A 57195-nucleotide genomic window follows, 5' to 3' on the forward strand; every position below is an offset into this window, starting at 1 on the left:
GCCCCGGCACCCCCGGCTCTTTTTAGCGCCGCCGTCGTTCGCTGCGCTCCCTACCCCGGCACCCCCGCCATCTTTCGCGCCGCCGTCGCTCACTGCGTTTGCTACCCCGGCACCCCCGCCATCTTTCGCGCCGCCGTCGCTCACTGCGTTTGCTACCCCGGCACCCCCGCCAATGGGTGCCCCGCTCTTATGCTGTGCACGGCGCAGCCACACCCTCTTACGTCATTACCGGACTTGATCCGGTAATCCATGTAGCGATGGTGGGTAAGCGAAAGCACACAAGTTGTGCATCCTCATTGATGCTGCTTGGACCCCGGATCAAGTCCGGGGTGACGGCAGTGGGTGAAGATGGGCTTCAGAGTAAATCCGAAAAGAAAAAGAGTGGACGACCTAAGCGAGGACCTCGCGCGCACCGCAGCAGGCCGTTGCATAGCGGGGGGTGCAGGGACCAACCTGTCCGGCGCGAGCACATAAAAAGGGTGCAAAGCGACCGGTGGCCTCGGGCAAAAATGACCACCTCACGCCGCCAACGGATAAGCCTCTTCCACCAGATAAGGTCCGCCACCAATGGAATCCCGCGCTGAATAAAGCACAAAACGGCTGACCCGGAAGCGTAGCGGATAGAAGGCGCCGGACATTTGCAAATGATGCGCCACATCTGCCGGAGACACATCTGAAAGCCGCGCCAGCGTGACATGGGGCGAATATTTGCGCCCGGATGGCTTTAATCCCAATTGTTGCATCACCCGCTCCTGCTTGTCATGCAACTGCATCAAGCCCGGAGACGGATCAACGCCTGCGAACAGCGCCCGCGGCTTTTTGCCGCCGAACACGCCCAAATGCGATAAGGTGACATCAAACGGTTCTTCGATCGACAATCGATCCAGCTCATGCACAATCTCATGGGCGGTGCGGTGATCCACATCACCAATATAGCGTAATGTAATGTGATAATTTGAAGGATCGATCCATCGCGCGCCGTGCAGGCCACCCCGCTTCAGGGAAAGCGCGAAACCAACATCGCCCGGGATTTCCAGGCCGGTGAAGAGACGGGGCATAAAACCTCCCTTCCAGATGCAGATTGCAGCATCGTAATAAATTGATGTTACCATGATTCGTATGACAATTCGGCGAAAATTTTGTTTGCCGCCTCAATGACTAAACTGTTATCGCGGTTTGCACGTACATCTTGAAATTGTCCCAATTCATCGCCATATTACGGGCAAGATTATATAGACTTGGCAATCCGCCAAGAGAATTGCTGAAAGGGAACTCATCTATGGCACAATATGATCGTCAAACAATGGCCTCACGAGGCGGCGCTCAGGCCGCAATTGATGAGGGCCTACGCACCTATATGCTGGGTGTTTACAACTATATGGGCATCGCCCTGGGCATCACCGGCGTGGTGGCCTATTTCATCTCTATGTTCGCCGCCACCAGCGACCCGGCAAATGCCGTTGGCACGCTGGGCAACGGCGTCATGCTGACCCAGTTGGGCGCCACACTTTATGGCTCACCCCTGCAATGGGTTGTGATGCTTGCCCCGTTGGCCTTTGTCTTTGCGCTAAGCTTCGGCATTCATAAAATGCAGTTTGCCACAGCACAATTGGTGTTCTGGGGCTTCTCCGTGGCCATGGGCCTTTCGCTGTCATCGATCTTTTTGGTCTATACAGGCGAAAGCATTGCCCGTGTGTTCTTCATCACCGCCGGCACCTTCGGCGCGATGAGCCTTTACGGTTATACCACGAAGCGCGACCTGACCGCTTGGGGCTCTTTCCTCATGATGGGCCTGATCGGCATCATCCTGGCATCTGTTGTCAACATCTTCTTGCAATCAGGTGCCTTGGCCTTCGCCATCTCTATCATTGGTGTGCTGGTGTTTGTCGGCCTGACCGCGTATGACACCCAAAAAATCAAAGAGAACTATTATGAAGGCGACGGGTCTGAAACCATGGGCAAGAAAATGCTGATGGGTGCTTTGGCCCTCTATCTGGACTTCATCAACCTGTTCTTGATGTTGCTGCGCTTGTTCGGCAATCGCGAATAGCCCGAGACAGTTCAGAGCTGAAATTAAGATCCCCGCTTCATTTGAGGCGGGGATTTTTTATAGGCCTTTTTTACTCTCACGGCTGATGGGCGGCAGCTATTTTCCCCTCGTGCCGGGAGGTGAGGCGCCTAACCTTGGGCGGGTGCGGACCAAAAGCGGCACGGGGTCGGCGATGCGCTCGTCCACTCTATTTCCTTGGAGATTTACGCCGAAGCATCTCTCCACCCACTACCATCAACCCGGACTTGATCCGGGGCCCAAGCAGCATCAGTGAGGGTGCACAACATGCATGTTGTTGCCCAGCCACCAGGGCTACATGGATTACCGGATCAAGTCCGGTAATGACGTGAGAGGGTGTTGTTGCGTCCTGCACAACATAGACGCGGGGCACCCATAGGCGGGGGTGCCGGGGTAGTGAGCGTAACGAACGACGGCGGCGCGCAAAAATGCCCGGGGGTGCCGGGGACGGACACGCAGTGTCCGGTGGCGGCGAGTAAAAATGCCAGAGGCCGGGGTAGTGAGCGTAGCGAACGGCGGCGGCGCGTAAAAAAGCCGGGGTGAATTTTTTCGCTCACGGTTGAGCGGTGCTTTCAGCACCTAACCTGCGCGGGCGCGGCCAAAAAGTTGGCCGGGGTCCTCGCTATACTCGTCCACTCTTCTCCATTACTTGCTCAAAGCAATTCGCTTGGCACCAATCGGCGGGGGTCCCGGGGTAGCGGCGCGAAAATAATCTACCGCACCAAACTGATATCGCCGTCCAGCACTTTAAGCACCTGCGCCAGCTCATGGCCGCGTTTGAGCACCTGCCCATTTTGGCCCACAACGCGATATTGCCCCTGCTTACGCCGCAGGCTGGGATCTTTCTCAACGCGAAAAACGGGCATTTCGCTGGCCCGTTTGAAGATGGAGAACACCGCACGATCTTTGAGCATATCAATGGCATAGTCGCGCCATTCGCCGCTGGCAACTTTGCGGCCATAGACATTGAGAATGGTGGAGAGTTCGCGCCGGTCAAAGCTCACATTCATCGGGGCCGGCGGCGATTTGGACGAGGATTCGTTGGAATGCACCAAACGAATGTGTTGGCTTGCGCCCTTGCTTTGAGATGATGCCAAATTTCACACCCTGTGGTTCAAATCACTTGGTAAATGATTGCGCCAATTCGCAAATGTGGCAAGCCCCAAAATTGGCCCCAATTTAATCACAATTCCGGCAAACTGTTGCCGAAATACATCGTTAGAAAGAAATCATAGCCTCCAGTACCCAGCCCCTGAGCGGTTTGCCCCCAAATGAACCTGCTCAGGGCGCTGGACCTCCAAAATCAGTTTGGATGGCCTCCAGATACCCCTTGCGCCCCCTTTTTGGGGGCGTTTATTTTTCGATAGACGCTGCGCCCAGAATGGCCCCAGGGCCGCCATTGCCCTTGGTCTGCACTAGAACGGCCATCCCATCCGCCCCATCCACCAATATGTCACTGAGCGGCAATTCAAGCTGATGGCTGGTTTCACCATGCCACATGCCCACGGGCATGCGGCCCCGCGCAATATGGCTGTAGGTTAAGGTTTTGCCACTGTTTTCGCCGCGTTTGATTTTGGTCTGTGCCTCTGAAATATAGGGGATCACCCAAATGGTCGCATCCGCTTCCATCGTGCCATCGCTTTTCAACTCAATGGTCAAATTCGACTGGTCCAGCGACAAATCAACTTGCAGGTTCAGATCAGCCTCTGCCAAAAAATTTTCGACCTCTTGCCGTCGCGACCCCACTGCTTCCATGGTACCATTCACGATGATTTGTGGGGTATAGACCCTTTGCGCCCCAAATGCGCGGGCATAGGCCCGCTGCAATTTTGAATATCTCGGCGCGGAAAATACATCTTTCCATCCAATGTAGTTCCAGTAATCCACATGATAGGCGATGGTGATGACATCCTCTCGTTCGCTCCAATCGCGCAACGCGGCATCTGCCTCCGGACAAGAGGAACAACCTTGCGAAGTGAACAGCTCCAACACCGCCTTAGGGTTGGTTTTCATCTCCATGGCGATAGCCGGAGAAAGGTTCAAAACGGCCCAGAGAGGGATCATCAAAATGAAGTGGATTTTTTTCATGGGAATTTATTACGACAAGCGGGCCTAACACACCAGTCACATTGGAGTGAGGCACTTACTTTTTGAATAGATAGCGGGCCACTAAAGCTTCAAACTCAGCCATCACAGCTTCATCGCGCTCGCAGGCACGTTGCGCAACGGCCGCATGCACCAGAAAAGCGCGCAATGCAACAATGTCCAAGACGTCGTTGTCATTGCCATGTGGCCATTTTTTTCCCAGCGCATCAAACAGCTGGTTCTCTGCCGGCTCGATCAGTTGGCGGCAAATATCTTGCCCCTCCCCAACAATCAAACGGATATAGACTTCATCCCGACGGATCAGGTCAAAAAACGGATCAAAAATGGTACGCAGTTGTGCCGCGTTGGTAATTTCAGATTCGGCCTCGATGCGAGCAAGACATATATTGAGCACGTCAGCAAACTGGGTCGCCGCCAACGCCAGTTTCTCACTAAAATGGGCCAGCACCGTGCCTTTGCCGACATTGGCGCTTGCGGCAATCTGCGCAACCGAGATGTCATCATAATCGTGACGGGCCATTAAATCGGCAAAACATTGCAGAATATGCGCTCGCGTGGCCTGCGCCCGCTTCTGTTTGCCTTCAACACGTAAATTCATAAATCTTGCTTAGCACAATTGACCGCGGTCAAAAAGTGAAATATATAAATTGACCATGGTCAATTATAGAGAGTCAGATTCATGAATATCGTCATCATCTCCGGTCACCCACGTGCCGACAGCTTCACCCAGGCGCTGGCCGAACATTACCAACAAGGCGCTGAGGCTGGCGGCGCCAGCGTCAAACTCTTCGCCCTCTCTCAACTGAAACTGGACACCGGTCCGCTCACCAGCGGCCCCAGCCAAAACAATTGGAATGATGAAATCCGCCAATTATGGGCCGCCATCGAACCGGCAGACCATATCGTGATTGCCCATCCCCTCTGGTGGGGCACCATGCCGGCTGAACTGAAACATCTGCTGGACCGGCTGTTGCTGCCCGGGCTTGCCTATAGCTATGCCGAAGGCAAGCCCTTACCTGTCGGACACCTTAAAGGCAAAAGCGCCGAAGTGATCATGACCTCGGACACGCCAGACTGGTTTTACCGCCTCGCCTATGGCAAGGCGCAGTCCAAGCTGATGAAAAACCAGATCCTGAAATTTGTCGGGCTTAAGCCTTTGCGCTTCACCCATATTTCGCCCATCCACAATATGCCCGCGCCCAAGCGTCAAAAACATCTCGACAAGGTTCGCCAAATGGCAAAGAATTTTGTGACCCAGCACAAAAAAAGCGCGGCCTGAGCCGCGCTTCTTCATTCAATAAGTCCTCGGCCAGATTTGACCGAGGCCTATTCACCTAGGCAACGAGGTTGCGCAATACGTAATGCAGGATGCCGCCATTGCGGTAATATTCCAGCTCATCTTCGGTATCGATGCGGCAAAGGGTAGTGAACTCTTTGTCTGACCCGTCAGCAGATTTCACCTTAACCGTCACATCGCAACGAGGGCTGATTTTGTCCAAACCTTCAATGGTGATTTCTTCGTCACCCTGCAGGCCAAGGCTTTCCCAGCTCGCACCATCTTTGAACTGCAACGGCAAGACACCCATGCCCACGAGGTTTGAGCGGTGAATACGCTCAAAGCTTTCAACGATCACCGCGCGAACGCCGAGCAAACGTGTGCCCTTTGCCGCCCAGTCCCGTGAAGAGCCTGTGCCATATTCTTTGCCGCCAAACACAACCAATGGCCGGTCCTGATCTGCATATTCCATGGCTGCATCATACATGGCCTTAACTTCGCCATCAGGCCCTTTGGTGAAGCCGCCTTCAACGCCTGGCACCATCTGGTTCTTGATACGGATATTGGCAAAGGTGCCGCGCATCATGATCTCGTGGTTGCCTCGGCGCGAACCGTAGGAGTTGAAGTCCTTTGGTGCGACCTGACGCTCCGTCAAATAACGGCCAGCCGGTGTGTCCTGCTTAAACGAACCCGCTGGTGAAATGTGGTCCGTGGTGATGCTGTCGCCAAACAGGCTCAAAATGCGCGCGCCCTGCACATCTTCAATCGGCTTCACCTCTTTGGTGAGCCCTTCGAAATAAGGCGGGTTCTGCACATAGGTTGAAGACGAGTTCCACGCATAGGTTTCACCACCTTCAACTTTAATGTTCTGCCAGCCTTCATCGCCTTTAAACACGTCTGAATAGCGGCCCTTGAACATTTCAGGGGTCACCGTTTCACGTACAATCTCAGCGATTTCCTGCGCGCTAGGCCACACATCTTTCAGATAAACCGGCTGACCATCTTTGCCGGTGCCCAAAGGCTCGGTGGTGATGTCGATAGTCATTTTGCCTGCCAATGCATAAGCCACAACCAATGGCGGTGACGCCAGATAGTTGGCCTTCACATCAGGGTTCACGCGGCCTTCAAAGTTCCGGTTGCCAGAAAGCACTGAACACGCCACCAGATCTTCGGCATTCACAGCGGCAGAGATCGGCTCAGGCAATGGACCGGAGTTACCAATACATGTGGTACAGCCATACCCCACCAGGTTAAAGCCAAGCTTGTCCAAATCATCCTGCAGGCCAGAGGCGGTCAGATAATCCGTCACCACCTGCGAACCTGGCGCCAAAGATGTTTTCACCCAAGGCTGCACTTCCAACCCAAGCTCAAGCGCTTTGCGGGCCACAAGGCCAGCCGCCACCAGAACCGCCGGGTTGGAGGTGTTGGTACATGAAGTGATCGCGGCGATCACCACATCACCATGGGTGATGGAGTAGTCTTCGCCTTCAACCTTGGCTTCACGCTTATCCGTTTTCGCAAACTCACCGGCGAGTGCTTTGGCAAACTTCTCTTTTGCCTCGGAAAGCCCCACGCGATCTTGCGGACGTTTCGGCCCGGAAATGGCAGGCTCCACGTCTTTCAGATCGAGATAAAGCACATCGGTGAACTCAGGGTCCGGGCTGTCTGTGGTGCGGAACATGCCTTGCGCTTTTGAATATTCTTCAACCAACGCCACGCGATCATCTTCGCGGCCGGTGGTGCGCAAATAAGCCAATGTTTCATTGTCGACAGGGAAGAAGCCGCAAGTCGCGCCATATTCTGGCGCCATATTGGCGATGGTCGCTTGGTCTTCCAAGGTCAGATTGTCGAGGCCTGGCCCGAAAAATTCAACGAACTTGCCCACAACGCCGCGCTCACGCAACATTTCCACCACGCGCAACACCAAGTCAGTTGCAGTGATGCCGTCTTGCATTTCGCCTTCCAGCTTGAAGCCAATCACTTCTGGCAACAACATAGAGATCGGCTGGCCCAACATGGCCGCTTCCGCCTCAATGCCGCCAACACCCCAGCCCAAAACGGCCAGGCCGTTGACCATGGTGGTGTGGCTGTCTGTGCCCACAAGCGTATCCGGGTAAGCCACCGTTTCACCATTTTCTTCTTTGGTCCAAACGGTTTGGGCCAAATATTCAAGGTTCACTTGGTGACAAATGCCTGTGCCGGGCGGCACAACGCGGAAATTATCAAACGCTTCCTGGCCCCAGCGCAAGAATTCATAACGCTCGCCATTGCGCTCATATTCGCGGGCCACGTTTTGGTTAAAGGCTGTACCTGTGCCGAAAAAGTCAACCATCACAGAGTGGTCAATCACCAGATCAACGGGCACTTGCGGGTTAATTTTTTGCGGGTCGGCGCCCAGATTGGCTGTGGCATCGCGCATGGCGGCCAAATCAACAACGGCCGGAACGCCGGTAAAGTCCTGCATCAACACCCGTGCTGGACGGTATGAGATTTCATGGGAAGAGGATTTGTCTTTCAACCATGCTGCGCAGGCTTCAATATCTTTTTTGGTGACCGTACGGCCATCTTCAAAACGCAAAAGGTTTTCGAGCACCACTTTCAAAGAATGCGGCAGGCGCGAAATGCCTTCAAGGCCGTTTTTCTCTGCTTCAATTAAGGAATAATATGTGTAGGATTTATCGCCGACCTTGAGGGTCTGTTTGGCGTTAAAACTATTCAATGAGGTCTGTGTCACGTGCATTGCCTGTATGTTAGGAGTTTCAACCTGAGCCTTGGGCAATTTGCCGAATTCAATCGACAAAAACCAACAAGCGTGAAACGAGTTACCATTGTCCCCATAATGGCGCTCGCGCGCTTTATAAAGAATAACACCGCCTCTTGCCAGCCTCAACTTAATGCCATTATGTGCTTCTCATGAGAAAAAACGGCAAAAACCCTGAAAATATTGCATTAAATGTCACAAATCTGGCCTGCGAACGTGGCGGATTTGAGATTTTTGCCGATGTTTCTTTCACGGCAATGCCCGGTGAAGTGATTCTTTTGCGCGGCCCGAACGGCGTAGGCAAGTCCACCTGTCTCGCGACATTATACGGGGCTCTGCCCAAATCTGCCGGGGAGATTTCCTTTGAAAATATCGATTCTGAGCGCGAACCGCGGGAATATCTGCACATTGTGGGCTACGTGCCGGGGGTGAAAACCACCCTCACCGTGAAAGAAAATCTCATGTTCTGGGCGCAGCTTTACGGCGGCACTGAAAATGTGCTGCCCGCCATCGAGGCGGCTGGGTTGGATGCTATTCAGGATTCTGAAGCCTCTATTCTCTCCGCAGGTCAAACCCGGCGGCTGGGCCTTGCCCGCCTGTTGGTGGCCAACCGCCCGATCTGGATTTTGGATGAGCCCACTTCAGCCCTCGATAAGCAAGGTGACCAATGGGTGGGGCAATTGATCGCGGACCATTGCGCCGAAGGTGGCATTGTGATCGCCGCGACCCATTTGGAGATTCCGCATCTCGCGCCGGAAGCCGTAAAAACTGTGATGATCGGGCATAGAGCTATGGACCATGCCTCATGAAGCCATTTCTCGCTGTATTGACCCGCGATATGAAACTGGCCACCCGGATTGGCGGTGACAGCCTGACCGTACTGCTGTTTTACATCATGACCGGCGCCATCATGCCGTTCGCTATCGGCCCGGATAAGGACCAATTGGCGCAGCTCGGCCCAGCCATCATTTGGATCAGCGCTTTGCTGTCGCTTTTGTTGGCACTCGACCGCCTGTTCCGCCTGGACCATGAAGATGGATCGCTGCTGGCCATGCGCCAGGCCAGCCTGCCGCTTGAGATGATTGTGGTCGCCAAAATCTGCGCCCATTGGGTCACAACTGCGTTACCCCTGATTGTCGCCACCCCTATTTTGGCGATATTGCTCAATCTTGAGATAGATCAAACCCTTCGGGTGATTTTCACCCTATTGGTGGGCACACCGGCGCTGATTTGCTTTGGGGCCATTGGCGCGGCGGTAACCGTATCCATCAAACGCGGGGGCCTGATTGCACCGATCTTAATCTTGCCGCTTTCGATCCCGACATTGATTTTCGGGGTCAGCGCGGTCTCCGGCGGCGCAATCGCCAACGCACAGGATGCGGCACTTTTGTTCCTTGCAGGGTTTACCTTGCTCAGTTTAGTGTTCACCCCGTTTGCGGCGGCACTCGCATTAAAAATGGCAGCAGAATAGTCAATGACAGAGTCAAAATCTCAAGAACCAACGCCACAAGATCTGGGCTTTTTCTCGCGGATCGCCCATCCCGGCTATTTCCTTGAATGGTCGCGCTATTTTATCTGGCCACTTCTGGGTATTACCGCCATCTTGATGGCCTATGGGCTTTATCTGGCGTTCTTCAATTCACCTGCCGATTATCAGCAAGGCGAAACCGTGCGCATCATGTATGTACATGTGCCCAGCGCCTGGCTCTCCCAATTCTGCTATGCGATCATGGCCGCAGCCGCCATCGGCTCACTCGTATGGCGCCATCCTTTGGCCGACGTGTCAGCCAAAGCTGCTGCTCCTCTTGGCGCAACCTTCACAGCTATCGCTTTGATCACTGGCGCGCTTTGGGGCGCACCAACCTGGGGCACGTTCTGGGAGTGGGACGGACGCATGACCTCCACCCTCATCATGCTGTTTATCTATCTCGGCATTATTGCCCTGTGGCGCACCTTTGAAGATCAAGTGCGCGCGGGCCGCATCATCGCGGTGATCACCTTGGTCGGTGCGATCAATGTGCCCATCATCAAATTCTCAGTGGATTGGTGGAACACGCTGCATCAGCCCGCGTCGGTGTTCCGTTTGGATGGACCAACCATGCCACCCTCCATTCTGCTGCCGCTATTTGTGATGTTCTTTGCCTTCTCATTCCTGTTTTTGCTGCTGCATTTCATTTCCATGCGCACAGAAATTTTGCGCCGCCGCGCCCGCGCGATTGAACGGCAATATGCGCAACAATTAAGGACCCAAAAGCCATGATCGAATCCGGCGAACATCTCGAATATATTTTCGGGGCCTATGGCCTGTCGGCACTGCTGATTGTGTTGCTGAGCGTGTGGGTGGTCCTGTCTTACAAAAAGCAAAAGAACCGTTTGGACACGCTGAAAGCCATGGGGCTGAAACGGCGGTCTGAACGCACGCCGATCAAGCCGGAGTAGCGCATCATGAAACGCACGCTGATTTTCGCCCTGCCCTTGGTGTTGACCGTTGCGCTATTTGCGCTTTTTGCCAGCCAGATCAATCGCGATCCGGACCTGTTGCCCTCGGCTTTGATGAACAAGCCTGCCCCTGAGTTCACCCTTCAGCCCGTTGAAGGCCATGACCAGCCCGGCTTTTCCAGCGCCGATCTGAAAGGTCAGCTCAGTCTGGTGAATGTGTGGGCCAGCTGGTGCGTGCCCTGCCGCGAAGAGCATGAATTTTTGATGCGTTTGGCCGAGCGCGATGATATCAAATTGTTCGGCATCAATTACAATGACCAGCCCGAGAATTCCCGCGACTTCTTGCGCAAGCTGGGCAACCCTTTTGACGCTGTGGGCGCCGACCGGAACCGCCGTGTCAGCCTAGAATGGGGCGTTTATGGCGTGCCGGAAAGCTATCTCGTCAATAAGGACGGGGTGATTGTGTACAAACACACCGGTCCGATGAGCGAAGACAGCTTCCAAAACAAGGTGCTGCCCGCCATCGCCAAAGCCTTAGAGGCGCAAGAGGCGTCTTAAGCCTCTTCGCCGCTTGGTGCATATTTGTTCAACACCGGCACCACCAGCGCAAAAGAGAAAATCAAGGTGAGTGGCATAATGCCCCACACTTTGAACGCGACCCAAAAGTCCGTTGAGAAATTGCGCCACACAATCTCATTAATCAGCGCCAAAACGAAAAAGAAAATCGTCCAACGCCAAGTGAGAATACGCCAGCCTTCATCGCGCAATTTATAGACATCGCCAAACACATAGCGCAGCAGCGAATGGCCAAACAAAAGCCCGCCCAGCAACACGCCGCCAAACAGCACATTCACGATGGTCGGTTTGAGCTTGATAAAGGTATCGTCCTGCAAATAAAGCGTCAGCCCACCAAAAATCAGCACCACAACGCCAGTGACCAGCGGCATCACCGCCACGCGCTTGAGGATCAACCAGCTTAGGAACAGCGACACGACCATAGCGCCCATAAACCAGGCGGTTGCGACAAAAATGCCCGCGCGGCCATTCAGAATAAAGAACAGCACCAGCGGCCCCAATTCCAGCACCAGCTTGATCAATTGGGGCTTTAGTTCGGCCCAGTTCAGCTCTTCAGCCGGGTTCTTCTCTTCGCTCATTTAATCCTCATTTCGTCCGGGCTCGGGTTACGCAGTGTGCCAGATGATCGGACCATTCTTCAACGTCCAGCGACAGGCTGCCCGCCCCAATGGCCACTTCAATCGCCTGCACTTCATCATAAATAGTGGGCAAAGTGTGGCCTGCCAACCAAACCTTATCCTGTTCAATCTGCTGTTCGAATGCACGTTCCAGCGCCACTTTGGATGCCTCAATATGCACTTGAAAACTTGGCGTTTCCGGCACCTTAGGCACCGTGCGCACCCCGTCAATTTTGTTGAACTCAACCGCCAATGCTTTGGCAAAAGCCGTAAATTCGCCAATACGCGGCAAAAACTCGTCCAACCCGATCAGCGCCGTGATCGCTTGCGGAAATTCAAATGGCACATTGCTGCCATGGCGGGTGAACCAGACATCGCTTTCGGCCAAAAATTCTTCATCCGCCAGCAAGCCACAACCGCCAATATTGGCCAGCTCTTTGTAAAAGCTGCAATAAAGACTGTCGCACAGCGCCATAATCTCTTTAAGGCTTTTTCCATAAGCCTCAGCCACGCCAAAAACCCTCGCCCCATCGAGATGGAAATGTACGCCCCGTTCACGGCACCAGTCTGAAATTTTCACCAATTCCTCGAAGGGGGTTAGCTTATAGCCCGCCCGCCGCACCGGCAGCTCCACGCTGACCACGCCGGGCACTTCGCCCATCTTGTCCAAATCATCTACGGTGAAGGGCTGATAGGCTGTGCCCAACCGTCGGAACTGGATTGGGTGCAAAATCTCCACAGCCTCCATTTCGTCAATATCGAAATGGGTCATGCGGTGAATGGCAACTATGTTATTGCCCTGCCGCTCCACAGCCGCCCGCAAGGCGGCCATTTGCGCAATCATGCCTTTGATGCAGAAGCGCGCGCCGCTGGTGCCAAACAGCTCCTTCAGCCGTTCCACCACCACATCGCTGGCCCCGCCATCGCCATATACATCGCTGGGCAATTGCGCATAGTCAGACTGCGCCAATTTGGCGAACAAATCCGCCGGTTTAAATGGCGCAAATGCATGCAACACATGGTCACATGTCAGCATCTTCTCGCGCGCGACCACTATTGTACCCCCGCAATCGCTGCCGCGAAATCATCGGCCTCAAACGGCTCCAGATCTTCGATGGTTTCGCCCACGCCGATAAAGTGCACCGGCAATTTATGCTTTTGCGCGATCGCCACCAGAATACCGCCCCGCGCCGTGCCATCCAATTTGGTCATCACCAAACCAGTCACTCCGGCCCGTTTGCCAAAGATTTCCACCTGATTAAGCGCATTCTGCCCAGTGGTCGCGTCCAGCGTCAGCATGGTGGTGTGCGGGGCGTCAGGGTCGAGCTTTTTGATCACGCGAATGATCTTTTCAAGCTCCGCCATCAATTCATCGCGATTTTGCAACCGGCCCGCCGTATCAATAATCAACAGATCGCAATTTTGTGCTTGCGCTTCTTTCACCGCGTCATAAGCCAGACCCGACGCATCAGCCCCGGTTGGCCGCGTGATCACCGGCACATTGGAGCGCTCGCCCCAAACCGAAAGCTGCTCAACCGCTGCCGCGCGAAACGTATCGCCCGCCGCCAACATCACCTTTTTGCCCTCACGGCTATATTTCGCCGCCAGCTTGCCAATGGTGGTGGTCTTGCCGGAGCCGTTCACGCCCACCATCAACAAAATATGTGGCTTATGCGCCGTGCCCAGCTCAAACGGCACCGCCACGGGCGCCAAAACCTTGCTGACTTCATCGCGCAAAACAGAGCGGATTTCCTCTACGCTGATTTCTTTATCAAAACGATCTTGCGCCAGCTTTTCAGTGATTTGGATCGCAGTTTCCACACCCAAATCCGCTTGGATCAGCGTGTCTTCCAACTCTTCCAGCGCCTCATCATCCAGTTTGCGCTTGGTGAAGATCGAGGAAATATTGTCCGTAAGCTGATCGGATGAGCGTTTCAGCCCATCGCGCAACCGAGCGAACCAGCCTTTCTTTTTTTCGCCGCCACCGGTCGGTGCGCTCCCGTCCCCGGCACCCCCGCCAGGTTTTTCGCCGCCGTCGCTCACTTCGTTCGCAGTTTCTGCGCTCTCGCCGCGTGGCTGCCCGGCACCCGGGGAGTCTTTTTGCGCGCCGCCGTCGCTCACTACGTTAGCTACCCCGGCACCCCCGCCGGAACCTTCATTATTGCCGCCACCGGTCGCTGCGCTCCCGTCCCCGGCACCCCCGCCGGTCTTATCATCGCCATCGGCCGTCGTTTCTTCATTTTCAGGCTCAGAAGGAGATTGCGCAGCTTGTTCCAGCTCGGAAATCTCTTGCAACTCCTCTTCCACCGTTTCAACCGCTTTAGCCGCAGCCTCTTCCGGCGCAGGTGTGGGCGGCTCGGCGTCCGGTGCTTCCTTCAGATCTTCTTCAATCTGATCCAGCGCCTTGTCGATGGACTCATCAATGCTGTCTTTTGGCTCTTGCCAGGGCTGCTCTTTTTCAAGCGCCGCAGCGTCTTCCGGCGTCACATTGGCAGAAGTCTGATCTTCGCTTTGGTCTTTCGGCGTCTCTTTGGGTTGCGGCTCATCCTTGCCTCCCAACAGTCGCGACCAAAAGCCTCTTTTTTTGCCGCCGTCGGCTTTATCGTCCGCCATAAAATCCTCTTAGGCCACTGCCAATTGCTTTTCGCCGATCAGCCCATGCTGATCCTGGCCAGTCACTTTTACATCCAAAATCTCGCCGGGTGCGCCTTCAACTTTGATCGGCACAAATTGCTCAGTGCGCCCCACATTGTCGCGCTCGATCAGCACAGATTTGGTGTCCCCCATCTGGCTGGCGCAGAACGCGTCGAACTGCTGCTCACCCAAAGCGCGCAACTTCGCGGCCCGGTCCTTCGCCACTTTCTTATCCACTTGCGGCATTTTTGCCGCCGGGGTGCCCGGCCGGGGCGAATAGGGAAACACGTGCAAATAGGTGAGATCACATTCTTTCACGATCGCCATGGAATTGGCGAACATCTCATCGGTTTCCGTGGGGAACCCGGCGATAATGTCGGCGCCAAACACCATATCCGGCCGCATCGCTTTTGCGTCATTCACAAATTGGATCGTGTCCTCACGCAAATGCCGCCGCTTCATGCGCTTCAAAATCATATTGTCGCCCGACTGCAGCGACAAATGCAGGTGCGGCATCAAACGATGTTCAGACTTGATCGCCTCCATCAACGCCTCGTCCGCTTCAATGGAGTCAATGGACGAAATGCGCAGGCGCGGCAATTGCGGCACATGTTTCAAAATAGACTGCGTCAGGGCACCAAGGCTGGGCTTGCCCGGCAAATCTGGGCCATATGAGGTGATGTCCACCCCGGTCAGCACCACTTCGCCAATGCCATTGTCGGCCAGCTTTTTGATCTGATCGACCACCACGCCCATGGGCACGGAGCGCGAAGGCCCCCGGCCATAGGGAATAATGCAGAAGGTGCAGCGATGGTCACAGCCATTTTGTACCTGCACAAAGGCGCGGGCGCGCCCATCCATGCCCTCGATCAAATGGCCTGCGGTTTCCTTGACGCTCATAATATCATCGACAAGGATTTTCGAATTGCCGCCTATGCCAAACTTAAGACCTTCATAGGTCTCGCGCTTCATCTTTTCGCCATTGCCGACCACAAGGTCCACTTCGCCCATTTCGGCAAAGCTTTCCGCATCAGTTTGCGCCGCGCAGCCAGTCACCACAATTTTGACGTCCGGATTTTCCCGCCGCGCCTTGCGAATGGCCTGACGGGTCTGGCGCACAGCTTCCTGCGTCACCGCACAGCTATTGACGATGAGAATATTGTCGAGCCCCGCCGATCCGGCATGATCTTTCATCACTTCAGATTCAAAAGCGTTGAGCCGACACCCGAAGGTGAGGGTTTCAATACTCATGCAGCACTTTCCTCAAAAAGTTCGGCCGGTAATGTCCCCTCCCCGTCCAATTCATACGGGCCAGTCATAATAATATGATGGTCGCTCGCGCGCCATTCCAGTTGCAAATCGCCGCCGGGCAGACTGATCGTCACTTCGCGGTCGGTCAAATCCTTGCGCACCGCCGCCACAGCCACGGCGCACGCCGCCGTGCCACAGGCTTGGGTCAACCCGGCCCCCCGCTCCCAAACGCGGATTTTGATATGATCCCGATCCAGCACCTGCGCCAATGAGATATTGGCCCGTTCTGGAAACATAGGGTGATGTTCAAGCATCGGCCCAAACCGTTCCAAATCATGGGCCTCAAGATCATCCACCCAGAAGATCGCATGGGGGTTGCCCACATTCACAACGCTCGGCGTGTGCAACACAGGCGCATCAATCGGCCCGATCTGCAATTCAATCCCGGTCGTGTCTTCAAATTCTTCCGCCAGCGGGATCTGATCCCACTCCAGATGCGGCACGCCCATATCCACGCTCACCACGTCGCCGTTCAACTCAGCGTTCAACAAGCCAGCATTGGTGTGAATGATCACGGCTTTTTTGCCCAGCTCTTCACCCACCAGATAGCCAACACAGCGCGTGGCGTTGCCACAGGCATCCACCTCGCCCCCCTCGGCATTATAAATGCGCATAAACACATCCACGCCATCCAGCGGGCTATGTTCCAAAACGATCAGCTGATCACAGCCAACACCTTGCTCGCGATCGGCAATCCAGCGCACCTGATCATGCGACAGCTTGATTGGTTTTTGACGCGCATCAAGCACCACAAAATCATTCCCCAAACCGTTCATTTTCAAATATTGGACTGCATCAGCCATTGTTCATCTCATACGATTTTCGTACATCAACGCCCTATATGGCCCAGATTGGCCTAAATTACTACCCTTAGCGGGGCGCAGAGATTGACTCTTTTGTCAGCTTGCCTTAAAGCAACACCCGATATTTACCGTGTCGAGTTGTGCTCGAGTCACTACCCAAAGCGATTTTACCGATTTTGGGGGTCAACATCCATCAGCGCGTTGCGCCCGTGGATGCTATTTTTGTTTGCAAAATTTGATTTTGCATGGCGAAAGACCCACTTTGGGAAGATCAAGCACAGGCGACATATAAAGAGGTGACCATGTTTCAAAGTCTGGGCGATCGGTTAAGCGGCATTTTTGATGGGCTGACACGGCGCGGCAATCTGTCTGAAAGTGACGTGAATGCAGCCCTGCGCGAAGTTCGCCGGGCCCTGATTGAAGCCGACGTGTCTTTGGAAGTGGTGCGCGGCTTTATCGAGCAGGTGCGCGACCGGGCCGTGGGCGCCGAAGTCACCAAATCCGTAACCCCCGGCCAGCAAGTCGTCAAAATCGTCAATGACGAATTGGTCGCCGTGCTGGGCACTGAGGCCGCACCGCTTGATTTGAATGCCACCCCGCCCGTCGCCATTATGATGGTCGGTTTGCAAGGCGCGGGTAAAACCACCGCCACAGGTAAGATCGCCAAGCGCCTCAAGGAAAAGCAAAACAAAAAGGTTTTGCTCGCCTCTCTCGATACACGCCGCCCTGCCGCGATGGAACAATTGCGGGTGCTGGGCGAGCAGATCGACGTGGATACGCTGGAGATCGTTCAGGGCCAAAACCCGGTTGAGATCGCCAAGCGGGCGCAAAAAGAAGCCAAACTGGGCGGCTATGATGTGCTGTTTCTCGATACAGCGGGCCGCACCCATATTGATGAAGAATTGATGGCCGAAACCGCTGAAATTAAAGCGGCCACCAACCCCCATGAAGTTTTGCTGGTAGCTGACGCGCTGACAGGTCAGGACGCGGTCAATCTGGCCCGCTCCTTTGATGAGCGTGTGAGCGTCACCGGCATTATGCTGACCCGTATTGATGGTGATGGCCGCGGCGGTGCCGCCCTCTCCATGCGCGCAGTGACCGGCAAGCCGATTAAATTGCTCGGCACCGGCGAAAAGCTTGAGGATCTGGAAGATTTCCACCCCTCACGCGTCGCCGACAGGATTTTGGGCATGGGCGATATTGTGTCGCTGGTGGAAAAAGCCGCCGACACCGTGTCGCAAGAAGAAGCGGCCAAAATGGCCAAGAAAATGAAGAAGGGGGTTTTCGATCTCGATGATTTGAAAAACCAACTGCTTCAGATGAAAAAAATGGGCGGCATGGGCGGCCTGATGGGCATGATGCCTGGCATGGGCAAGATGAAAAAGCAGCTGGATGGCGCCAACTTCGATGAGAAGATTTTCGACCGCCAGGTGGCCATCATCCAGTCCATGACCAAAAAAGAACGCGCCACCCCAGCCTTACTGAATGCCTCCCGCCGCAAGCGTATTGCAGCCGGTTCTGGCACCTCAGTACAAGACATCAATAAGCTGATCAAAATGCACCGCCAAATGGCCGACATGATGAAAAAAATGTCCAAAGGCAAAGGCGGTTTGGCCGGTATGCTTGGGGGCATGATGCCGGGCGGTATGGGCGGCATGCCCAATATCGACCCCTCAAAGCTGGACCCCAAAATGCTGGCCGAGATGGAAAAGCAAATGGGCGCGGGCGGCGACATGCCGGATTTGCAGCAATTGCAGGATCAGACAGGCGGCAAAAAGGAATTGCCCAAAAGCGTTGATGATCTGCTCAAAGGCGGCGCGGCCCCCCGTTTTCCCGGCCTGCCCGGTCTCGGCCCCAGAGGGGGTAAGAAATAGTGGTCACCATTCCAACGCTTGAAACAGAACGCCTTGTTCTTCGTCCCCTTAAGTCCGAAGATTTTGACAGCTATGCGCAAATCGCTGCTGACGGTGAATGGTCTCAATTCGTCGGAGGTCCAATGGACCAGGGCAAAGCTTGGCGCGCCATGGCCACATTGATTGGCCACTGGACGTTGCGTGGCCACGGCATGTTTGCGGTGGAAGAAAAATCAAGCGGCAAATTTGTCGGTATTATCGGCCACTGGAATCCGATCAATTGGCCGGAACCGGAAATTGCATACACCTTGGCGCAACACGCAGCGGGCAAAGGCTATGCCACCGAAGCCGTGCGCAAAATGATTGACTACACCTTCAATGAGCTCAAATGGAACACTGTGGTGAGCTATATTGATGACAACAATATTCCATCCCAAAAAGTTGCCCAACGGGTGGGCGCTATTGCGGAGGATTTGATCGATTTGGGGGGAAGCCCCGCGCGGGTTTATCGACACCCCAATCCAAACAACTAAATCAACGAAATTACCGCCCGAAAGCGGTTAAAAGCCAAATTAGGAGAAGTTCAATGGCCATTAAAATTCGTTTGTCACGCGGCGGTTCTAAAAAGCGCCCTTATTACCATGTTGTTGTTGCTGACGTGCGCGCACCACGCGACGGCCGCTTTATCGAGCGCATCGGTTCTTACAACCCAATGTTGCCAAAAGACTCAGAAGACCGCATCAAGCTGGACAAAGAGCGCGTTGAGCATTGGTTGAGCGTCGGCGCCCAGCCAACTGACCGTGTGCACCGCTTCTTGGACGCTGAAGGCTTGTTGAAGCGCGAAGCACGCAACAACCCGAAAAAAGCCCTTCCAGGTAAAAAAGCCCAAGAGCGTTTGGAAGAAAAGCGTCAAGCTGAAGAAGATGCGAAGGCTGCTGCTGAAGCTGAAGCCGAAGCACCAGCAGAAGAAAACGCTGCAGAGTAAGTCTTCTGAACCTTTTCAGAAATTGACTGCATAAGGAATACGCCATGGGCAGTACAAAAAACGATAATCTGGTTCTTATGGGTCAGATCGGTGCTGCCCACGGCATCAAAGGCGAAGTGCGGATCAAGAGTTTTACCGAAAATCCACTTGATCTGGCCGCCTATTCGCCACTGTTGACCAACAGGGCAAACCAAACCATCACCATCAAAAAAGCGCGTTTGCAAAAAAACATGCTCGTCGCGGTGCTTGAAGAATCCAAAAGCCGCAACGATGCTGAAGCGCTGAACGGCACCAAACTCTATGTGCCGCGCGAAAGCCTGCCGCAAACCGATGATGAAGATGAGTTTTACCACACCGATTTGATTGGGCTGAACGCCCGCACACCGGACGGCGACCCGCTGGGCACCGTTGCGGCCGTGCAAAATTATGGCGCTGGCGACGTGCTGGAAATTCGTCCGCCCAAAGGCCCAACCGATCTTTATCCCTTCACCAAGCAAAGCGTGCCCACCATCAATTTGGCCGAAGGCTATTTGATCATTGTGCCTGCTGTCGAAGTGATCGTGGACGATGATGAGGCGTTTGAGTGATGGCGTTTAAAGCCGACATCATCACCCTGTTTCCTGACCTGTTCCCCGGCCCCTTGGGCGCCTCCATCATTGGCCGCGCCGCTGAAAATGGCACATGGTCTCTCAACGCCACCCAATTGCGCGATTTTGCCACCGACAAACACAAAAAGGTGGATGACACGCCTGCTGGCGGCGGCCCCGGCCTGGTGCTCAAACCCGACATTTTGGCCAAAGCCATTGACCACATCTCGCCAGAAGACGATCCGCGCCCGCGCATTTTGATGAGCCCGCGCGGCAAACCGTTTGACCAGCAAATGGCCCGCGACTGGGCAAATGGCCCCGGCGTGGTGATGGTGTGCGGCCGCTTTGAAGGCGTCGACCAACGCGTGATCGACAAGCGCCACCTCACCGAAGTCTCCATTGGCGACTTTGTGCTGTGCGGCGGCGAAGTGGCCGCCATGGCCATGCTGGAAGCCACCGTGCGCCTGCTCCCCGGCGTTATGGGCTCCGCCGAAAGCGAAGCCGACGAAAGTTTCGAAAATGGCTTGCTGGAATATCCGCAATATACCCGCCCCGCAGAGTTCGAAGGCACCCCCATCCCCGACATCGTCACCTCCGGCGACCACAAAAAAGTCGCGCAATGGCGACAGGAACAGTCCGAAGAACTGACCAAGCAGAACCGGCCGGATTTGTGGGTGCGGTATAAGCGCGAAACCTAAGCGTTACGCCCCAAACATCTTCTCATAATGAGCGCGGACCAAAAGCGCAATCGCTGTCGCAGCACCGCCGTCAATCTCTGCATTCACCGCATTCAGCGCAAACACCAATTGCCGCTTATGGTGCTCGACCACCCGCAAGGCTTGCCATTTCATTGCCGCCGCCGCATCCCGATTGTCCGCATCTTGCGGCGTGTCCGCAGGCTTCAATTTCGAGAAATGCTTTTCCATCGTCTCCCGGCCCAGCCGCGCCTCCAGCATCACCCGCGCCATCAACAGCTCTTCGCCACACCAATAGGGCTCTGGTGATTGCAATTAAAGATCAAGCAAACTCGCCACAACCCGCTCGCAGTCCGCACGAGCCGACGCAAAATGTTCACAAAACGACCCAGCCAAATAAGCGAAATGGCTGACAAAATGCACAAATTGATGCTGCGCATCGAGCACACAAAAATCATCAACCGCTTTTGCCTGCCGTACAAACAATTCAGCAATCTGGGGTGCCGCCCGTTGCGGTTCCAGCTTACCGCTATCAATCAACCCGCCGAGCATCAGCACCCCGTATGACTGAGCGATTACCCCGTCGGGCTCATCAATCCACGACAGCAACTCTTCAAGCGCGTCCTGTGCGTCTGCCGTGCTGAACGCCGCATCGGTGCAATAGTGGTAGAATGCTGTGTAGGTCTGATCGGCTTTATCCTCCCGGAAAGTCGAAAGCATCTCGTGCAGTTTTGTTGGCATAATATCACTATAAATTTGGTCAAATTGTCCATGTCGGCTATATAAACGCCCAGTGACTGTCAAGAATTGGCACTGGCGGCAGTTCAGTTACTGGCGGACAAGACGGTTAGGGTTTGAAGGTCACCATAAAAATCCGCCAAACCCCAATATTTCCGCCCTTTTCGCCAGAAAACCCATAGACTCAGTCCGTTTTTTGCGTTATAGCCCGCCAGACTAATTTTGTCTTTAAACACCAAGACCGGTGAATTCGTCCCTTTTTCGCGCCTTATGGCGAGGTGAAATTCGGGACGCTCTGACTGGCATCAGAACAATCGGACGAAAAAATGAACATTATTCAGCAGCTTGAAAAAGAGCAGCGCGAAGAGCTTGAAGCCAAGCGCGAAATTCCAGAATTCTCTCACGGCGACACCGTTAAAGTTTGGGTGAAAGTACGTGAAGGCGACAAAGAACGTTTGCAGGCGTATGAAGGCGTTGTAATTGCGCGTTCAGGTTCCGGCCTCAATGAAAGCTTCACCGTGCGTAAGATTTCATACGGCGAAGGCGTTGAACGGGTTTTCCCGATCTACTCACCCATCATTGACCGCATTGAAGTGTTGCGTCGCGGTAAAGTCCGTCGCGCCAAGCTTTACTATTTGCGTGAGCGTCGCGGTAAATCTGCGCGTATCTTTGAAGCCACAAACGCCCGCACCAAGCGCATTCAGGACGGTGAGCGCCAAGCTGCTGCCGACGCCCGCGCCCAACGCGAAGCGGACAAGGCTGCTGCAAAAGAAGCACAAGAGGCCGCTGCCAAGGCTGAAGCCGAAGCCAGCGCCGCTGAAGAAGAAGCCAAATCTGAATAGATTGATTTCTTTCTCTTCTCCTTTTGAAAACCCCGGCCTTTGTGCCGGGGTTTTTGTTTGTCGAAAAAGAGTTTTACACCCACGATTGAGCGGCGGCTTGTTTGCCCTCACGCCCCGTGGCAGGGCCCCTAACCGACGCGGGCACGGCAAAAAAGCTAGCCAGCGTCCTCGCTTTACTCGTGCACTCTTTTCTCTCGCAATTAAATGCCGCAGCGCCTCCCCACCCACCGTTGTCACCCCGGACTTGATCCGGGGTCCAAGCAGCTTTAGCGAGGGTACACAACAGGTGTGTTTTCGCCAAATCACCACCGCTACATGGATCACCGGATCAAGTCCGGTAATGACGTGAGAGAGTGACGTTGCGCCCTGCACAGCATAAGAGCGGGACACCCATCGGCGGGGGTGCCGGGGTAGTGAGCGCAGCGAACGACGGCGGCGCGTAAAAATGTCGGGGATGCCGGGGTAGCAAACGCAGTGAGCCACGGCGGCAAGAAAAACCAAACCACCCCACCCTAAATCCCTCCCCATCAAGGGGAGGGACTTAGGTGCGTCTATACGGGCGTAAAAACCACTAGCTGGTCTGTGCCAGCAGCGACGCATTGCCGCCGGCGGCGGTGGTGTCGATGCAGATGGCGCGTTCGTGCACGAAGCCGGCCACGTCGTGTGGGCTGGTGATAAAGGGCACAATCGGCCCTTCCAGCGCGGCAATGGCGGCGCGTAGCTTTTTGATGCCGTCACCCTGGCCAGCCAGCGCTACCGCATCAATGGACAAACCATCCAGCTTTTGAGGGTCCATCGCGCCTTCAATCAGGCTGATCGGGGCCCCCGCCGCTTTAAGACGGGCCAGCTCAGATGGTAATGGCGTGCCCACAACCACCAGCTTATTGCCCCACAACAGCGCTGCCTTGGCCAGTTCAATTAGATCATTGCCGCCGCCAACAGCCAGAATGCGGCCGCGTGGCGTATAGCTGATGCGGTTGAACTCACCAGTTGGTCCGGGCAATTCCTGTGCCATTTTTGGCTCGCGATCACCCAGAATTTGCGCCCGATCGTCACGATCTGCCCATTCGATAGAGGAGATTTCCTCAAAGGCTGTGGCGATATCAATGGCGCCGATTTGCCCGGTTTCTGCAATTTTATGCGCCCGCTTGGCCACGCGGAAGCGTGGCAAATAGTTCGGGCCACCGGCTTTCGGCCCGGTGCCGGAATAGCCTTCGCCGCCAAAAGGTTGTGAGCCGACAATTGCCCCGATTTGGTTGCGGTTGACATAGAAATTGCCCACCTTGATCCGCTTGCCAATCGCCTCAACCCGACTGTCCATACGGGTGTGCAACCCGAAAGTAAGGCCAAAACCTATGGCGTTCACTGCATCGACGACCTTGTTGATGTCGCGCGCCTTAAAGGTGGCCACATGCAGCACAGGGCCGAACACTTCGCGCTCCAACTCCTCAATGCCGCTAACTTTGAAGATATGCGGTTCCACAAAATGCCCGCCTTCCGGCGCCTTGATTTTCTTGAGCAAGCGCCCTTCTTCGGTCAGCTTGGCGCAATAATCGGAAATGTCCTTTTGCGCCTCGGCATCAATCACCGGGCCAATATCGGTGGCCAGATCCCACGGATTGCCCACCTGCATCGCTTCCAGCCCGCCATAGAGCATGTCAAGCACATGATCGGCGACATCTTCCTGCACATAAAGCATGCGCAAGGCTGAACAGCGCTGACCCGCACTCTGGAACGAGGAGGCGAGAATGTCACGGATCGCTTGTTCAGGCAGCGCGGTGCTGTCCACAATCATCGCGTTTAACCCGCCTGTTTCGGCGATCAGCATCGCATCGCTCTCCGCGGTTTGCGCCAATTGCTTGTCGATCAGCTTGGCCACTTCGGTGGAGCCAGTGAAGCAGACGCCCCCCAAACCAGGCTGAGAGGTGAGCGCTGCGCCAATATCGCCTGCGCCCGGCACCAGAATCAACGCGTCCTTCGGCACGCCAGCATCATGCAACAGCTCCACGGCCCGTGCGCCCATAAGGGGGCTTTGCTCTGCCGGCTTGGCCACAACGGCGTTGCCCGCCACCAGCGCCGCGGCCACCTGGCCGGTGAAAATCGCCAGCGGGAAGTTCCACGGCGAAATACAAGCGATCACGCCACGCGCTTCGTCCTGATCGCCCAAACGCTCGGCTTCATTGGCGTAAAAGCGCAAAAAGTCCACCGCTTCACGCACCTCGGCCACCCCGTCAAACAGGCTTTTGCCTGCCTCGCGGGTTGCCAGCGCAAACAATTCAGCCGCATGCTTTTCATAAAGGTTAGCCGCCTTGCGCAAAGCTTTCGCTCGTTCCGCCGGGGCCTTCTTGCCCCAGGCCTTTTGGCCCTTCGCCGCCAGCTCGACCGCTTTGGCCACGGCAGCGGGTGTAGCATTGGCAATCTCGCCCACATGATCTTTGGGGTTGGCCGGATTGACCAGCTTTTGCACCTTGCCCTTTTCGCCCAAAGCATCATCCAGTGCAAAAATCCATTTGTGATCACCGGCAAACTTGGACCGGGCGGCATCCAGTTCGTGATATTCAACCGGATCGGTCAAATCCCAGCCCTTGGCGTTCAAGCGCTTTTCACCGAACAAATCCTTTGGCATCGGAATTTTGTCATTGGCGATTTGATCCAGCGCCAGCACTTCCGTAATCGGATCGGACACAATCATGCTGGGCGGAATCTTTTTGTCATAGACCTGGTTCACAAAGCTGGAATTGGCGCCATTTTCCAGCAAGCGGCGCACCAGATAGGCCAGCAGATCGCGGTGCGCCCCCACCGGCGCATAGATCCGGCAGCGGGTTTCATTCTTTTGCCGCAAGGTTTCATGCAAGCCTTCGCCCATGCCGTGCAGACGCTGGAACTCGAAACCTTCACGATCATTGCCCGCCATCTGCAGCACCGCCGTGGCGCTATGCGCATTGTGGGTGGCAAATTGCGGGTAAATACGATCGCGCATGTCCAGCAATTTGCGGGCACAGGCCAGATAGGACACATCGGTATTCACCTTGCGGGTAAAGACCGGATAGCCCTCAAGCCCCATCACTTGTGCCCGCTTGATCTCGGTATCCCAATAAGCGCCCTTCACCAGCCGCACCATGATTTTGCGGTCCAGCTTTTCCGCCAAAGCATAAAGCCAATCAATGGCATATGACGCGCGCGGGCCATAAGCCTGCACCACCACGCCAAACCCATCCCAACCTTCCAGGGCCGGGTTAGCCAATACTTTTTCGATAATGTCGAAAGAGAGGTCGAGACGATCTGCCTCTTCTGCGTCAATGTTCAAACCCATTTGCGCCTTGGCTGCCGGTTTCACCAGCTCCAGCACCCGCTCAACCATTTCATCCACCATGGTTTCGCGCTTGCCATATTCATAGCGCGGGTGAAGCGCCGACAATTTAATGGAGATGCCGGGATTCTTGCGCACATCGCCATGCACCGCATCCTTGGCCAGCCGATGGATCGCATCGAGATAGGCGGCGTGATAGCGCTGCGCATCTTTTTCCGTACGCGCCGCTTCCCCCAACATGTCAAAAGAATAAGTATAGCCTTTGGCCATCGGCTTTGCGCCATTGGACAAGGCTTCCTCAATGGTGCGGCCCAGCACAAATTGCGAGCCCATAATTCGCATGGCCTGCCCGACTGCGGTGCGGATCACTGGCTCCGACATCCGACGGCCCAAAAGGCTCAACGGCCGAAAGACCCCGCCGCCTTTGCGGTCATTCAGCAAGGTCTTGGACACCACGAGCCCGAGCGTAGAGGCTTCCACCAAGAGGCTCTCCGCAGCACCCAGATGTTGCGCCCAGTCTTCGTCAACAATCTTGTCTTTGATCAGATCATCAATGGTCGGCCCGTCGGGCACCCGCAACATGGCTTCGGCCAGACACATCAGCGCAATGCCTTCATCCGTCGACAAGCCATATTCCGCTAAAAAGGTTTCCATCAGGCCCTGCTGCGCTTCATCGCGCAATTGCTGCACCAGCCGCGCCGCCTCTTCGCTGATCTTTTCCCGATCAGCAGCGTTCAGCGCCGCCATATCCAACAGGCGCTTCACCGCCTCAGCTTCGTTAGGCAGATGGTTCGCCCGCATTTTTTCGCGAATTTGGTCCAACATAAGACCTCCCAGATTATTTATGATTTTCCACGATTTTACCCGATAGTGAATAGATCATTGGTCCATTGAGGTCTGTTTTTTAGCGATATGGTCTATTCATCTTATATCTATTAGTATAATTGTTGCGTCAGATTTAAAAAGGCAGTTCAAATGGATGCTATCGACCGCAAAATTATCGCCGCCCTGGGCAAAAATGCCCGCATGTCCATGGCCAATCTGGCCGAAAAGATCGGCCTGTCCAAAACCCCCACCCAAATGCGGGTGAAAAGGCTGGAGCGGGACCGGATCATTTTAGGCTATCACACAAGGGTCAATCATGAAAAATTGGGCAATGGCCACATCGCCTTTGTGCAGGTGACTCTTTCCGACACCCGCGCCAAAGCGCTCGACAGTTTCAATGAAGCCGTACGCAACACCCCGGAAATTGAGCAATGTCACATGATTGCAGCCAGCTTTGATTATTTATTGAAGGTGCGCACCAAAGACATCTCGGCCTATCGGCGGATTCTGGGCGAGGTGATTTCATCCCTGCCCCATGTGGCGCAAACCTCCACTTTTGTGGCCATGGAAACGGTCAAAGATCAGTAGTTGATCAATATTCGCTTGTCGGACGGTCAAACACCCGACGGCCAAAGCCACTTTCAGTAAGATTGACCAACATGCGTGTGCTTTTGCCCCGTTCATCAAGATAGGGGTTCAGTTCCACCAGATCGAGTGAAGTCATCAATCCGCTATCGCAGATCATCTCCATCACCAGATGCGCCTCGCGATAGGTGGCGCCACCCGGCACAGTGGTGCCCACCCCCGGCGCATAGACCGGATCAAGAAAATCCACATCCAGGCTGACATGCAGCATGGCGTCATCGCGTTGCACCGCTTCAAGCACCGAGCGGATCAGGCTGGCCACGCCCTTTTCATCAATGTGGCGCATATCCATCACATTCACGCCCCGCTCGTGCAGCAACTCGCCCTCTTTTTGATCGATCGAGCGCACACCAAATACATGAAAGTTTCGGGGATCAACCGGCTCAACCTTTTGTTCTAAAACACCATCAAACCCGTCTTCACCGCAGAAAAAAGCGGCCGACATGCCATGCATATTGCCGGAATGGGAGGTGTCAGGGCGGTTAAAATCCGGATGCGCATCCAACCACAACACATGCAGCTTTTTGCCCTTGGCCGCCGCATGACGCGCCGCCGCGGTCACTGTGCCCATAGAGAGCGAATGATCGCCGCCCAGAAAGATCGGCAAAAAGTCTTTTGAAAAGGCATCGACACCGGTTTTATAAAGCGACCGCGCAAAGCCCGCCACTTCATTTTCATGATGGGTTGCACCACCCAGATTCAATTCAACTTTTTCTGGCGTGACATTGCCCCAATCTTCAACCTGGTAGCCAAGATTGCCCAGCGCACCGCCAATATTGGCGACGCGCAACGCCGCTGGCCCCATGATGCAACCTGACATACCGGCACCACCATCAACCGGCGCGCCAATCAACGCGATTGAGCCCTTTGCCATAAACCAATCCTAATTTTTACCCTAGCTCTCGCCTTTTTTGGCGTTTTGAGCAGTATGCCGAGGCCAATGATCAACGAAAAGATGGATATATGCACAAAATTGCGCTAGGCTTTCTCAATTCGAAACCAACATATGTGCATTTTGTTCAATGGATGAATTGGATACCCGCCTGATTGCCCTGCTGCGCCATGATGCGCGTACACCGGTGGCCAGCCTTGCCCAAACCCTCAATGTGTCCCGCGCCACCATCAAGGCCCGTATTGATCGCCTGACCAAAAACGGCGTGATAAAAGGCTTCACCATCATCACCGGCTCGCCCCGCGATGACAAAAGCATCCACGCCATTACCTTGGTGGAGATTGAGGGCCGCTCGGCAGAAGCGGTGATCAAAACCATGCTCGGCCTGCCGCAGGTGCGCACCCTGCACACCACCAATGGCAAATGGGACATTATCGCCCAGCTCGAAACCGAAGATCTGATCGAATTTGATGATGTGTTGCGGCGCATCCGCCTGATTGAAGGCGTCAGCCTCACCGAAACCAACATTTTGCTGGCACCGCGCAAATCACGGTTGGATTGATCACAGCCGCAAACGGCCCTACGATTTGCTGCGATAAACAGACATTTCAGCAGGATCGAACCACTATTGATCTGCGCGATCTTGTTAGTTACAAAAACAACTATTACCGCTTAACGCGATAAATATTGGATATTGAGTGTCGGTCCTTGCGCGACTTGGCGGCTCAATATCGTCACCATCCAAAAAATGGATCAGCCAATTTGAAGGAGTATATTATGGCCAAAGCATTCGCTTCCCAAGGGGACACCACCGAAAAGAAAATCTCCTTTACCGAAGTCGGCGATGGTCTTTATGCCTTCACAGCCGAAGGTGACCCCAATTCGGGCGTGATCGTTGGCGACGAGTCGGTGATGATCGTTGAAGCCCAAGCAACGCCGCGCCTGGCGAATAAGGTGATTGAATGCGTGCGCTCGGTCACCGACAAGCCGATTTCCCATGTGGTGATGACCCATTATCACGCGGTGCGCGTGCTTGGCGCCTCCGCTTATGGTGCGCAGCAAGTGATCATGTCCGACAAGGCCCGCGCCATGGTGGTGGAACGCGGTCAGGAAGATTGGGACAGCGAGTTCCAGCGCTTCCCGCGTCTGTTTGAAGGCCATGAGAGCATTCCTGGCCTCACCTGGCCCACCACCACATTCAACGACAAAATGACCGTTTATCTCGGCAACCGCAAAGTTGAGATCATGCATCTCGGCCGCGCCCACACAGCAGGTGATGCAGTGATTTACGTGCCAGACCAGAATGTGATGTTCACCGGCGATATCGTGGAATATCACTCCGCCTGCTATTGCGGCGACGGGCACTTCAATGATTGGGGCAACACGCTTGATGCCATCAAGGCCTACAATGTGGACGCCATTGCGCCGGGCCGTGGCGATGCGCTTGTGGGCGAAAAAATGGTCAACGCTGCCATTGAAAACACCCGCGACTTTGTCGCCTCAACTTATAAACCGGTGCAAAAAATCGCGGCCCGCGGCGGCAGCCTGAAAGAAGCGTGGGACGCGGTGCGCGCCGAGTGCGATCCGAAATTTGCCGACTATGCCATTTACGAGCATTGCCTGCCGTTCAACGTGGCCCGCGCCTATGACGAAGCGCGCGGCATCGACACGCCACGCATCTGGACATCGGAACGCGACATGGAAATGTGGAACCAATTGCAGGCATAAAGGCCGATATTGGGGGGAGACCAAATGACCAAGATTTTTGAAACGCCGCTATATCCCTATACGCGGCATGCGGATCAGGCTGCAAAAACGCCCGTGCGCCGCAAAGTGGTGGTGATCGGCGCCGGGCCCATTGGCCTCGCCGCCGCCATCGATCTGGCGCAACAAGGCATCGAAGCCATAATTGTTGATGAAAATGACAAGGTCAGCTTCGGCTCCCGCGCCATCTGTTTTGCCAAACGCCCGCTGGAAATTTTGGACCGGCTGGGTTGTGGCGACCCCATGGTCGATAAGGGCGTGGTGTGGAATTTGGGCAAAGTGTTTTTTGATGAGCGCAAAGTCTATGAATTCAATTTGCTGCCCGAAGGCGGCCACAAGCGCCCGGCTTTTATCAATCTGCAGCAATATTATTTTGAACAATATCTGGTCAACCGCGCCCGCGAACTGGAGCGCGAGGGCGCGCCAATCGAAATTCGCGGCGGCAATAAAGTCATCGAGCTGAAGGATCAGGGCGACCATGTGGACCTGACCATTGACACGCCCGAAGGTGCCTATCAGCTGGAGGCCGATTGGGTGATCGCCTGCGATGGCGCCGCCTCACCCACCCGGCAAATGATGGGGCTGGACTTTGTTGGTCGGGTCTTTGAAGACAATTTCCTGATCGCCGATGTGATCATGGACGCTCCGTTCCCCACCGAGCGCTGGTTCTGGTTCGATCCGCCCTTCAATAAGGGCCAATCAGCCCTGTTGCACAAACAGCCTGATGGCGTCTGGCGCATCGATTTGCAATTGGGCTGGGATATCGACAAGGAAGAAGAGAAAAAGCCGGAAAAAGTCATCCCGCGTCTCAAAGCCATGCTGGGCGAAGATGTGCAATTTGAGCTGGAATGGGTGTCCATCTACACCTTCCAGTGCCGCCGTATGGAAAAATTCCGTCATGGGCGCGTGCTATTTGCTGGTGATTCGGCGCACCAAGTTTCACCTTTCGGCGCCCGCGGCGCCAATTCCGGTCTGCAGGATACCGACAATCTGTGCTGGAAGTTGAAACTCGTGATGGACGGCAAAGCGCCCGAAAGCCTGTTGGACAGCTACGATGATGAGCGGATTTATGGCGCGGATGAGAACATTCTCAACTCCTCCCGCTCCACTGATTTCATCACGCCGAAATCCGACATGTCGCACCTGCTGCGCGATGCGGTGCTGGATCTGTCGGAGCATTATGAATTTGCCCGTCCGCTGGTTAATTCGGGACGTCTTTCGGTGCCCTGCACCTATGATCAGTCTCCCCTGAACAGCCTGGACAAGCTCGATGGTCCAGCGCGGACCCGACCTGGTTCACCTTGCCCGGACGCGCCTTTGGGCGACGGCTATTTACTGGATCAGCTGGGCGATCAGTTCACCCTGCTCATAATCAATGCCGATGCGCCAGAAGAGCTGGAGGTGGACGGCATCAAAATCAAGCGCCTGGCCCTTTCCAGCGCCGATGATTCCACCAACGCCATCAAAGAACGCTATTTGGGCAAGGCAACTCAAGCGGTCTATCTGATCCGGCCCGACCAGCATGTGGCGGCACGGCATAAGACATTTGATCAGGACTATTTCACCACGGCGCTGCGCCGGGCCATCGGCAAATCTGCATAGGAGGCAAGAATGAGCGAACATTTGAACCTAAAGCCCAATATCGCCAATGCCGACGATTTCTATGCCGATCTGCTGGCGGCCCATAAAGGTTTGAGCAAAGACGAGAGCGACGCCTATAATGCACGGCTGTTGCTGATTCTGGCCAACCATATTGGGGATCGGAAGGTGCTGCGCGAAGCGCTAGAGGCGGCAAAATCCAAAACCTAGCAACGCGACTTCAATATAAATTTGATCAAGACATAAAAAAAGCGCCCAAGCGGCGCTTTATTTTTCGGCTGGGGTATGTGCCGAATAATTGGAGCGGGCGATGAGATTCGAACTCACGACCCCAACCTTGGCAAGGTTGTGCTCTACCCCTGAGCTACGCCCGCCTCCGGAACGATGATCCTGCGATCAACGTTCGGCGCTTATATGCCTAATGAAGACAGCAATTGCAAGTCAAAAATTGGCATCTGTGAAACTTTTATGTTATCCGCTCGTTCAACGTTAAATCTCGCTGGTGAAATTTGCGGCGCTATGGGCGGAATTTAGCGCTTTTCTCTTGTTTTTCACAACCGCCCGCGCCACATTCAACTCAAAGCGATCAACCCATCAGGTGTTCTATGGAATTTTCTATGCAAGCCAATCTGACCCCTCAAACTGGTCAGGCCCCGGCAAATGATCTGATTAAAGATTCAGATACGGCAAACTTCGCCAAGGACGTGATGGAAACCTCCAGGTCCACGCCGGTGCTGGTCGATTTTTGGGCACCATGGTGTGGTCCCTGCAAACAATTGGGGCCGATGATTGAAAAAGCAGTCACCGAAGCCGGCGGCAAGGTAAAATTGGTCAAGATCGACATTGACCAGAACCAGGGCATTGCCGGCCAATTGGGCATTCAATCCATTCCGGCCGTGATCGCCTTTGTGGGTGGCCAGCCGGTGGATGGCTTTATGGGCGCGGTGCCCGAAAGCGAAATCAAGGCCTTTATCGATAAAATCACCAGCCAGGCGCCCAAAAATCCCAATGATCCGCAGGCGCAGATCGAGGCTGCCCTTGAACAGGCGCAGGCGGCTATGGATTCGGAGGATTACGGGACCGCCTCACAAATTTACGCCCAGATTTTGCAATTTGACCCGCAAAATGATGCGTCCATGATCGGGATTGCCACCATCCACCATAAGATGGGCAATGATGACAATGCCCGCGAGGCGATGAGCAAAGTATCCGAAGAAGGCCAGAAAAGCGCTGCCTATAAAAGCCTTGAAGCGGCCTTCAAGCTGGATGAAGAAGCCTCAGAAGTGGCGGACGCCGGCAAGTTGGAAGCCGAACTGGCCAATGATCCGGAAAACCATCAATTACGTTACGACCTTGCCTTGGCCTATAATGCCCAAGGTGAAAAATTGAAGGCTGCAGAGCAATTGCTGCACATTATGAAAGCGGACCGGGAATGGAATGAGGACGGCGCCCGCACCAAGCTGCTCGAATTGTTCGACGCCTGGGGCCCGGCCGATCCGGCCACCGCCAAAGCCCGTCGCATGCTCTCTGGCCTGTTGTTTAGCTAAAACCGGGAACGCACATGTCCTTGCCCTCTTCCATACCGATCTTTCCGTTAGAAGGGCTATTATTGTTTCCCCGCGCGGTGTTGCCCTTGCATATTTTTGAACCACGCTATGTGGCGATGGTCGATGCTGCGCTTAAAACCGATCGGCATATCGGCGTCATTCAACCGGCTCTTGAGGATAAAGAATCACTCGAAAAAGTCGGCACCCTCGGACGGATCACCCATTTTGAGGAATTGCCGAAAAATCGCTATATGATCGGACTGACCGGCATTTCAAGGTTCCATCTTGTAAAAGAACGGGAATCAATCGACACACCCTTCAGGGTCGCCAATGTGAATTATCGTGATTTTCGCAACGACCTGGACGAACCAGACGAGCTGAGCGAGTTGGACCGCAGACGCTTTGAAAAAGTGCTGAAAAATTACGCTCAATTTGCCGAGTTCGAGCTGGACTGGTCGGAAATCAAGGATACAGAAACCGAAGATCTGGTGAATAGTTGCGTGATGGCCAGTCCCTATCCAGCGCGCGAGCGGCAAGCCTTATTGGAAGCCGCCACCTTGAAGGAACGCGCGGAAATGCTGATGGCGCTGGCCGAAGTGGAGATGTCACGCAGCGACCCGACCCAGCGGATGCAATAATGGAAAATCATAATATTGATCCCAAAATGCTTGAAATGCTGGTCTGCCCCTTCACCAAAACCCGGCTGGAGCTTTCCGCCAGCGGCAAAGAACTTGTCTCCCATGCGGCCCGTTTGGCTTTTCCCATAGAAGAAGGCGTGCCGCTTCTGGTGCTCGACAGCGCCCGCCGCCTCAAAGAAGACGAATTGCGGTAGGTTTTCCGCTTGCGGTGGAGCGATTTAGTTCTCGCATTGCACTTCCATTCTTTTTCCTTGCAGGTTTTCACCTCAGCGCTGCCTCAACTCTCCACCGTCACCCCGAACTTGATCCGGGGTCCAAGCAGCTTTGGCGTAGTAGCAAGACATCAGTGTTGCATCGCCCAATGCCGCCGCTACATGGATTACCGGATCAAGTCCGGTAATGACGTGAGGGGATGTTTTTGCGCCCTGCGCAGCATAAGAGCGAGGCACCCATTGGCGGGGGTGCCGGGGACGGACACGTAGTGTCCGGTGGCGGCGCGAAAAAAAGAGCCGGGGGTGCCGGGGTAGCGAACGCAGTGAGCGACGGCGGCACGTAATTATGCCGATGGCCCCGGATCAAGTCCGAGGCGGCCCAAAGGGGAAAACGGCCACTAAATCCAAACTGCCTAAAGCGGCAACCCTTTCAGCAGCCGCAGATCATCATTCGCTGCAGCCGCGTGGCCGATAAACGCCTTTTTCAAAAACGGCGCCCGATCCACCAGCCCCAACCCCACATCGCGAACCACACGGACCAGCGGCTGGTCATTGGAAAACAGAATATTAAGCGCATCGGTGGCCAGGGCCATCAGGCCGGTGTCGAGTCGGCGCAGTTTCTGATAGCGATCGAGCACATCAACGCCCCCCAGATCTTCGCCATGACGTAACGCTTCAACTAAGACCTCCGCCAATGCGGCGACATCTTTCAGGCCCAAATTCATGCCCTGCCCGGCAATCGGGTGCACCACATGGGCCGCATCTCCGATAAGTGCCAAGCGGTCGCCAACAAAGTTCTTGGCAATTTGTAACCGCAGAGGAAAGGCCTGGACGGGGGCGAGGATCTTCACTTTGCCCAAACTCGAACCCATCTTGCGTTCAATCTCACGCGCCAATTTGTCTTCCGGCAGCGCCAATATCTCTTGCACCAGCGTTGTTTTTTCTGACCAAACCAAACTGGATCGCCGCTTCGGCAGCGGCAAACTGGCGAAAGGACCGTTGGGCAGAAAATGTTCATAGGCCACATTCTTGTGATCAAGCTCATGCTCAATCGTCGTGACGATGCCGGACTGGCCATAATCATGGCCGGTTGTCTCAATGCCTGCCATTTGTCGCACCATAGACCGGGCCCCATCTGCGGCGACCACCAACCCCGCCTGTACCTGATGTCCACTTTCAAACATCACGGTCGAATAGGCAGCTCCGGCTTCGATCGAGCGGATCTTATCCGGCGCGATTTTGCTGATCTCGAATCCATCTAACTTCGACATCAACGCGTTTATGGTGGTTTTGTTCGGCACCATATGGGCGAATGGCCGCCCCGGTTGAACATCACCTTCAAACCGCAAGAACAAGGGGCGCGTTAAATCCTTGTCTGAACTGTCGGTGATGTGCATTCCGTCTATCGGGCTGGCGGCCGGCAGCATATCTGCCCACACCCCGAGTGCTTCAAACACGGAGGTCACGCCCAAGGCCAAGGCTGAGGCGCGCCCATCTTCTTTCGGCACCTCAATCTTGCGCACATCATTTAACCCAACCCGCAAGTCGGGCATGGCTTGTTTTAACGCCAACGCCAAGGTCAGACCGGCTGGCCCCGCCCCCACAATCAGAATATCAAGCTTGGTGATGTTCGCTTTCGCACGCGCCATATTGCACCTATTTCCGGTTTCTCGCGCATTTTGGACCCAAGTTCACCTAAAAACAAGGGTCGCCTTGTCGCAGTAGATGAATCTTTAGGCACACATCGGATTCTGCACATTTATTATGCAGGTAAAATAAGCATATGGTGAATCATCGCACATGGCCGATTTGATTCATTCAATAGATTCAAAAGATTATCTGATTCACAAAAACTGGCACGCATTTTGATTCCCTATTGGTGACCATTGCCCCGCCGGGCAATCAACCAAGAGGAACCGATCATGAAACTGATAAGTGCCATAATCAAACCGTCCCGTCTTGAAGATGTACGCACCGCTTTGAGCGAAAAGGATATTCACGGCATGACCGTGGCCGAGGTGCGTGGCTATGGACGGCAAAAGGGCCACACCGAGATTTACCGCGGCGCAGAATATGCGGTGAACTTTCTACCCAAGCTCAAGCTCGACATCGCTGTATCTGACGACCACAGCGCCGATGTGGTGGAAACCATCGCAAACGCCGCCCGTTCAGGCCGCATTGGTGACGGCAAAATCTTTGTCCTTGATCTGGAAGAAGCCATGCGCATTCGCACAAGCGAAACCGGCGTTGAAGCGCTTTAACTCAAGAAAAATTGTGCTGGAGAAGAAAATGAACAGCTTAACTTTGAATCGCGCGCTGAAAGCAGCGCCGCTTGTCGCCCTCGGCCTGATGTTGCCCACAGCAGCCCAGGCCCAAGAAGCGGCGGCCACACCTGAATATGCCCTGATCTTTAACACTTTGCTGTTTTTGGTCGGCGGCTTCCTCGTCATGTGGATGGCCGCGGGCTTTGCCATGCTGGAGATGGGCCTTGTGCGGTCTAAAAACGTTTCCATGCAGGGCCTTAAAAACATCGCCCTTTATTCCATTGCTGGGATCATGTTCTGGTTCACCGGCTATAATTTGATGTATACCGGTGTTGACGGTGGTTTTATCGGTTCATTCGGGCCATACAATTTCCCTGCACCAGGCGCTGATGACGGTGCGGCAGGCTATTCCGTGGCGTCAGACTGGTTCTTCCAGATGGTCTTTTGTGCCACCACCGCCTCTATCGTATCCGGCACCATGGCCGAGCGTATCAAATTCTGGCCGTTTCTGATCTTTACGGCCATTCTGACCGGTATCCTTTACCCGATCACTGGGTCTTGGCAGTGGGGTGCAGGCTGGTTGGCCGAGATGGGCTTTGCTGATTTTGCCGGCTCAACCCTTGTGCACTCTGTAGGTGGCTGGGCCGCTTTGGCCGGTGCCATCATCCTGGGTGCCCGGAAAGGCCGTTATGGGCCAAACGGACACATCACGCCAATGCCGGGTTCTTCCATTCCATTGGCCACATTGGGGATGTTTATCCTGTGGCTCGGCTGGTTCGGCTTTAACGGCGCGTCACAATTGGCCATGGGCACCATTGCCGATGCAGGTGACATTTCCCGCATCTTCGCCAACACCAATTTGGCCGCTGCCGCTGGTGCTGTTTCCACCATTATCCTGATGCAGCTGATCTATAAAAAGATCGACGTGACCATGGTGATCAACGGCGCATTGGCTGGCCTTGTGTCCATCACAGCAGAACCTTTGGCCCCAAGTGTGCCAATGGCCCTGTTGATCGGTGCTATTGGTGGTGCGATCGTCGTGTTCGCTGTGCCTTTGCTCGACAAACTGAAAATTGACGATGTTGTCGGTGCCATCCCGGTTCACCTGCTGGCTGGTATTTGGGGCACATTGGTCACCCCACTTAGCGGCTCTGGCACCTTTGGGGTACAGATTGTGGGCATCTTGTCGATCGGCGCCTTCACTCTGGTCGCCTCTTCCCTGGTCTGGATGGCCTTGAAAGTGACCATGGGCATTCGCGTTAGCGAAGAAAATGAGTCACTTGGTTTGGACAAATCCGAAGTTGGGGTGGAAGCCTACCCTGAATTCTAAGCGATCCGAACGCAATATTCAGAAGCCCGGCCATAATGGTCGGGCTTTTTTTGGCCAATAGATCACCGCTTTTTCGCCCAAAATTAGGGTCAAATTAACTATAGCATTCTAGCTTTATCGTTTGAGTAACTGCGTAACAAGAGATCTGTTGAAGCCGCATGCCAACATCAACCGCCATTGAAAAACAAGAAAAACGCGATGCGGCCATTGCCGTGAAGATACCCCTGCGCCTAATGGGGATCCTTTTTTTGTGCGCGCTCTCGCTGATCTTTCTGGCGCTCATGTCCTGGTCGGTCAACGACCCAAGCCTCAGCTATGCAAGCGATTCGCCCGTCTCCAACTGGCTTGGTTTTCCTGGTGCGGTTATTGCCGATATCGGCTTTCAATTTTTTGGTCTCGGCATTCTCGCTTTAATGATTCCGCCAGTGCTCTGGTCGATGAAAATGATCAAACGAAATCTGCCCAGCCATATGGCATTACGCAGCCTATTGTGGCTGATCGCATCTGCCCTGATCTGTGGCATGTTGGCCTTTTTTAATGCGCCGGAAACATGGCCCCTGCCCTCTGGATTGGGGGGGATCATCGGTTTGGGCTTTGCCGGACTAGCCGGCTTCGTCGCTGGTGATCTGGTGGTGCAACAGGCGGGCTGGCTGTTTGCCCTGATTCTATTCACCCCCGCAGCGGTTTCATTTTGGCTGGCCGTGCGCACGCTTGACCCATTCGCCATGCATGTGCCCAAAACGCCAAAGCAGAAGGATACGCCAAAATCGGTGAGCATGGCGATCCTGTCGGCAATTGGAAATTTGGGTGCCATTACCCTTGGCGCCATCACCCACTCTATTTTTTCGGCCAGCATTGCGCTGAAAAAGGCGCGTATGCGGCAGCAGGAAAAACGGGCACAGCAAAATGATTCACGTGAAAACATTGAGCCAGTGCTTGACAGCGGACACGCTCAGCAGCCCCAACCGACCCCGGCCCGCGCACCACGGATAGAGCCGCATTTTACAAACGATATGGCCCGGACCGCTCAAAGCCATGTGGAAGGCAATGCCACCGCTGACTTCGCCGACGATTACATCGATTATCCGGATTTTGATGACGAACCGGTGGAGCCTCAAATTGCTCAACCGCAAGCGCCACAGGCCCCAGTGACCAAGCCGCGCGTTGCCGCCCCAGCCCCGCGTCCAGCGCCCGGTCGTCGCGTCACAGAAGAAGCTCAAGCCTCACTGTTGCAAGATGATGGATTCGAATTACCCGAATTATCCTATCTGACAGATGTGCCCAACACGGCAACTGCTAAAGAACATATGCCCGAAACGCTGGAAGAAAATGCGCGTCGGCTGGAAGGTGTGTTGGAAGATTTTGGGGTGAAGGGCGACATCATCAATGTGCGCCCTGGCCCTGTGGTCACGCTCTATGAGCTGGAGCCTGCCCCCGGCATTAAATCCTCTCGCGTGATCGGCCTGGCTGACGATATTGCCCGGTCTATGAGCGCCATCTCTGCCCGCGTCGCCGTGGTGCCGGGCCGCAACGCCATTGGCATCGAGCTACCCAACGAGACGCGCGAAACCGTCTATTTACGCGAACTGCTCGCCTCGCAGGATTTTGAAAAGGTCAAAGGCAAGCTGCCGCTTTGCCTGGGCAAAACAATTGGCGGGGAATCCATCATCGCCGATTTGGCGCGCATGCCACACCTCTTGATCGCCGGTACAACCGGTTCCGGTAAATCCGTAGCGGTGAATACGTTCATTCTGTCGTTGCTCTATCGATGGACGCCCGAGCAATGCCGCCTGATCATGATCGACCCGAAAATGCTCGAGCTGTCGATCTATGATGGCATCCCCCATTTGCTGACCCCCGTGGTAACCGATCCAGCCAAAGCCGTCACCGCTCTCAAATGGGCCGTGCGCGAAATGGAAGACCGGTACAAGAAAATGTCGAAGGTGGGCGTACGCAATATTGATGGATTCAACCAGCGCGTTGCGGAAGCCAAGAAAAAGGGCGAGGTAATCACCCGAACCGTGCAAACCGGATTTGACCGCGAGACCGGGGAAGCCATTTTCGAAAGCGAAGAATTTGATCTCGAGCCGCTCCCCTTCATTGTGGTGATCGTAGACGAGATGGCCGATTTGATGATGGTGGCGGGCAAAGACATTGAAGGCGCAATCCAACGTCTGGCGCAAATGGCGCGGGCCGCCGGCATCCATTTGATTATGGCCACCCAGCGCCCATCTGTTGATGTGATCACCGGCACCATCAAAGCCAACTTCCCCACCCGGATTTCGTTTCAGGTGACCTCCAAAATCGACAGCCGCACCATTTTGGGTGAACAAGGCGCTGAGCAATTGCTGGGCATGGGCGACATGCTCTATATGGCTGGTGGCGGCCGCACCAGACGCTTACATGGTCCATTTGTTTCTGATGGTGAAGTGGAAGCCGTGGTGCAGCATCTCAAGTCGCAAGGTACACCCGAATATCTTGATAATGTCACCGAAGAAGTCGAAGAGGACGGCGTTGGCAATTCCAACCTCGGCAATTCCGGTGATGAGCTTTACGACAAGGCCGTCAATATCGTGTTGAGCGACCGCAAGGCCTCCACCAGCTATATTCAGCGCCGCCTCTCCATCGGCTACAACAGGGCCGCCACCCTGATTGAACGGATGGAAGAGGAAGGGGTGATTTCTCCCGCCAACCACGCGGGCAAACGAGAAGTGTTGGTAGGTGATGAGGAATCTGCCCTATAAAGGCACTAATTTTATCATCATTTACTCATGTGATCGCCACAATCTTTGCGCACCATGAGGGCAAATGAATTTGCGATAAAGGACGACTCGATGCGTTTTTTCAAGCTTGGCTTCGCGGTGCTGATCATGACCATCAGCACCATTTTTTCGGCCCACGCGCTCACCCAAGAATTGACGGAAGAAGAAGTGGCGTTGATTCAGGAGATCAGCGCCCATCACTCTGCCATCGAGCAAATGGCAGGACGCTTCATCCAGCTTGATAGTTCGGGCAATCGGGCCGAAGGGATATTCTACATCAAACGTCCCGAAAAAATTCGGATCAAATATGCCCCTCCCTCCCGTGAGGAAGTGGTCTCTGTGGGTCGCGGATTTTATGTACTGAACCGAAAAGAAGAAACCAAATATGCCTACCCGCAACATCGGGTACCGCTGCGTCAGTTCCTTTCTGACCAGATCAATCTGTTTGACACCAACATTACTGGTGTGACCAAAACTGAAGAAATGATTGCCATTTCAGTATCAGACGAAACACCAGTTGGGCTCGTGTCGGTTACGATGATTTTCGACTTGAAAACCAAAGAACTGAATCAATGGACACTTACGGAGCCGAACGGCAATGAAGTGACATTCTCAGTGTACGATACCACGACTGATATCGAAATCCCCAAAGCCTATTTCTATATCCCAGCGGATTACGGCTCGCCAGACCGGTAACACAGTCCACCCATAAATTCCGGGTTGCCCCCACCTGCTGATCCGTCATTATGAGCGCTCATGATTCGACTGATTCTGGCGGGTGGCGCGCACCCGAGGTAAATGGGGGATAGTAATGGCGCTTTCAATTGCAACTTGGAACATCAATTCGGTACGTTTGCGCCTGCCTCTGGTGCTGGAGTTTTTGGAAAACCATCAGCCAGACATTTTGTGTCTGCAGGAAATCAAATGCCAGAATGAGCAGTTCCCGACCAAAGCCCTCGCCAAAGCCGGCTATGAATATCAGGCCGTGAATGGCCAAAAAAGTTATCATGGGGTCGCGACCGTGTCCCGCCTGCCGATCATTGATCAGGACAAGCGTGAGTTCTGTCAGATGGGCGATGCCCGCCATGTATCGGTCAAACTGGATGCGCATTTCGGTCCGCTCAATGTGCATAATTTCTATATCCCCGCGGGGGGCGATGAGCCCGATCCGGTGAGCAATCCAAAATTCAAGCACAAGCTGGATTTTCTCGAAGAGATGGAAAACTGGTTCGATGGGCCGGATTTCGACAAGGGCCATGTGATTGTGGGTGACTTCAATATCGCGCCGCACGAAAATGATGTCTGGTCGCACAAGCAGCTTCTAAAAGTCGTCAGCCACACACCCATTGAGACAGACAAGCTGAACGCCATTCAGGCCAAACGTGCCTGGGCGGATCTGGTGCGCCAACATATTCCTCACGATCAGCGGCTCTATTCATGGTGGAGCTATCGCTCAAAAGATTGGTCCGCGTCAGACCGGGGACGGCGGCTAGACCATATATGGGCCACTAAGGACGTGGCACCTTACGCCCACAAAACGGAAGTACTGCGCGATGCCCGCGGCTGGGCACCAAAGCCCTCGGACCACGTGCCGATCATCACCCATTTTAAATAAGGGATCAGCCGCGTTTTAGTTTGGCACCCACCGAAGATAACGCATCAACATAACTGGATAAAGATTGCCGGATATGGGCGGCCATCATTTCGCCCAGTTCAGGATAGGTCTGGATCAGTTTCTTGAAATGGGTGCGCGGTACAAACACAACATCACAATTGGTGCGGGCGCGGATGCTGACCGCGCGTGGCGTTGCCGCCAAAAGGGCCATGTCGCCGATCAGCGCCCCGGGCTGATCGATCACACTGTCCGGATGCTTACCGCCCTCATGTTCGGTGACCAACTCACCAGACACCAGAATAAACGCGCCTTCGGCAACGTCACCTTGTTTCACCAAAAGATCGCCGGCAGGAATCTGACGAAAATCAGATACAAAGGCCACCAGATTGATCTGGTCTTTTGAGAAGTTTTTGAAGAATTCGACCTGCCCCAAAACTTCAATCATTTTCTCCAGCGCCATTTTGCCCCCAAGTGTTCGCCCTTATGGAACCAGACGATAGCCGCCTTCTTCTGTGACAAGCAAGCGTGCATGAGTCGGATCGCGCTCGATTTTTTGCCGCAACCGATAAATATGGGTTTCCAAAGTGTGGGTGGTCACCCGATTATTATAACCCCACACTTCTTGCAGCAGCACATCCCGCGACACGGTTTTTGATCCCTGACGGTACAGGAACTTCAAGATCGAGGTTTCTTTATCGGTCAGCCGAATTTTTTGATTGTCGTCGTCTTCCAAGGTTTTGGTCGACGGATGAAAACGATAAGGCCCAATCGAAAACACCACATCTTCGCTTTGATCATGTTGCCGCAACAGCGCCCGCACCCGCGCCAGCAACACAGAAAAACGAAACGGCTTGGTGACATAATCATTGGCGCCGCTCTCCAGCCCCAGAATCTGGTCGGCATCGCTATCGTGACCGGTCAGCATCAAAATAGGCGATTTCACCCCATCCTGGCGCAAGATTTTCACCGCTTCCCGACCATCCATATCGGGCAGACCCACATCCAAAATCAGCAAATCAAAGTGACCATCCTTGGCCAGCTGTAACGCGCTGTTGGCATTTTCGGCCTCTACAATTTCAAATTCCCGATAATGCGCCAGCTGGTCCACCAGCCTCTGGCGCAGCTCCGCTTCATCATCCACAATCAACAAACGACGCTTATTCATAAATCTTGTCCAAAATTGTTGGGGCCACTCGGGCAAATCACTTGGCTTGTTATCTGTCTACATCATGCGTGTTTCACACGCTCATCACAAGGGCGTTAGCCACTTGTGTGGTTAACAGGCTTGGCTCAGCCATAATCTCGGGCGCCAAAAATGGCCGACCCGACCCGCACATAGCTGGCGCCCATTTCGATCGCAGTTTCATAATCGGCACTCATGCCCATCGAGAATTTTGAAAGCCCGGCCAATTTACCCAGCTCCACCAGTCGGGCGAAAAACGGCGCAGCTGGTTCACCCACAGGCGGGATCGCCATCAGCCCCTGAATATCCAAGCCCAAATCTTCCCGGCAATAACGCACAAACTCAACCGTATGATCCGGGGCAATGCCGCTCTTTTGCTCTTCTTCGCCAATATTGACCTGAACAAAAAGCGGAATATTTTTACCTTGAGCGTCCATCTCTTTTTTCAAATAACGCGCGACCTTCTCCCGGTCCACCGAATGGATCACATCAAACAGCGCCACCGCATCTTTGGTTTTATTGGTTTGCAAGGGGCCAATCAGATGCAAGGTGAGATCAGGATATTGCGCGCGCAGTTCCGGCCATTTGCCTTGAGCTTCCTGCACCCGGTTTTCGCCAAAATCACGCTGCCCCGCTTCGATCACCGGCACAATATCGTCAGCGCCATAGGTTTTGGACACGGCGATCAGCTTGGGTGGCTCACGCTCATCACCATCAAATCTTTTGGCGGCCCGCGCCATATTTGCCCAAACCTGTTCCAACTCCTTTGCACCCATATGCTTACCTCTTTTGATTTGGCCATGCCCCAATCCAAGCCCTGAGGCCACCTGCTCCCGATGAAAGCTTGACCGCCACGGCAAATTCTGGTGAAGGTCAATATTGTCATCATATGGACCAAGATATGCTGATTGGGCCTGGCTCGTTTCTGGCCCTATGGTTTGAACCACAGATCAATAATATTCAAGGACAAAAGAACCGGTATGACTTCGGAACGTTATAATCCGCGAGAGAGCGAACCCCATTGGCAAAAAGTTTGGGCGGACAACCAAAGCTTTGCTCTAAATGAGGACAGCGACAAGCCGAAATATTATGTCCTGGAAATGTTCCCCTACCCGTCTGGCCGCTGCCATGTGGGTCACGCGCGGAACTACACGATGGGCGATGTGATTGCCCGGTTCAAACGCGCCAAAGGCTATAATGTGTTGCACCCCATGGGGTGGGACGCCTTCGGCATGCCAGCTGAAAATGCCGCCATGCAGAACAATGCACACCCCAAAGAGTGGACCTATAAAAATATCGAGTCCATGAAAGAGCAATTGGTGGCGCTGGGCTTGAGCCTTGATTGGTCTCGCGAGTTCGCGACGTGCGATCCGGAATATTATCACCAACAGCAAAAACTTTTCCTCGACTTTTTAAACGAAGGTCTGGTTTATCGCAAAAGCTCGAAGGTCAATTGGGACCCTGTCGACCATACTGTCTTGGCCAACGAACAGGTCATTGATGGCCGCGGCTGGCGCTCGGGCGCGCTGGTCGAGCAAAAAGAGCTGACCCAATGGTTCTTCAAAATCACTGATTTTGCCGAAGATCTGCTCAACGAGATCGACAATCTCGATGGATGGCCAGACAAAGTGCGCCTGATGCAGGCCAACTGGATCGGCAAATCTGAGGGCCTGTTGGTCCGCTGGGCCCTGGAAGAAGCGACCGCGCCTAAAGGTCATTCGGAGTTGGAAGTCTATACAACCCGCCCGGACACAATTTTTGGCGCGTCCTTTATGGCCGTCGCGGCTGACCACCCGCTGGCACTGGCTGCCGCCAAGGACAATCCGGACTTGAAAGAGTTCATCGAAGAATGTCGCCGCATGGGCACGTCTGTCGCCACCTTGGAGACGGCTGAAAAAAAAGGCTTCGACACTGGGATTCACGTGAAACATCCGTTTGACGAGAATTGGACTCTGCCCGTTTATGTCGCCAATTTCGTCCTGATGGACTATGGCACCGGGGCGATTTTTGGTTGCCCTTCGGGTGACCAGCGCGACCTAGACTTTGCCCGCAAATATGATCTGCCCGTGGTGCCCGTCGTCATGCCGAAGGATGGCGACGCGGCCAGCTTTGAGATTGGCGATGAGGCCTACACAGATGATGGCGTGATGATCAATTCCAAATTCTTGGATGGCATGACACCCGAAGAGGCCTTTGACGAAGTGGCCCGTCGGCTGGAAAATGTCAGTATCAATAATCGTGAACAGGGCGAGCGCAAAGTGAATTACCGCTTGCGTGACTGGGGCGTCTCCCGCCAGCGTTATTGGGGCTGCCCGATCCCGATCATCCATTGTGACAATTGCGGCGTGGTGCATGTGCCCGACGATCAATTGCCGGTTGAATTGCCCGATGACGTCACCTTCGATAAGCCGGGCAACCCGCTGGACCATCACCCCACGTGGAAACATGTGAACTGCCCCAATTGCGACAGCCCGGCCCGGCGCGAGACAGACACCATGGACACTTTTGTGGATTCCTCGTGGTATTTCGCGCGCTTCACCGCGCCCCATGCCAAAACCCCGACCGTGAAAGACAAAGCGGACCATTGGCTGCCGGTCGATCAATATATTGGCGGCGTCGAGCACGCGATTTTGCACTTGCTCTATTCGCGCTTCTTCGCCCGCGCCATGAAACAAACCGGACATTTGTCGGTCACCGAACCGTTCAAGGGTCTGTTCACCCAGGGCATGGTGACCCACGAAACCTATAAATCAGAAGATGGTGAATGGATCGCCCCCACTGATATTGACCTGAAAGAAGATGGTGACAAGCGCGAAGCCATTCACAAAGACACGGGCAAACCGGTCAAAATCGGCTCGATCGAAAAAATGTCCAAGTCGAAAAAGAATGTGATCGATTTGTCATCCATGGCCGAAAGCTTCGGCGCCGATGCCACCCGCTGGTTCGTTTTGTCAGACTCCCCACCGGAGCGAGACGTGCAATGGACTGAATCGGGCATTGAAGGGGTATGGCGCTTCATCCAACGGGTGTGGCGTTTGGTGGACGATGCCAAAACTATTCTGGCCAATCAGGAGATCGGCGCCAAAGCCCAGATTGATGCGGAAGATTTGCTGAAATCGGCGCACCGGGCGATCGATCAGGTCACCGATGCGTACGACAATTTGCGCTTTAACCGCGCCATTGCCCAGATTTATGAATTGACCAATTCAATCTCAAAAGCCATGGCCAAGATCAAAGGTGATGCCGCCAGCGATGAACGCAAAGCACTGAAATTTGCCATCGAAACCTTGGTGAAATTGTCCAACCCCATCGTCCCGCATTTGACCGAAACCTGCTGGACCCATTTGGGCCACGAGGACTTGTTGGTGAATGAGGCTTGGCCAGAGGCAGATGAGAAATATCTGACCGATGACACCATCATGCTGCCCATCCAGGTAAACGGCAAAAAGCGTGCTGAATTGACCATCGCCAAAGACGCCACCAAAGCACAAATCGAGCAGGCTGCCTTGTCAGAAGCGCCAATTGCGCGCATGCTGGACGGCAACAGCCCGAAAAAGGTGATTGTCGTCCCAGGTAGAATTGTCAATGTTGTCATCTAAATCTATGAAACTGGCCGCCCTGGCGGCCCTCACCGCAGCTCTGTTGGCCGGATGCACCCTGCGCCCGGCCTATCAGAGCACAGATCGGAATGCTCAATTTGATCTCAGCTATGCCGAACCTGATTCGCGGCTGGAACAGATCATTTTTCAAAAAATTCGGTTCGATCTGGGTGAAGAGCAAGCCGCCGCCTATAAGCTGGATCTGAACGCCAGCGCCAGCGCGCGCAGCCTTTTTAAAGCTGGATCTCAATTCGCCCGAAACGAACAAGAAATGAAGGTCACCATTTCCTATCAGTTGATCCAGCTCGATAGCGAGGAAACGGTGCTTTCGGGTTCCCGTTTTGCCACGGCCACCTATCTCACGTCCGGGCAGTTGGTCGCCGACAAGGCCGCCAGTCAGGATGCGGAAAAACGCGCCGGCGAAGCCGCGGCCAAGCTGGTGGAAATTGATCTGTTGCAATTTTTCAATGAGGCACCGACCCAGTGACCGCCCTTAAAGCGCGCGATGTGCCCGGCTTTTTGAAAAAGCCCGACCTTAAATCCGGCATTGTCCTGATTTACGGGCCGGATGCGGGCCGCGTGCGCGAAACAACGGATCAGCTGCAAAAGCATTTTCAGGGCAAAGATGCTGATCCGATGAATTTGATCAGCCTGCAATTTGCAGATCTCGACAATCCCGACGCCACCATTGAGACCGAGGCCAACACCAGTTCCATGTTTGGCGGACAGCGCATTGTGCGGGTGCGCGGCGCCACCAACGCCCTCGCCCCGACACTTGAGCGGTTGGCCGCCGAAAATGTCCCTGCCATTTTGTTGGTGGAGGCCGGTAAATTGACCCCGAAAGACAAATTGCGCAAGGTGATGGAAAAGGCCAAATCGGCCCGCGCCCTGCCCTGTTTTGCTGATGATGCGCGCAGTTTGGACCAGTTGATGCGCGAAATGTTTCGCGAAAATCAGATCCAAATTGATAATGACGCCCTGCAAGCCCTGAAAGACCAATTGGGCAATGACCGGCAGATCACGCGATCCGAGGTCGAAAAACTGATCCTATATGCCGCCCACAGCAGAAAAATCACGCTGGAAGATGTGATGGTGCTGTGTGGTGACAATGCCATGCTGGCGTTAGACGAGATTATCGACAGCGCCGGCACCGGCCATGTTCAAAAATTGGATCAAGCTCTGTCCCGCGCCTTCGATAGCGGTATCCATTCTTCCGCCATTCTCACCCGGTCGCTGATGCACTTTACCTGGCTGCGCGCCCAACGCGCCAAATTGGACGAAGGCGCCGCCCTCGACCAATTGGTGAACAGCGCCCGCCCGCCGATCCATTTTTCCCGCAAGGCCAAAGTACAGACCCAAATTCGCACCTGGTCCGCTCAAAATCTATCGTCAGCCTGCGCCCGCATTTACGACGCGATCGCCCAAACCCGCAAAAATGCCAGCCTCGATCTGGCCCATACGCGCCAGGCCCTCCTCGCCATCGCCACCATCGCAGCCCGACATTAGGCAGTGCGGCGTGTCAATTTTGTAAAGAATCGACCGAAACCGGGCGATTTTTGACATTTTACCCCTTTTCTCTCGTGCCCTTCAGCGTGCATTGACCCGACTTTTGAAGCTGAAGGCGACGAGAGAAACGCACTATTTTGGACATAATGGCGGCAAAATCACAATGAACGCCCAAAATCCGGGACCAATTTTGTTGGACAACGAGGTATTTTTTGAAAATTATTGACTCAGCGCCGACCGCACATAAAAAAAGGCGGGCCAAATTGACCCGCCCTTTCACTTGAATCACGTGCTGTGAACTACTTTAACTTTGAACCCTGCAGCCGCGAGCACACATCGTCAAGCTGATCCAACGTGCGATATTTAATCTCAATTTTACCGCCGCGCTCTTTATGGTCGATAGAGACCTTAAGACCCAACATATCGGACAGCTCTTTTTCCAACGCCAACGTGTCCGAGTCTTTTTGTTTTTTCTTACTGCCAGCTGCAGACGAACCGCCCGCCTCATCAGCGCGCAATTGTTTTTGCACCAGATTTTCGGCTTCACGCACGCTCAAACCGCCATCCACAATTCGTTGCGCTAATGCGGACGGATCTTTAGCGGTGATCAATGCCCGCGCATGCCCGGCAGACAGAGCCCCATCGGCCACATAGCCCTGCACGCTCTCCGGCAATTTCATCAACCGCAACGTGTTGGCCACGTGGGACCGGCTTTTGCCAATCACCTGTGCCAAATCAGACTGTGTATAGCCAAATTGCTGCATTAACTGGTCATAACCTCTTGATTCCTCTAAAGGATTCAGGTCAGACCGTTGTACGTTTTCAATGATCGCCAGCTCAAGGGCTTCCCGATCATCCAACTCGCGGATAATAACGGGGACTTCATGCAAGCCTGCCCGTTGGGCTGCGCGCCACCTGCGTTCACCTGCCACCAACTCATATTGGTCCGGCTCAACTTTACTCGGCCGCACCAGAATGGGCTGCATAATGCCCTTTTCTTTGATTGAATTGGTGAGATCTTCCAATTCTTCGACAGAAAAGTGCCGTCGCGGGTTGTTGGGACTGGCAACGATAAATTCAACCGGCAACCGACGAATGCCAGAACTATCCGCATGACGCGGTGCATCCATTGGCGGAGTATCGCCGATGAGCGCCGCAAGTCCCCGACCCAACCGATTATTAGGATTCTTTTCATTCATCGCTTTAACCCTTATGCCGCTTTCAACCGGCGTTCACGCTTAATCACTTCGGTGGCCAACCGCAAATAGGCCTGGGATCCCGCACATTTCAAATCATACAGCAAGGCGGGCTTGCCATAAGACGGCGCCTCAGAAAGCCGAACATTACGCGGGATCACCGTGTCATAAACCAACTCTCCCAAATGTGCGCGCACATCGTCCAGAACCTGCATGGACAGATTGTTGCGCTTGTCAAACATGGTCATAATCACACCCTGCACATAAAGGTTCGGGTTGAGATTGGTCTTGATTTGTTCAATGGTTTGAAGCAATTGGCTCAAACCTTCCAAAGCAAAAAACTCGCACTGCATCGGCACCAATACCGCATCAGCTGCCGCCAGGGCGTTAATCGTCAATAGGTTAAGCGAGGGTGGACAATCAACCAGAATGTAGGTAATGGGCTTACCTTCATGATAAAGGCTGCCGGCATTATCCAACGCATTGCGCAAGCGATAGGCCCGATCCTTTTCCTCGGCTATCGCCAATTCCAAGCCCAACAAATCCATGGTAGACGGCACAATCGCCACATTGGGCACATTGGTGTGCAAAATCGCTTCTTCCAGCTCCACCTCACCCGTCATCAGATCATAGGCGGAGTACTGGCGCGTACTGCGCTCGACACCAATGCCGGTACTGGCGTTCCCCTGGGGGTCGATATCCACAATCAACACCCGCTCGCCAATGGCGGCCAATGCCGTCGCAAGATTAATCGCAGTTGTGGTTTTACCCACACCACCCTTTTGGTTTGCCAAAGTCAGAATACGCGGCCGCATCGACGCCTCCTGTGCCAAATTTGCCCTAAAACTGCTCTAGATCCGTGATTTGGACAATAGCAGCGTCATTTTGGGTCTTACTGATCACTGTTGAGTAAGTATAGCGCCATTTTTGCAAAGATTCTTCTATTTCTTTGCTATATCCCCGGCCTTTTTGGAATAATCCCACAGAATTTTCCTGCCAAAAGGGCGAAACATGAGTCAAAATATCGGTCAAAGGGGCAAAAGCGCGGGCGGTAAACACATCTACCGGCCCAATTTCCTTAGGGTTGAGCGACTCTGCCCGCTCTGTATGAATCTTCGCGTTGAGGTCCAGTTCACGCACCATTTGGCGCAAAAAAGAACCCTTTCGGCCATTGGACTCAACCATATGAATGGTGGTATTCTGCTGTTTCAAGGCAATTGCAAGCGGGATCGCTGGAAATCCACCGCCACTACCAAAGTCAACCAAAGTGCGCGAATCAGCGCGAATCATTGGGATAAGTTGTAGACAATCGAGGAAATGCCTTGACCATATTTCAGACAGTGTTTCACGTGAAACAAGGTTCTTGATTTTCTGCCATTTGATCAGACTTGCTTCGTAAAAAAGCAGATGCTCGACGATCGAATCAACCTGCTCTCCATTGCCTGCCCACGCATCCAGTGACGCCAAATAGGTGGCAACTGCGGCTTGCTCGCTGCCCATTAGCCTGTCCGGGTCTTCTTGACGAGATAGCCCCGCTTGATCACGGCCAGGATCAAGGTAATCGCCGCCGGGGTGATGCCTTCAATCTTCTGGGCATGAGCTATGGTCTTGGGCCTTGCCTGCTCCAACTTCTGCCGCATTTCCCCTGAAAGACCTGACAGCTGGCTATAATCCATCCACTCGGGGATTGCCCGCTTTTCATCGCGTTGCATAGCCTCTACATCTGCCTGCTGCCGATCCAGATAGACTGCATATTGCGCATCGACGCTGACTTGCTCCACGACCTTTTCGTCAAGGTTTTTGAGCTCCGGCCAAACGCGTTGCAGATCGGCAAACTCGATGGTCGGATAGGACAACAAATCAAAAGCCGTCCGCCGCACCCCATCAGCATTAATTTTCAAACCATGTTTTGCTGCTTCATTCGGCGTGATGGTTAACGATTTCAAAAGGCCGCTTGCATGATCCAACGCGGCCATCTTGCGTGTAAAGGCAGAGTTACGTGTGGGCCCAACCAATCCATACCGCACACCAATTGGTGTCAAGCGCTGATCAGCATTGTCCGCGCGCAAATGGAGCCGAAATTCGGCGCGTGAGGTAAACATACGATAGGGTTCCGTCACCCCACGTGTCACCAAATCATCAATCATTACAGCCAGATAGCTTTGTGTCCGTGACAGATGCATGCCCGCTTCACCGCGTGCCGCCAAGGCTGCGTTCGCGCCGGCCAGCAAGCCCTGAGCCCCCGCTTCCTCATAGCCTGTGGTGCCGTTTATCTGCCCTGCCAGATAAAGCCCGGGCTGCTTTTGCAACTCCAGCGCATGAGTAAGTTCGCGTGGGTCCACATAATCATATTCGATGGCATAACCGGGCTGAATAATCTCAGCGTTCTCTAAGCCTGGCAATGCACGGATGAACTTCAACTGCACCTCTTCCGGCAAGCTGGTGGAAAGACCATTGGGATAGATGGTGTGATCGTCTAGCCCTTCAGGTTCCAAAAAGATCTGATGACTGTCCCGGTCATTAAACCGCACAATTTTATCTTCAATCGACGGGCAATAGCGTGGGCCCTTGCTGTCAATCTGGCCAGAATACATGGCCGAAAAATGCAGATTGTCCACAATGATCTGATGCATCTTCTTATCGGTTCGTGTGATATAGCACGGCACCTGGGGCACAGTAATTTCATCGGTGAGCATAGAGAAGGCTTCCTTCTCTTCATCCCCGTGTTGCACCTCCAGAACATCCCAATTGATGGTTCGGCCATCAAGCCGCGGTGGTGTGCCGGTCTTAAGTCGACCCAGCTGCAGGCCCAACTTTTCCAAACGGTCCGAAAGGCCAAGCACCGGCGCTTCACCGACGCGTCCTGCGGGAATCTTCTTTTCCCCCAAATGAATGAGCCCACGCAAAAAGGTGCCAGTGGTCAAGACAACTTTCTTCGCCCCAATGATCTCGCCACCGCCGAGCTTTACGCCCTTTACAATGCCGTCCTGCGTCGAGATGTCATTGACTTCGCCTTCAATTACCGTCAGATTGTCCTGCGCACCTATAGCCGCCTGCATCGCCCTTTTATAGAGCTTGCGATCCGTCTGTGCCCGCGGTCCGCGCACCGCCGGACCTTTCCGGCGATTAAGCAGTCTGTATTGAATGCCCGCCTGGTCAGCCACGCGCCCCATCAGCCCGTCGAGCGCGTCAATCTCACGCACCAAATGTCCTTTACCCAAACCACCAATGGCCGGGTTGCATGACATTTCGCCCAGTTTATCAAACTGGTGGGTCACCAAGGCGGTTTTTGCGCCGATGCGGGCCGATGCTGCGGCCGCTTCACATCCGGCGTGGCCGCCACCGACAATGATGACATCAAATTGTTCGCATTCACTCATGTTGAAAGCACCTTTTGTTTCACGTGAATCCGCTTCCGGATTGTTTCACGTGAATCATTTGCCTATGCAAAAGCCGGCAAAAAGCCGGTCCAATATGTCTTCTGCGTCAACCAAACCGATCAGGCGGGAAAGGCATACTGTTCCACGGCGCAAATCTTCGGCGACAAGTTCGAGAGGTTTAGTCAAATCCTGCGCGCTCTGCAAGTGTTTGATCGTTTCTTCGATCGCTTGTTTATCTCGGGTATGTGAAATCAGCTGGGTTTCCCGTGAATCCTTTTGGCGCAGCGCCTGTTCAGTCAATCGGTCTAAAAGGTCAGCGATTCCTAAGCCCGATTTGGCGGATATCGGGAGAGTTTCACGTGAATCCATGGATGTTGCCGTAAGGTCGGACTTTGTTAAAATATGCCAGTCGGCTTTTGGATAGACCGGCCCCTCATTCCGCGTGCCGTCTATAAGTTCTATGACAAGATTGGCCTGTTCGATGGCGCGGTATGACCGGCTGATGCCCTCAATTTCAACAATATCGTCGGTTTCTCGAATACCGGCTGTGTCGTAAAGGCTGAATAGCTGTCCACCAATATCAATCTCAACTTCAATCACATCACGAGTTGTGCCGGGCACGTCGGTCACAATGGCTTTATCCGTTTGGGCCAATCGATTCAGCAAAGTAGATTTGCCCACATTCGGTCGGCCAACCAAAGCCACGCGATAGCCATCTCGAATGATTTGACCTTGTTCGAAGCTATCCAGAGCTGTGGTTAAGTCTTGAATAAGTTTGTCGATATCTTGTTGAAAGGCTGGGGGCAATTCATCCTCGACATCGCCTTCGTCGCTGAAATCCAGTCGAGCTTCAGCCTCAGCCAGCAGATCGACAATGGATGTGCGCCAATGATGAACCTTTTGTGAAAGGCCGCCACGCATTCGGCGCATCGCCAGCGCCCTTTGTCCCTCGGTTTTGGCATCCAACAGATCCCCCAAACCCTCTATTTCGGTCAGATCCATTTTGCCATTTTCAAAAGCACGTTGCGAAAATTCACCCGCTTCAGCCAACCGTACACCCTCATGGCCGATGGCTAACTGCAAAAGTTTTTGGACGACAGCCTGGCTGCCATGGCAATGCAACTCCACCACATCCTCACCTGTAAAGCTGTGTGGTGCGGGAAAATACAGCACAATTGCTTCATCCAGCGGTTGGCCTGTTTCGTCCTTAAGTGTACAAAATTTGGCGCGGCGTGGTTGGGGACAGTCCGCCCCCAACGCGGAAAGCACCTGGCGGGCAGATGGGCCGGAAAGCCGCAACACTGCCACCCCGGAAGGAAGGCCACCACTGGACAACGCAATAATGGTCTCCATGCGCCGCCTCCACGCTATTAAGTGTTCATAGAATCAAAGAATTCTGCGTTGGATTTGGTCTGACGCAGCTTATCCAACAAGAATTCGATGGAATCCACCGTGCCCATCGGGTTCAGAATGCGGCGCAGGACATACATTTTTTTCAGTGTATCCTTATCGACCAGCAAATCTTCTTTCCGAGTGCCGGATTTGGTGATGTCGATCGCCGGGAAGACACGCTTGTCCGCAACCTTACGGTCTAGGATGATCTCGGAGTTACCCGTGCCTTTGAATTCTTCAAAGATCACTTCATCCATGCGGCTGCCGGTATCAATCAGCGCGGTAGAGATGATGGTCAAAGACCCACCATCTTCGATGTTCCGTGCGGCACCAAAGAAACGTTTGGGACGTTGAAGGGCGTTGGCATCCACACCACCGGTCAATACTTTACCGGAGGATGGCACGACCGTGTTGTAGGCGCGGCCCAGGCGGGTAATCGAATCCAGCAAAATCACCACATCGCGCTTATGCTCGACCAGGCGTTTGGCTTTTTCGATCACCATTTCCGCCACTTGCACGTGCCGGGAAGCAGGCTCGTCAAAGGTTGATGAAATCACCTCGCCGCGCACAGAGCGTTGCATATCGGTCACTTCTTCCGGCCGCTCATCAATCAGGAGCACGATCAAATAACATTCAGGGTGGTTGGTGGCGATGGATTGAGCAATATTTTGCAGCAACACGGTTTTACCGGTGCGCGGCGGCGCCACAATCAAGCCCCGCTGGCCTTTGCCCAAGGGCGCGACCAAATCAATAATACGCGCGCTTTTATCCTTGCTGGTCGGATCGGCCAGTTCCATATTGAAGCGTTCATCGGGATAAAGCGGCGTCAAATTGTCAAAATTGACTTTGTGCCGCGCCCGATCCGGCTCTTCAAAATTGATGGAATTGACTTTCAGAAGCGCGAAATAACGTTCGCCATCTTTGGGAGAGCGAATTTGGCCCTCAACCGTATCGCCGGTGCGCAAGGAAAAGCGCCGAATTTGCGAGGGGCTGACATAAATATCGTCAGGCCCGGGCAAATAGTTAGCGTCTGGACTGCGCAAAAAGCCGAACCCGTCGGGCAGCACTTCAACAACGCCTTCCCCGGTAATATCGACATCATTTTCGGCCAATTGTTTGAGGATCGCAAACATCAATTCCTGCTTGCGCAGGGTGCTTGCATTTTCAACTTCAACTTCTTCGGCAAATGCTAAAAGTTCGGCTGGTGTTTTAGCCTTAAGCTCGCGGAGCTTCATATTCTGCATGAAGGACGTATCCTAAGTGTGGGCAGATAAAACTAGGGGTGGGATATTGTGTGCGGAACCGAATTCGTCGAACCCGTTCGCATCAAGTGGATGAGCTTATAACTCAATTCCAATGACGGTTCAAGAAATCTATTGGCTCAACCAATTTAACTAAAACGGCTTAACCACCACCATAATGACAATAATAATCATCAATAGAGTGGGCACTTCATTAATCATGCGAAAGAATTTCGCCGATCTTTCATTTTGATCTTGGGCAAATGCTTTCACCTGTTTGGACAAAAAGCCATGCATGCCCGAAAGCGCCAGCACCCCGATCAATTTCACCAGAAACCAGCCATCGGTAAAGCTGGCGACCTGATAACCGAGCACAAGCCACAGGCCAAAAATCCAGCTGGCCACCATGGCCGGTGTCATAATCGCCTTCAGAAGCCGACGTTCCATAATCTTAAAGGTTTCGCTTTGGGCCGAGCCTTTTTCCACATCGGCGTGATAGACCATCAAGCGAGGCAAATAGAGCATGCCTGCCATCCAGGCGATGATCGAAATAATGTGTAAAGACTTGACCCAAAGCATTTGTTTAACCCTTCACCCGGCGCACCAATTGTTCCACATGCTCAATCGGCGTTTGTGGCACAATGCCATGGCCCAGATTGAAAATATGCGGCGTGTCAGAAAAAGCCTCTAGGATGGCATCTACAGCGCGATTCATCTGATCGCCGCCCGCCACCAGCCGGAGGGGGTCCAAATTGCCCTGTACGGTCGCCAGTGGCGCAATATGCTGCTTTGCATAATCAAGCGGCATAGCATAATCGATCCCTACACTATTTACGCCGGTTTCACGAATATAGCGCGGCACATTCGCTGCCGCCCCGCGGGGGAAGCCAATAATCGGTGCATTGGGGATTTCGGCGCGGATCTTGTTGATCAGCTTGACCGTTGGCGCAACCACATAGGTATCAAACGCCACTTCATCCAAATTCAGCGCCCAGCTCTCAAAAATCTGCACCACATCGGCCCCGGCCTTGAATTGAGCGATCAGATATTTGGCGCTCGCCTCCACCAGCACGTCCATCAGTTCTGCAAAAGCTTCTGGCTGTTGCAGGGCAAAAAGCCGCGCCGCCGCCTGATCTGGTGAGCCTTTGCCGCCGATCATATAGGTCGCCACGGTCCAGGGCGCACCACAAAACCCAATCAGGGTCTTGTCGTCATCAATGGTTGAACGCAAACCCGCCACTGTCTCCAACACCGGGTTGAGATGATCCAAGACCTTGTCCACCGACAGCGCCTTCACATCATCCATACCCTCTAATGGCTCCAGCAAAGGCCCCTCACCGGGTTGGAATTGTACAGATTGTCCAAGCGCATCTGGGATGACCAAAATGTCGGAAAACAGAATGGCGGCATCCAGATCAAAGCGACGCAGAGGCTGCAAGGTCACTTCAATTGCCTTTTCCGGCGTATAGCAAAGATCGAGAAAACCCTTGGTGGAGGCACGCACTTCTCGATATTCTGGCAAATATCGACCAGCCTGCCGCATGATCCACATGGGGGGCACATCAAATTTCTGTCCTAATACACATTGAAGCAATTTGCGGTTGGTCAATCGGTCCACCTTTTCCCTATAAATCCAATAGATAAGATATTTATATCTTTCTTCTTTTTCTTCTTATCTGTGTTTTGCAGGAATTCTTTGTTTCCCACAACCCTAATCCACATGCGGCACTTGGCCCCGTCCATGTTGATCAAAAAAATATGGCCAATTGCAAAATGTTAATGAAAGGTAAATTTTTCCCGGTTAACAAAGCATTAATGGTTAAAAATCCATTACTGGATAACGGGTGGAAAAGCTGTGCACAAATCAGGTACAGTTTTGGATAAGGAGTCTTTTGCCCGAAATCCACATTTTCCTTAAGAACTTTTTAACCATGGCAAAAGCTGTGCATGAAATTTGAGCCATCGGTGAAAAAAGTGCTAGAAAATAGCGTTGAGGGTGCGCGG

General features: G+C 54.0%; 55 protein-coding genes and 1 tRNA gene. 29 read left to right on the forward strand and 27 right to left on the reverse strand.

The genetic code is table 11. From position 1 onward, the window contains the following. Positions 1–518: 518 nt before the first annotated feature. Positions 519–1058, reverse strand: a complete 540-nt coding sequence (gene thpR, locus L1I42_RS00005) for an RNA 2',3'-cyclic phosphodiesterase (RefSeq protein WP_236112323.1) — start codon at positions 1056–1058, stop codon at positions 519–521. Positions 1059–1279: 221 nt separating this feature from the next. On the opposite strand from thpR, the gene L1I42_RS00010 reads away from it, so the two are divergent. Then, entirely contained in the window at positions 1280–2050 is a 771-nt protein-coding gene (locus L1I42_RS00010) for a Bax inhibitor-1/YccA family protein (protein ID WP_236112325.1), read from the forward strand. Positions 2051–2781: 731 nt separating this feature from the next. Here the strand turns inward: L1I42_RS00010 and L1I42_RS00015 are convergent. The 3 genes from L1I42_RS00015 to L1I42_RS00025 form a co-directional block, all read right to left on the reverse strand. Next, a complete protein-coding gene (locus L1I42_RS00015) occupies positions 2782–3165 on the reverse strand; it encodes a DUF2794 domain-containing protein (protein ID WP_439651453.1) in 384 nt (127 codons plus the stop codon). A gap of 256 nt (positions 3166–3421) precedes the next feature. After that, complete coding sequence (locus L1I42_RS00020; protein WP_236112327.1) at positions 3422–4087, reverse strand: DUF1223 domain-containing protein; 666 nt, start codon at positions 4085–4087, stop codon at positions 3422–3424. Positions 4088–4211: 124 nt separating this feature from the next. Next, the gene (locus L1I42_RS00025) at positions 4212–4772 is read right to left on the reverse strand and encodes a TetR/AcrR family transcriptional regulator (RefSeq protein ID WP_236112329.1); all 561 of its coding nucleotides are present in this window, start codon (positions 4770–4772) and stop codon (positions 4212–4214) included. 81 nt (positions 4773–4853) lie between these two features. Between L1I42_RS00025 and L1I42_RS00030 the strand changes: the two genes are divergently transcribed. Beyond that, entirely contained in the window at positions 4854–5453 is a 600-nt protein-coding gene (locus tag L1I42_RS00030) for an NAD(P)H-dependent oxidoreductase (RefSeq protein WP_236112330.1), read from the forward strand. A 55-nt stretch (positions 5454–5508) separates the two neighbouring features. Here L1I42_RS00030 and acnA read toward each other — a convergent pair whose 3' ends face one another. Beyond that, positions 5509–8190, reverse strand: coding sequence for an aconitate hydratase AcnA (acnA, locus tag L1I42_RS00035; RefSeq protein ID WP_255768030.1), 2682 nt, complete (start codon positions 8188–8190; stop codon positions 5509–5511). A gap of 173 nt (positions 8191–8363) precedes the next feature. Here acnA and ccmA point away from each other — a divergent pair, with 173 nt between their 5' ends. The 5 genes from ccmA to L1I42_RS00060 are packed head-to-tail and all read left to right on the forward strand — an operon-like array spanning position 8364 to position 11208. Beyond that, a complete protein-coding gene (gene ccmA / locus L1I42_RS00040) occupies positions 8364–9020 on the forward strand; it encodes a heme ABC exporter ATP-binding protein CcmA (RefSeq protein ID WP_236112332.1) in 657 nt (218 codons plus the stop codon). After that, positions 9017–9682 (forward strand): heme exporter protein CcmB, encoded by a 666-nt coding sequence (gene ccmB, locus L1I42_RS00045; RefSeq protein WP_236112335.1) that lies wholly within the window; start codon positions 9017–9019, stop codon positions 9680–9682. Before ccmA ends, ccmB begins: the two co-directional genes overlap by 4 nt. A gap of 3 nt (positions 9683–9685) precedes the next feature. Then, positions 9686–10471: a heme ABC transporter permease gene (locus L1I42_RS00050; RefSeq protein ID WP_236112337.1), complete on the forward strand. Its 786-nt coding sequence runs from the start codon at positions 9686–9688 to the stop codon at positions 10469–10471. Then, on the forward strand, positions 10468–10650 hold the full coding sequence (gene ccmD / locus L1I42_RS00055) for a heme exporter protein CcmD (RefSeq protein WP_236112339.1): 183 nt from the start codon (positions 10468–10470) through the stop codon (positions 10648–10650). The genes L1I42_RS00050 and ccmD overlap by 4 nt, the downstream gene beginning before the upstream one ends. A gap of 6 nt (positions 10651–10656) precedes the next feature. Beyond that, entirely contained in the window at positions 10657–11208 is a 552-nt protein-coding gene (locus L1I42_RS00060; protein WP_236112341.1) for a DsbE family thiol:disulfide interchange protein, read from the forward strand. Here L1I42_RS00060 and L1I42_RS00065 read toward each other — a convergent pair. From L1I42_RS00065 to dapF, 5 genes are read right to left on the reverse strand one after another with little or no spacing between them, the layout of a single operon-like run. After that, the gene (locus L1I42_RS00065) at positions 11205–11804 is read right to left on the reverse strand and encodes a septation protein A (protein WP_236112343.1); all 600 of its coding nucleotides are present in this window, start codon (positions 11802–11804) and stop codon (positions 11205–11207) included. The genes L1I42_RS00060 and L1I42_RS00065 overlap by 4 nt on opposite strands. A 7-nt stretch (positions 11805–11811) precedes the next feature. After that, positions 11812–12897, reverse strand: a complete 1086-nt coding sequence (locus L1I42_RS00070; RefSeq protein WP_236112344.1) for a threonine aldolase family protein — start codon at positions 12895–12897, stop codon at positions 11812–11814. Next, positions 12897–14456: a signal recognition particle-docking protein FtsY gene (gene ftsY / locus L1I42_RS00075; RefSeq protein ID WP_236112348.1), complete on the reverse strand. Its 1560-nt coding sequence runs from the start codon at positions 14454–14456 to the stop codon at positions 12897–12899. Before ftsY ends, L1I42_RS00070 begins: the two co-directional genes overlap by 1 nt. A 9-nt stretch (positions 14457–14465) precedes the next feature. Further along, complete coding sequence (gene mtaB / locus L1I42_RS00080; RefSeq protein ID WP_236112350.1) at positions 14466–15728, reverse strand: tRNA (N(6)-L-threonylcarbamoyladenosine(37)-C(2))-methylthiotransferase MtaB; 1263 nt, start codon at positions 15726–15728, stop codon at positions 14466–14468. Further along, the gene (dapF, locus tag L1I42_RS00085) at positions 15725–16591 is read right to left on the reverse strand and encodes a diaminopimelate epimerase (protein WP_236112351.1); all 867 of its coding nucleotides are present in this window, start codon (positions 16589–16591) and stop codon (positions 15725–15727) included. Before dapF ends, mtaB begins: the two co-directional genes overlap by 4 nt. Positions 16592–16893: 302 nt before the next feature. Between dapF and ffh the strand changes: the two genes are divergently transcribed. The 5 genes from ffh to trmD are packed head-to-tail and all read left to right on the forward strand — an operon-like array spanning position 16894 to position 20714. Then, on the forward strand, positions 16894–18465 hold the full coding sequence (gene ffh, locus L1I42_RS00090) for a signal recognition particle protein (protein ID WP_236114128.1): 1572 nt from the start codon (positions 16894–16896) through the stop codon (positions 18463–18465). Then, a complete protein-coding gene (locus L1I42_RS00095) occupies positions 18465–18977 on the forward strand; it encodes a GNAT family N-acetyltransferase (protein WP_236112353.1) in 513 nt (170 codons plus the stop codon). The genes ffh and L1I42_RS00095 overlap by 1 nt, the downstream gene beginning before the upstream one ends. 53 nt (positions 18978–19030) lie before the next feature. Continuing rightward, complete coding sequence (rpsP, locus tag L1I42_RS00100; protein WP_027835852.1) at positions 19031–19429, forward strand: 30S ribosomal protein S16; 399 nt, start codon at positions 19031–19033, stop codon at positions 19427–19429. Positions 19430–19473: 44 nt separating this feature from the next. After that, on the forward strand, positions 19474–20016 hold the full coding sequence (gene rimM, locus L1I42_RS00105) for a ribosome maturation factor RimM (protein ID WP_236112356.1): 543 nt from the start codon (positions 19474–19476) through the stop codon (positions 20014–20016). Beyond that, a complete protein-coding gene (gene trmD / locus L1I42_RS00110; protein WP_236112359.1) occupies positions 20016–20714 on the forward strand; it encodes a tRNA (guanosine(37)-N1)-methyltransferase TrmD in 699 nt (232 codons plus the stop codon). The genes rimM and trmD overlap by 1 nt, the downstream gene beginning before the upstream one ends. A 3-nt stretch (positions 20715–20717) precedes the next feature. Here trmD and L1I42_RS00115 read toward each other — a convergent pair whose 3' ends face one another. Both L1I42_RS00115 and L1I42_RS00120 read right to left on the reverse strand, forming a co-directional pair. Next, positions 20718–21026: a hypothetical protein gene (locus L1I42_RS00115; protein WP_236112360.1), complete on the reverse strand. Its 309-nt coding sequence runs from the start codon at positions 21024–21026 to the stop codon at positions 20718–20720. After that, complete coding sequence (locus tag L1I42_RS00120; protein ID WP_236112361.1) at positions 21027–21452, reverse strand: hypothetical protein; 426 nt, start codon at positions 21450–21452, stop codon at positions 21027–21029. A 323-nt stretch (positions 21453–21775) separates the two neighbouring features. On the opposite strand from L1I42_RS00120, the gene rplS reads away from it, so the two are divergent. Further along, positions 21776–22291 (forward strand): 50S ribosomal protein L19, encoded by a 516-nt coding sequence (gene rplS / locus L1I42_RS00125; protein WP_236112363.1) that lies wholly within the window; start codon positions 21776–21778, stop codon positions 22289–22291. A 571-nt stretch (positions 22292–22862) separates the two neighbouring features. On the opposite strand, the gene putA is transcribed toward rplS, so the two are convergent. Next, positions 22863–26426 carry a bifunctional proline dehydrogenase/L-glutamate gamma-semialdehyde dehydrogenase PutA gene (gene putA, locus L1I42_RS00130; protein WP_236112365.1) on the reverse strand — a complete coding sequence of 1188 codons (3564 nt, stop codon included), beginning with the start codon at positions 26424–26426 and terminating at the stop codon, positions 22863–22865. A gap of 150 nt (positions 26427–26576) precedes the next feature. On the opposite strand from putA, the gene L1I42_RS00135 reads away from it, so the two are divergent. Next, positions 26577–27014: an Lrp/AsnC family transcriptional regulator gene (locus tag L1I42_RS00135; RefSeq protein WP_236112366.1), complete on the forward strand. Its 438-nt coding sequence runs from the start codon at positions 26577–26579 to the stop codon at positions 27012–27014. Between the two features lie 4 nt (positions 27015–27018). On the opposite strand, the gene rocF is transcribed toward L1I42_RS00135, so the two are convergent. Further along, positions 27019–27945 carry an arginase gene (gene rocF, locus L1I42_RS00140; RefSeq protein WP_236112367.1) on the reverse strand — a complete coding sequence of 309 codons (927 nt, stop codon included), beginning with the start codon at positions 27943–27945 and terminating at the stop codon, positions 27019–27021. A gap of 148 nt (positions 27946–28093) precedes the next feature. Between rocF and L1I42_RS00145 the strand changes: the two genes are divergently transcribed. From L1I42_RS00145 to L1I42_RS00160, 4 genes are all read left to right on the forward strand, one after another. After that, positions 28094–28525 (forward strand): Lrp/AsnC family transcriptional regulator, encoded by a 432-nt coding sequence (locus tag L1I42_RS00145; protein WP_027835845.1) that lies wholly within the window; start codon positions 28094–28096, stop codon positions 28523–28525. A gap of 215 nt (positions 28526–28740) precedes the next feature. Further along, complete coding sequence (locus tag L1I42_RS00150; RefSeq protein ID WP_236112370.1) at positions 28741–29691, forward strand: MBL fold metallo-hydrolase; 951 nt, start codon at positions 28741–28743, stop codon at positions 29689–29691. Positions 29692–29715: 24 nt separating this feature from the next. After that, positions 29716–31329: an FAD-dependent oxidoreductase gene (locus L1I42_RS00155; protein WP_236112372.1), complete on the forward strand. Its 1614-nt coding sequence runs from the start codon at positions 29716–29718 to the stop codon at positions 31327–31329. 9 nt (positions 31330–31338) lie between these two features. Then, positions 31339–31536 carry a DUF2783 domain-containing protein gene (locus tag L1I42_RS00160; protein WP_236112373.1) on the forward strand — a complete coding sequence of 66 codons (198 nt, stop codon included), beginning with the start codon at positions 31339–31341 and terminating at the stop codon, positions 31534–31536. 89 nt (positions 31537–31625) lie between these two features. On the opposite strand, the gene L1I42_RS00165 is transcribed toward L1I42_RS00160, so the two are convergent. After that, positions 31626–31700 (reverse strand) — tRNA-Gly (locus tag L1I42_RS00165). 231 nt (positions 31701–31931) lie between these two features. Here L1I42_RS00165 and trxA point away from each other — a divergent pair. From trxA to L1I42_RS00180, 3 genes are read left to right on the forward strand one after another with little or no spacing between them, the layout of a single operon-like run. Beyond that, positions 31932–32873, forward strand: coding sequence for a thioredoxin (gene trxA / locus L1I42_RS00170; protein WP_236112380.1), 942 nt, complete (start codon positions 31932–31934; stop codon positions 32871–32873). A 14-nt stretch (positions 32874–32887) separates the two neighbouring features. After that, positions 32888–33511, forward strand: a complete 624-nt coding sequence (locus L1I42_RS00175; protein WP_236112381.1) for an LON peptidase substrate-binding domain-containing protein — start codon at positions 32888–32890, stop codon at positions 33509–33511. Beyond that, the gene (locus L1I42_RS00180; RefSeq protein ID WP_236112383.1) at positions 33511–33705 is read left to right on the forward strand and encodes a Trm112 family protein; all 195 of its coding nucleotides are present in this window, start codon (positions 33511–33513) and stop codon (positions 33703–33705) included. Before L1I42_RS00175 ends, L1I42_RS00180 begins: the two co-directional genes overlap by 1 nt. A 431-nt stretch (positions 33706–34136) precedes the next feature. Here L1I42_RS00180 and L1I42_RS00185 read toward each other — a convergent pair whose 3' ends face one another. Beyond that, a complete protein-coding gene (locus tag L1I42_RS00185; protein ID WP_236112386.1) occupies positions 34137–35372 on the reverse strand; it encodes an FAD-dependent monooxygenase in 1236 nt (411 codons plus the stop codon). A gap of 273 nt (positions 35373–35645) precedes the next feature. Between L1I42_RS00185 and L1I42_RS00190 the strand changes: the two genes are divergently transcribed. The 5 genes from L1I42_RS00190 to L1I42_RS00210 all read left to right on the forward strand — a co-directional run bounded on the left by L1I42_RS00190 (position 35646) and on the right by L1I42_RS00210 (position 41694). Next, positions 35646–35984: a P-II family nitrogen regulator gene (locus tag L1I42_RS00190; protein ID WP_236112388.1), complete on the forward strand. Its 339-nt coding sequence runs from the start codon at positions 35646–35648 to the stop codon at positions 35982–35984. A 28-nt stretch (positions 35985–36012) separates the two neighbouring features. Continuing rightward, complete coding sequence (locus tag L1I42_RS00195) at positions 36013–37317, forward strand: ammonium transporter (RefSeq protein ID WP_439651454.1); 1305 nt, start codon at positions 36013–36015, stop codon at positions 37315–37317. A gap of 158 nt (positions 37318–37475) precedes the next feature. After that, entirely contained in the window at positions 37476–40061 is a 2586-nt protein-coding gene (locus L1I42_RS00200) for an FtsK/SpoIIIE family DNA translocase (RefSeq protein ID WP_439651455.1), read from the forward strand. A gap of 90 nt (positions 40062–40151) precedes the next feature. Beyond that, positions 40152–40775: a LolA family protein gene (locus L1I42_RS00205; RefSeq protein ID WP_236112390.1), complete on the forward strand. Its 624-nt coding sequence runs from the start codon at positions 40152–40154 to the stop codon at positions 40773–40775. Positions 40776–40890: 115 nt separating this feature from the next. Beyond that, positions 40891–41694: an exodeoxyribonuclease III gene (locus tag L1I42_RS00210; RefSeq protein ID WP_236112395.1), complete on the forward strand. Its 804-nt coding sequence runs from the start codon at positions 40891–40893 to the stop codon at positions 41692–41694. A gap of 4 nt (positions 41695–41698) precedes the next feature. Here L1I42_RS00210 and L1I42_RS00215 read toward each other — a convergent pair whose 3' ends face one another. The 3 genes from L1I42_RS00215 to L1I42_RS00225 all read right to left on the reverse strand — a co-directional run bounded on the left by L1I42_RS00215 (position 41699) and on the right by L1I42_RS00225 (position 43653). Next, positions 41699–42154 (reverse strand): cyclic nucleotide-binding domain-containing protein, encoded by a 456-nt coding sequence (locus L1I42_RS00215; protein ID WP_236112396.1) that lies wholly within the window; start codon positions 42152–42154, stop codon positions 41699–41701. A gap of 21 nt (positions 42155–42175) precedes the next feature. Next, a complete protein-coding gene (locus L1I42_RS00220) occupies positions 42176–42859 on the reverse strand; it encodes a response regulator transcription factor (RefSeq protein ID WP_236112397.1) in 684 nt (227 codons plus the stop codon). 125 nt (positions 42860–42984) lie between these two features. After that, on the reverse strand, positions 42985–43653 hold the full coding sequence (locus tag L1I42_RS00225) for a YggS family pyridoxal phosphate-dependent enzyme (protein WP_236112398.1): 669 nt from the start codon (positions 43651–43653) through the stop codon (positions 42985–42987). A gap of 204 nt (positions 43654–43857) precedes the next feature. Here L1I42_RS00225 and leuS point away from each other — a divergent pair, with 204 nt between their 5' ends. Genes leuS through holA form a run of 3 tightly spaced genes read left to right on the forward strand, consistent with a single transcriptional unit; the run spans position 43858 to position 47982 of the window. Beyond that, the gene (leuS, locus tag L1I42_RS00230) at positions 43858–46476 is read left to right on the forward strand and encodes a leucine--tRNA ligase (RefSeq protein WP_236112399.1); all 2619 of its coding nucleotides are present in this window, start codon (positions 43858–43860) and stop codon (positions 46474–46476) included. Further along, positions 46463–46963, forward strand: coding sequence for a hypothetical protein (locus L1I42_RS00235; RefSeq protein ID WP_236112400.1), 501 nt, complete (start codon positions 46463–46465; stop codon positions 46961–46963). Before leuS ends, L1I42_RS00235 begins: the two co-directional genes overlap by 14 nt. After that, a complete protein-coding gene (gene holA, locus L1I42_RS00240; RefSeq protein WP_236112401.1) occupies positions 46960–47982 on the forward strand; it encodes a DNA polymerase III subunit delta in 1023 nt (340 codons plus the stop codon). The genes L1I42_RS00235 and holA overlap by 4 nt, the downstream gene beginning before the upstream one ends. 299 nt (positions 47983–48281) lie before the next feature. Here holA and L1I42_RS00245 read toward each other — a convergent pair whose 3' ends face one another. From L1I42_RS00245 to hemE, 8 genes are all read right to left on the reverse strand, one after another. Then, positions 48282–49181, reverse strand: coding sequence for a ParB/RepB/Spo0J family partition protein (locus L1I42_RS00245; protein WP_236112402.1), 900 nt, complete (start codon positions 49179–49181; stop codon positions 48282–48284). An 11-nt stretch (positions 49182–49192) separates the two neighbouring features. Beyond that, complete coding sequence (locus L1I42_RS00250) at positions 49193–49993, reverse strand: ParA family protein (protein WP_236112403.1); 801 nt, start codon at positions 49991–49993, stop codon at positions 49193–49195. A 25-nt stretch (positions 49994–50018) separates the two neighbouring features. After that, positions 50019–50678: a 16S rRNA (guanine(527)-N(7))-methyltransferase RsmG gene (rsmG, locus tag L1I42_RS00255; protein WP_236112404.1), complete on the reverse strand. Its 660-nt coding sequence runs from the start codon at positions 50676–50678 to the stop codon at positions 50019–50021. Then, complete coding sequence (gene mnmG / locus L1I42_RS00260; protein ID WP_236112405.1) at positions 50678–52558, reverse strand: tRNA uridine-5-carboxymethylaminomethyl(34) synthesis enzyme MnmG; 1881 nt, start codon at positions 52556–52558, stop codon at positions 50678–50680. The genes rsmG and mnmG overlap by 1 nt, the downstream gene beginning before the upstream one ends. A 54-nt stretch (positions 52559–52612) precedes the next feature. Continuing rightward, positions 52613–53911, reverse strand: coding sequence for a tRNA uridine-5-carboxymethylaminomethyl(34) synthesis GTPase MnmE (gene mnmE / locus L1I42_RS00265; protein WP_236112406.1), 1299 nt, complete (start codon positions 53909–53911; stop codon positions 52613–52615). A 17-nt stretch (positions 53912–53928) separates the two neighbouring features. After that, positions 53929–55194, reverse strand: coding sequence for a transcription termination factor Rho (gene rho / locus L1I42_RS00270; protein WP_236112407.1), 1266 nt, complete (start codon positions 55192–55194; stop codon positions 53929–53931). 150 nt (positions 55195–55344) lie between these two features. Beyond that, positions 55345–55770 (reverse strand): protoporphyrinogen oxidase HemJ, encoded by a 426-nt coding sequence (hemJ, locus tag L1I42_RS00275; protein WP_236112408.1) that lies wholly within the window; start codon positions 55768–55770, stop codon positions 55345–55347. Positions 55771–55774: 4 nt separating this feature from the next. Then, entirely contained in the window at positions 55775–56800 is a 1026-nt protein-coding gene (gene hemE, locus L1I42_RS00280) for a uroporphyrinogen decarboxylase (RefSeq protein WP_236112409.1), read from the reverse strand. Positions 56801–57195: the final 395 nt, after the last annotated feature.

This window comes from Maritalea mediterranea (genome assembly GCF_021568695.1).
Classification (GTDB): Bacteria; Pseudomonadota; Alphaproteobacteria; order Rhizobiales; family Devosiaceae; genus Maritalea; species Maritalea mediterranea.

What these genes read in the sequence shown, in the direction of transcription:
- L1I42_RS00190 (WP_236112388.1), top strand. Translation starts at nt 35,646, where the DNA reads ATGAAACTGATAAGTGCCATAATCAAACCGTCCCGTCTTGAAGATGTA.
- mnmG (WP_236112405.1), bottom strand. Translation starts at nt 52,558, where the DNA reads ATGAGTGAATGCGAACAATTTGATGTCATCATTGTCGGTGGCGGCCAC.
- L1I42_RS00025 (WP_236112329.1), bottom strand. Translation starts at nt 4,772, where the DNA reads ATGAATTTACGTGTTGAAGGCAAACAGAAGCGGGCGCAGGCCACGCGA.
- ftsY (WP_236112348.1), bottom strand. Translation starts at nt 14,456, where the DNA reads ATGGCGGACGATAAAGCCGACGGCGGCAAAAAAAGAGGCTTTTGGTCG.
- L1I42_RS00120 (WP_236112361.1), bottom strand. Translation starts at nt 21,452, where the DNA reads ATGCCAACAAAACTGCACGAGATGCTTTCGACTTTCCGGGAGGATAAA.
- L1I42_RS00245 (WP_236112402.1), bottom strand. Translation starts at nt 49,181, where the DNA reads ATGAATGAAAAGAATCCTAATAATCGGTTGGGTCGGGGACTTGCGGCG.
- L1I42_RS00210 (WP_236112395.1), top strand. Translation starts at nt 40,891, where the DNA reads ATGGCGCTTTCAATTGCAACTTGGAACATCAATTCGGTACGTTTGCGC.
- rsmG (WP_236112404.1), bottom strand. Translation starts at nt 50,678, where the DNA reads ATGGGCAGCGAGCAAGCCGCAGTTGCCACCTATTTGGCGTCACTGGAT.
- L1I42_RS00145 (WP_027835845.1), top strand. Translation starts at nt 28,094, where the DNA reads ATGGATGAATTGGATACCCGCCTGATTGCCCTGCTGCGCCATGATGCG.
- hemJ (WP_236112408.1), bottom strand. Translation starts at nt 55,770, where the DNA reads ATGCTTTGGGTCAAGTCTTTACACATTATTTCGATCATCGCCTGGATG.
- ccmA (WP_236112332.1), top strand. Translation starts at nt 8,364, where the DNA reads ATGAGAAAAAACGGCAAAAACCCTGAAAATATTGCATTAAATGTCACA.
- L1I42_RS00160 (WP_236112373.1), top strand. Translation starts at nt 31,339, where the DNA reads ATGAGCGAACATTTGAACCTAAAGCCCAATATCGCCAATGCCGACGAT.
- leuS (WP_236112399.1), top strand. Translation starts at nt 43,858, where the DNA reads ATGACTTCGGAACGTTATAATCCGCGAGAGAGCGAACCCCATTGGCAA.
- rho (WP_236112407.1), bottom strand. Translation starts at nt 55,194, where the DNA reads ATGCAGAATATGAAGCTCCGCGAGCTTAAGGCTAAAACACCAGCCGAA.
- rimM (WP_236112356.1), top strand. Translation starts at nt 19,474, where the DNA reads ATGGGCAGTACAAAAAACGATAATCTGGTTCTTATGGGTCAGATCGGT.
- L1I42_RS00020 (WP_236112327.1), bottom strand. Translation starts at nt 4,087, where the DNA reads ATGGAGATGAAAACCAACCCTAAGGCGGTGTTGGAGCTGTTCACTTCG.
- L1I42_RS00185 (WP_236112386.1), bottom strand. Translation starts at nt 35,372, where the DNA reads ATGGCGCGTGCGAAAGCGAACATCACCAAGCTTGATATTCTGATTGTG.
- L1I42_RS00195 (WP_439651454.1), top strand. Translation starts at nt 36,013, where the DNA reads ATGAACAGCTTAACTTTGAATCGCGCGCTGAAAGCAGCGCCGCTTGTC.
- L1I42_RS00220 (WP_236112397.1), bottom strand. Translation starts at nt 42,859, where the DNA reads ATGAATAAGCGTCGTTTGTTGATTGTGGATGATGAAGCGGAGCTGCGC.
- L1I42_RS00155 (WP_236112372.1), top strand. Translation starts at nt 29,716, where the DNA reads ATGACCAAGATTTTTGAAACGCCGCTATATCCCTATACGCGGCATGCG.
- L1I42_RS00030 (WP_236112330.1), top strand. Translation starts at nt 4,854, where the DNA reads ATGAATATCGTCATCATCTCCGGTCACCCACGTGCCGACAGCTTCACC.
- L1I42_RS00215 (WP_236112396.1), bottom strand. Translation starts at nt 42,154, where the DNA reads ATGGCGCTGGAGAAAATGATTGAAGTTTTGGGGCAGGTCGAATTCTTC.
- L1I42_RS00050 (WP_236112337.1), top strand. Translation starts at nt 9,686, where the DNA reads ATGACAGAGTCAAAATCTCAAGAACCAACGCCACAAGATCTGGGCTTT.
- mtaB (WP_236112350.1), bottom strand. Translation starts at nt 15,728, where the DNA reads ATGAGTATTGAAACCCTCACCTTCGGGTGTCGGCTCAACGCTTTTGAA.
- dapF (WP_236112351.1), bottom strand. Translation starts at nt 16,591, where the DNA reads ATGGCTGATGCAGTCCAATATTTGAAAATGAACGGTTTGGGGAATGAT.
- mnmE (WP_236112406.1), bottom strand. Translation starts at nt 53,911, where the DNA reads ATGGAGACCATTATTGCGTTGTCCAGTGGTGGCCTTCCTTCCGGGGTG.
- trxA (WP_236112380.1), top strand. Translation starts at nt 31,932, where the DNA reads ATGGAATTTTCTATGCAAGCCAATCTGACCCCTCAAACTGGTCAGGCC.
- rplS (WP_236112363.1), top strand. Translation starts at nt 21,776, where the DNA reads ATGAACATTATTCAGCAGCTTGAAAAAGAGCAGCGCGAAGAGCTTGAA.
- L1I42_RS00225 (WP_236112398.1), bottom strand. Translation starts at nt 43,653, where the DNA reads ATGGGTGCAAAGGAGTTGGAACAGGTTTGGGCAAATATGGCGCGGGCC.
- trmD (WP_236112359.1), top strand. Translation starts at nt 20,016, where the DNA reads ATGGCGTTTAAAGCCGACATCATCACCCTGTTTCCTGACCTGTTCCCC.
- L1I42_RS00175 (WP_236112381.1), top strand. Translation starts at nt 32,888, where the DNA reads ATGTCCTTGCCCTCTTCCATACCGATCTTTCCGTTAGAAGGGCTATTA.
- putA (WP_236112365.1), bottom strand. Translation starts at nt 26,426, where the DNA reads ATGTTGGACCAAATTCGCGAAAAAATGCGGGCGAACCATCTGCCTAAC.
- L1I42_RS00250 (WP_236112403.1), bottom strand. Translation starts at nt 49,993, where the DNA reads ATGCGGCCGCGTATTCTGACTTTGGCAAACCAAAAGGGTGGTGTGGGT.
- acnA (WP_255768030.1), bottom strand. Translation starts at nt 8,190, where the DNA reads ATGCACGTGACACAGACCTCATTGAATAGTTTTAACGCCAAACAGACC.
- rpsP (WP_027835852.1), top strand. Translation starts at nt 19,031, where the DNA reads ATGGCCATTAAAATTCGTTTGTCACGCGGCGGTTCTAAAAAGCGCCCT.
- L1I42_RS00200 (WP_439651455.1), top strand. Translation starts at nt 37,476, where the DNA reads ATGCCAACATCAACCGCCATTGAAAAACAAGAAAAACGCGATGCGGCC.
- L1I42_RS00010 (WP_236112325.1), top strand. Translation starts at nt 1,280, where the DNA reads ATGGCACAATATGATCGTCAAACAATGGCCTCACGAGGCGGCGCTCAG.
- L1I42_RS00065 (WP_236112343.1), bottom strand. Translation starts at nt 11,804, where the DNA reads ATGAGCGAAGAGAAGAACCCGGCTGAAGAGCTGAACTGGGCCGAACTA.
- ffh (WP_236114128.1), top strand. Translation starts at nt 16,894, where the DNA reads ATGTTTCAAAGTCTGGGCGATCGGTTAAGCGGCATTTTTGATGGGCTG.
- L1I42_RS00135 (WP_236112366.1), top strand. Translation starts at nt 26,577, where the DNA reads ATGGATGCTATCGACCGCAAAATTATCGCCGCCCTGGGCAAAAATGCC.
- rocF (WP_236112367.1), bottom strand. Translation starts at nt 27,945, where the DNA reads ATGGCAAAGGGCTCAATCGCGTTGATTGGCGCGCCGGTTGATGGTGGT.
- ccmD (WP_236112339.1), top strand. Translation starts at nt 10,468, where the DNA reads ATGATCGAATCCGGCGAACATCTCGAATATATTTTCGGGGCCTATGGC.
- L1I42_RS00235 (WP_236112400.1), top strand. Translation starts at nt 46,463, where the DNA reads ATGTTGTCATCTAAATCTATGAAACTGGCCGCCCTGGCGGCCCTCACC.
- L1I42_RS00205 (WP_236112390.1), top strand. Translation starts at nt 40,152, where the DNA reads ATGCGTTTTTTCAAGCTTGGCTTCGCGGTGCTGATCATGACCATCAGC.
- thpR (WP_236112323.1), bottom strand. Translation starts at nt 1,058, where the DNA reads ATGCCCCGTCTCTTCACCGGCCTGGAAATCCCGGGCGATGTTGGTTTC.
- L1I42_RS00150 (WP_236112370.1), top strand. Translation starts at nt 28,741, where the DNA reads ATGGCCAAAGCATTCGCTTCCCAAGGGGACACCACCGAAAAGAAAATC.
- L1I42_RS00180 (WP_236112383.1), top strand. Translation starts at nt 33,511, where the DNA reads ATGGAAAATCATAATATTGATCCCAAAATGCTTGAAATGCTGGTCTGC.
- ccmB (WP_236112335.1), top strand. Translation starts at nt 9,017, where the DNA reads ATGAAGCCATTTCTCGCTGTATTGACCCGCGATATGAAACTGGCCACC.
- L1I42_RS00060 (WP_236112341.1), top strand. Translation starts at nt 10,657, where the DNA reads ATGAAACGCACGCTGATTTTCGCCCTGCCCTTGGTGTTGACCGTTGCG.